At 72.7% G+C, this 56,267-nt stretch carries 54 protein-coding genes (2 of these 54 only partly in view); 29 read left to right on the top strand and 25 right to left on the bottom strand.

Annotated elements, in window-relative coordinates; genetic code table 11:
• From G514_RS24410 to G514_RS0102370, 4 genes are all read right to left on the bottom strand, one after another.
• Positions 1–504, bottom strand: partial view of an MFS transporter gene (locus tag G514_RS24410; RefSeq protein WP_036563197.1) — the 5' end (the start) only. It extends 771 nt beyond the left edge of the window; the window shows 504 of its 1,275 coding nt (coding positions 1–504); it begins with the start codon at positions 502–504; the stop codon falls past the left edge of the window.
• Positions 505–524: 20 nt separating this feature from the next.
• Positions 525–974: a MarR family winged helix-turn-helix transcriptional regulator gene (locus G514_RS0102380; protein ID WP_211222013.1), complete on the bottom strand. Its 450-nt coding sequence runs from the start codon at positions 972–974 to the stop codon at positions 525–527.
• A 110-nt stretch (positions 975–1,084) separates the two neighbouring features.
• Positions 1,085–2,074 carry a hypothetical protein gene (locus tag G514_RS0102375; protein ID WP_157544561.1) on the bottom strand — a complete coding sequence of 330 codons (990 nt, stop codon included), beginning with the start codon at positions 2,072–2,074 and terminating at the stop codon, positions 1,085–1,087.
• A gap of 96 nt (positions 2,075–2,170) precedes the next feature.
• Positions 2,171–3,610, bottom strand: coding sequence for an NCS2 family permease (locus G514_RS0102370; protein WP_028650459.1), 1,440 nt, complete (start codon positions 3,608–3,610; stop codon positions 2,171–2,173).
• An 89-nt stretch (positions 3,611–3,699) separates the two neighbouring features.
• Between G514_RS0102370 and G514_RS0102365 the strand changes: the two genes are divergently transcribed.
• Entirely contained in the window at positions 3,700–3,996 is a 297-nt protein-coding gene (locus tag G514_RS0102365; RefSeq protein WP_245582073.1) for a DUF2530 domain-containing protein, read from the top strand.
• Positions 3,997–4,281: 285 nt separating this feature from the next.
• On the opposite strand, the gene G514_RS24405 is transcribed toward G514_RS0102365, so the two are convergent.
• Entirely contained in the window at positions 4,282–5,073 is a 792-nt protein-coding gene (locus tag G514_RS24405; protein ID WP_036563196.1) for a DUF3027 domain-containing protein, read from the bottom strand.
• Positions 5,074–5,129: 56 nt separating this feature from the next.
• Between G514_RS24405 and G514_RS24400 the strand changes: the two genes are divergently transcribed.
• The gene (locus G514_RS24400) at positions 5,130–6,641 is read left to right on the top strand and encodes an MFS transporter (RefSeq protein ID WP_245582072.1); all 1,512 of its coding nucleotides are present in this window, start codon (positions 5,130–5,132) and stop codon (positions 6,639–6,641) included.
• A 135-nt stretch (positions 6,642–6,776) separates the two neighbouring features.
• Here the strand turns inward: G514_RS24400 and G514_RS0102350 are convergent, their stop codons facing one another.
• The 4 genes from G514_RS0102350 to larE all read right to left on the bottom strand — a co-directional run bounded on the left by G514_RS0102350 (position 6,777) and on the right by larE (position 10,177).
• Complete coding sequence (locus G514_RS0102350; RefSeq protein ID WP_028650457.1) at positions 6,777–7,172, bottom strand: cold-shock protein; 396 nt, start codon at positions 7,170–7,172, stop codon at positions 6,777–6,779.
• A 94-nt stretch (positions 7,173–7,266) separates the two neighbouring features.
• Complete coding sequence (locus G514_RS0102345; protein WP_245582071.1) at positions 7,267–7,959, bottom strand: M50 family metallopeptidase; 693 nt, start codon at positions 7,957–7,959, stop codon at positions 7,267–7,269.
• Between the two features lie 14 nt (positions 7,960–7,973).
• The gene (locus tag G514_RS0102340) at positions 7,974–8,762 is read right to left on the bottom strand and encodes a GNAT family N-acetyltransferase (protein ID WP_157544560.1); all 789 of its coding nucleotides are present in this window, start codon (positions 8,760–8,762) and stop codon (positions 7,974–7,976) included.
• A complete protein-coding gene (larE, locus tag G514_RS0102335) occupies positions 8,759–10,177 on the bottom strand; it encodes an ATP-dependent sacrificial sulfur transferase LarE (protein WP_211222012.1) in 1,419 nt (472 codons plus the stop codon). Before larE ends, G514_RS0102340 begins: the two co-directional genes overlap by 4 nt.
• A gap of 133 nt (positions 10,178–10,310) precedes the next feature.
• Between larE and G514_RS0102330 the strand changes: the two genes are divergently transcribed.
• The 3 genes from G514_RS0102330 to G514_RS24395 are packed head-to-tail and all read left to right on the top strand — an operon-like array spanning position 10,311 to position 12,975.
• Positions 10,311–11,591 carry a hypothetical protein gene (locus tag G514_RS0102330; RefSeq protein ID WP_028650453.1) on the top strand — a complete coding sequence of 427 codons (1,281 nt, stop codon included), beginning with the start codon at positions 10,311–10,313 and terminating at the stop codon, positions 11,589–11,591.
• Positions 11,592–11,621: 30 nt separating this feature from the next.
• Positions 11,622–12,329, top strand: a complete 708-nt coding sequence (locus tag G514_RS0102325) for a molybdopterin-dependent oxidoreductase (RefSeq protein ID WP_028650452.1) — start codon at positions 11,622–11,624, stop codon at positions 12,327–12,329.
• Positions 12,322–12,975 (top strand): cytochrome b/b6 domain-containing protein, encoded by a 654-nt coding sequence (locus G514_RS24395; RefSeq protein ID WP_211222011.1) that lies wholly within the window; start codon positions 12,322–12,324, stop codon positions 12,973–12,975. The genes G514_RS0102325 and G514_RS24395 overlap by 8 nt, the downstream gene beginning before the upstream one ends.
• On the opposite strand, the gene G514_RS0102315 is transcribed toward G514_RS24395, so the two are convergent.
• The 3 genes from G514_RS0102315 to G514_RS0102305 all read right to left on the bottom strand — a co-directional run bounded on the left by G514_RS0102315 (position 12,911) and on the right by G514_RS0102305 (position 15,896).
• The gene (locus G514_RS0102315) at positions 12,911–13,453 is read right to left on the bottom strand and encodes a GNAT family N-acetyltransferase (RefSeq protein ID WP_028650451.1); all 543 of its coding nucleotides are present in this window, start codon (positions 13,451–13,453) and stop codon (positions 12,911–12,913) included. The genes G514_RS24395 and G514_RS0102315 overlap by 65 nt on opposite strands.
• 28 nt (positions 13,454–13,481) lie before the next feature.
• Positions 13,482–14,141 (bottom strand): hypothetical protein, encoded by a 660-nt coding sequence (locus G514_RS0102310; RefSeq protein ID WP_028650450.1) that lies wholly within the window; start codon positions 14,139–14,141, stop codon positions 13,482–13,484.
• A 96-nt stretch (positions 14,142–14,237) separates the two neighbouring features.
• The gene (locus tag G514_RS0102305) at positions 14,238–15,896 is read right to left on the bottom strand and encodes an AMP-binding protein (protein ID WP_028650449.1); all 1,659 of its coding nucleotides are present in this window, start codon (positions 15,894–15,896) and stop codon (positions 14,238–14,240) included.
• Positions 15,897–15,947: 51 nt separating this feature from the next.
• On the opposite strand from G514_RS0102305, the gene lepB reads away from it, so the two are divergent.
• Positions 15,948–16,709 carry a signal peptidase I gene (gene lepB / locus G514_RS24390; protein WP_157544559.1) on the top strand — a complete coding sequence of 254 codons (762 nt, stop codon included), beginning with the start codon at positions 15,948–15,950 and terminating at the stop codon, positions 16,707–16,709.
• A 52-nt stretch (positions 16,710–16,761) separates the two neighbouring features.
• Here lepB and G514_RS0102295 read toward each other — a convergent pair whose 3' ends face one another.
• A complete protein-coding gene (locus tag G514_RS0102295; RefSeq protein WP_028650448.1) occupies positions 16,762–17,325 on the bottom strand; it encodes a dihydrofolate reductase family protein in 564 nt (187 codons plus the stop codon).
• A gap of 89 nt (positions 17,326–17,414) precedes the next feature.
• A complete protein-coding gene (locus tag G514_RS0102290) occupies positions 17,415–18,368 on the bottom strand; it encodes a LysR substrate-binding domain-containing protein (RefSeq protein WP_028650447.1) in 954 nt (317 codons plus the stop codon).
• Positions 18,369–18,439: 71 nt separating this feature from the next.
• Here G514_RS0102290 and G514_RS0102285 point away from each other — a divergent pair, with 71 nt between their 5' ends.
• A complete protein-coding gene (locus G514_RS0102285) occupies positions 18,440–19,144 on the top strand; it encodes an aspartate/glutamate racemase family protein (RefSeq protein WP_028650446.1) in 705 nt (234 codons plus the stop codon).
• A gap of 10 nt (positions 19,145–19,154) precedes the next feature.
• Here the strand turns inward: G514_RS0102285 and G514_RS0102280 are convergent, their stop codons facing one another.
• From G514_RS0102280 to G514_RS0102265, 4 genes are read right to left on the bottom strand one after another with little or no spacing between them, the layout of a single operon-like run.
• Positions 19,155–19,562 carry an SRPBCC family protein gene (locus G514_RS0102280; protein WP_028650445.1) on the bottom strand — a complete coding sequence of 136 codons (408 nt, stop codon included), beginning with the start codon at positions 19,560–19,562 and terminating at the stop codon, positions 19,155–19,157.
• A 29-nt stretch (positions 19,563–19,591) separates the two neighbouring features.
• Positions 19,592–20,773, bottom strand: coding sequence for an RDD family protein (locus G514_RS0102275; protein WP_028650444.1), 1,182 nt, complete (start codon positions 20,771–20,773; stop codon positions 19,592–19,594).
• 2 nt (positions 20,774–20,775) lie between these two features.
• Complete coding sequence (locus G514_RS0102270) at positions 20,776–22,005, bottom strand: FHA domain-containing protein (protein WP_157544558.1); 1,230 nt, start codon at positions 22,003–22,005, stop codon at positions 20,776–20,778.
• Positions 22,002–22,829, bottom strand: coding sequence for a PP2C family protein-serine/threonine phosphatase (locus G514_RS0102265; protein ID WP_245582070.1), 828 nt, complete (start codon positions 22,827–22,829; stop codon positions 22,002–22,004). Before G514_RS0102265 ends, G514_RS0102270 begins: the two co-directional genes overlap by 4 nt.
• A gap of 18 nt (positions 22,830–22,847) precedes the next feature.
• Here G514_RS0102265 and G514_RS0102260 point away from each other — a divergent pair, with 18 nt between their 5' ends.
• The 7 genes from G514_RS0102260 to G514_RS24380 all read left to right on the top strand — a co-directional run bounded on the left by G514_RS0102260 (position 22,848) and on the right by G514_RS24380 (position 30,473).
• Positions 22,848–25,115, top strand: a complete 2,268-nt coding sequence (locus G514_RS0102260) for a helicase C-terminal domain-containing protein (protein WP_028650441.1) — start codon at positions 22,848–22,850, stop codon at positions 25,113–25,115.
• Positions 25,116–25,133: 18 nt separating this feature from the next.
• Positions 25,134–25,661, top strand: a complete 528-nt coding sequence (locus tag G514_RS0102255) for a CGNR zinc finger domain-containing protein (RefSeq protein WP_028650440.1) — start codon at positions 25,134–25,136, stop codon at positions 25,659–25,661.
• Positions 25,662–25,668: 7 nt separating this feature from the next.
• On the top strand, positions 25,669–27,309 hold the full coding sequence (locus G514_RS0102250; RefSeq protein WP_028650439.1) for a DNA repair helicase XPB: 1,641 nt from the start codon (positions 25,669–25,671) through the stop codon (positions 27,307–27,309).
• 319 nt (positions 27,310–27,628) lie between these two features.
• Positions 27,629–28,603 (top strand): alpha/beta hydrolase family protein, encoded by a 975-nt coding sequence (locus G514_RS24385; RefSeq protein ID WP_245582069.1) that lies wholly within the window; start codon positions 27,629–27,631, stop codon positions 28,601–28,603.
• 63 nt (positions 28,604–28,666) lie between these two features.
• Positions 28,667–28,813, top strand: a complete 147-nt coding sequence (locus G514_RS30085) for a hypothetical protein (RefSeq protein WP_157544557.1) — start codon at positions 28,667–28,669, stop codon at positions 28,811–28,813.
• A 4-nt stretch (positions 28,814–28,817) separates the two neighbouring features.
• The gene (locus G514_RS0102235; protein ID WP_157544556.1) at positions 28,818–29,258 is read left to right on the top strand and encodes a hypothetical protein; all 441 of its coding nucleotides are present in this window, start codon (positions 28,818–28,820) and stop codon (positions 29,256–29,258) included.
• Between the two features lie 33 nt (positions 29,259–29,291).
• Positions 29,292–30,473: a CDP-glycerol glycerophosphotransferase family protein gene (locus G514_RS24380; protein ID WP_051246505.1), complete on the top strand. Its 1,182-nt coding sequence runs from the start codon at positions 29,292–29,294 to the stop codon at positions 30,471–30,473.
• A gap of 740 nt (positions 30,474–31,213) precedes the next feature.
• Here G514_RS24380 and G514_RS0102225 read toward each other — a convergent pair.
• From G514_RS0102225 to G514_RS30080, 3 genes are all read right to left on the bottom strand, one after another.
• Positions 31,214–32,800 carry a phytoene desaturase family protein gene (locus G514_RS0102225; protein WP_028650437.1) on the bottom strand — a complete coding sequence of 529 codons (1,587 nt, stop codon included), beginning with the start codon at positions 32,798–32,800 and terminating at the stop codon, positions 31,214–31,216.
• The gene (locus G514_RS0102220; protein ID WP_028650436.1) at positions 32,800–34,011 is read right to left on the bottom strand and encodes an aminomethyl transferase family protein; all 1,212 of its coding nucleotides are present in this window, start codon (positions 34,009–34,011) and stop codon (positions 32,800–32,802) included. The genes G514_RS0102225 and G514_RS0102220 overlap by 1 nt, the downstream gene beginning before the upstream one ends.
• 601 nt (positions 34,012–34,612) lie before the next feature.
• Complete coding sequence (locus tag G514_RS30080; RefSeq protein WP_028650435.1) at positions 34,613–36,709, bottom strand: prolyl oligopeptidase family serine peptidase; 2,097 nt, start codon at positions 36,707–36,709, stop codon at positions 34,613–34,615.
• Between the two features lie 45 nt (positions 36,710–36,754).
• Between G514_RS30080 and G514_RS24375 the strand changes: the two genes are divergently transcribed.
• From G514_RS24375 to solA, 7 genes are all read left to right on the top strand, one after another.
• Positions 36,755–38,602 (top strand): ABC transporter substrate-binding protein, encoded by a 1,848-nt coding sequence (locus G514_RS24375; RefSeq protein ID WP_051246500.1) that lies wholly within the window; start codon positions 36,755–36,757, stop codon positions 38,600–38,602.
• Positions 38,599–39,642 (top strand): ABC transporter permease, encoded by a 1,044-nt coding sequence (locus tag G514_RS0102205; RefSeq protein WP_028650434.1) that lies wholly within the window; start codon positions 38,599–38,601, stop codon positions 39,640–39,642. Before G514_RS24375 ends, G514_RS0102205 begins: the two co-directional genes overlap by 4 nt.
• Positions 39,639–40,550: an ABC transporter permease gene (locus G514_RS0102200; protein ID WP_028650433.1), complete on the top strand. Its 912-nt coding sequence runs from the start codon at positions 39,639–39,641 to the stop codon at positions 40,548–40,550. Before G514_RS0102205 ends, G514_RS0102200 begins: the two co-directional genes overlap by 4 nt.
• A 5-nt stretch (positions 40,551–40,555) precedes the next feature.
• Positions 40,556–41,551 carry an ABC transporter ATP-binding protein gene (locus G514_RS0102190; RefSeq protein WP_245582068.1) on the top strand — a complete coding sequence of 332 codons (996 nt, stop codon included), beginning with the start codon at positions 40,556–40,558 and terminating at the stop codon, positions 41,549–41,551.
• Positions 41,548–42,567, top strand: coding sequence for an ABC transporter ATP-binding protein (locus G514_RS0102185; RefSeq protein WP_028650431.1), 1,020 nt, complete (start codon positions 41,548–41,550; stop codon positions 42,565–42,567). The genes G514_RS0102190 and G514_RS0102185 overlap by 4 nt, the downstream gene beginning before the upstream one ends.
• A 782-nt stretch (positions 42,568–43,349) precedes the next feature.
• Positions 43,350–44,444 (top strand): aromatic ring-hydroxylating oxygenase subunit alpha, encoded by a 1,095-nt coding sequence (locus G514_RS24370; protein WP_211222009.1) that lies wholly within the window; start codon positions 43,350–43,352, stop codon positions 44,442–44,444.
• Positions 44,437–45,594, top strand: a complete 1,158-nt coding sequence (solA, locus tag G514_RS0102175; RefSeq protein WP_028650430.1) for an N-methyl-L-tryptophan oxidase — start codon at positions 44,437–44,439, stop codon at positions 45,592–45,594. The genes G514_RS24370 and solA overlap by 8 nt, the downstream gene beginning before the upstream one ends.
• 110 nt (positions 45,595–45,704) lie before the next feature.
• Here solA and G514_RS0102170 read toward each other — a convergent pair whose 3' ends face one another.
• Positions 45,705–46,310, bottom strand: coding sequence for a TetR/AcrR family transcriptional regulator (locus G514_RS0102170; RefSeq protein WP_028650429.1), 606 nt, complete (start codon positions 46,308–46,310; stop codon positions 45,705–45,707).
• Positions 46,311–46,336: 26 nt separating this feature from the next.
• On the opposite strand from G514_RS0102170, the gene G514_RS24365 reads away from it, so the two are divergent.
• Positions 46,337–47,500, top strand: a complete 1,164-nt coding sequence (locus G514_RS24365; RefSeq protein WP_051246497.1) for an aromatic ring-hydroxylating oxygenase subunit alpha — start codon at positions 46,337–46,339, stop codon at positions 47,498–47,500.
• 240 nt (positions 47,501–47,740) lie between these two features.
• On the top strand, positions 47,741–47,944 hold the full coding sequence (locus G514_RS0102160) for a cold-shock protein (protein ID WP_028650428.1): 204 nt from the start codon (positions 47,741–47,743) through the stop codon (positions 47,942–47,944).
• A gap of 69 nt (positions 47,945–48,013) precedes the next feature.
• Here the strand turns inward: G514_RS0102160 and G514_RS0102155 are convergent, their stop codons facing one another.
• Entirely contained in the window at positions 48,014–49,906 is a 1,893-nt protein-coding gene (locus tag G514_RS0102155; RefSeq protein ID WP_028650427.1) for a CocE/NonD family hydrolase, read from the bottom strand.
• Complete coding sequence (locus G514_RS24360) at positions 49,903–50,991, bottom strand: P1 family peptidase (protein ID WP_036563194.1); 1,089 nt, start codon at positions 50,989–50,991, stop codon at positions 49,903–49,905. Before G514_RS24360 ends, G514_RS0102155 begins: the two co-directional genes overlap by 4 nt.
• A gap of 43 nt (positions 50,992–51,034) precedes the next feature.
• Here G514_RS24360 and G514_RS0102145 point away from each other — a divergent pair, with 43 nt between their 5' ends.
• The 4 genes from G514_RS0102145 (at position 51,035) to G514_RS0102130 (ending at position 53,417) form a co-directional block, all read left to right on the top strand.
• Positions 51,035–52,117 carry a histone deacetylase family protein gene (locus G514_RS0102145; protein WP_028650426.1) on the top strand — a complete coding sequence of 361 codons (1,083 nt, stop codon included), beginning with the start codon at positions 51,035–51,037 and terminating at the stop codon, positions 52,115–52,117.
• A gap of 87 nt (positions 52,118–52,204) precedes the next feature.
• Complete coding sequence (locus G514_RS0102140) at positions 52,205–52,522, top strand: ArsR/SmtB family transcription factor (RefSeq protein ID WP_028650425.1); 318 nt, start codon at positions 52,205–52,207, stop codon at positions 52,520–52,522.
• Complete coding sequence (locus G514_RS0102135) at positions 52,519–53,043, top strand: SRPBCC family protein (RefSeq protein ID WP_028650424.1); 525 nt, start codon at positions 52,519–52,521, stop codon at positions 53,041–53,043. The genes G514_RS0102140 and G514_RS0102135 overlap by 4 nt, the downstream gene beginning before the upstream one ends.
• The gene (locus tag G514_RS0102130; protein ID WP_028650423.1) at positions 53,043–53,417 is read left to right on the top strand and encodes a VOC family protein; all 375 of its coding nucleotides are present in this window, start codon (positions 53,043–53,045) and stop codon (positions 53,415–53,417) included. The genes G514_RS0102135 and G514_RS0102130 overlap by 1 nt, the downstream gene beginning before the upstream one ends.
• Before the next feature lie 51 nt (positions 53,418–53,468).
• Here G514_RS0102130 and G514_RS0102125 read toward each other — a convergent pair whose 3' ends face one another.
• Complete coding sequence (locus G514_RS0102125) at positions 53,469–53,849, bottom strand: RidA family protein (protein ID WP_028650422.1); 381 nt, start codon at positions 53,847–53,849, stop codon at positions 53,469–53,471.
• 560 nt (positions 53,850–54,409) lie between these two features.
• Here G514_RS0102125 and serA point away from each other — a divergent pair.
• Positions 54,410–55,624: a phosphoglycerate dehydrogenase gene (gene serA, locus G514_RS0102115; protein ID WP_028650421.1), complete on the top strand. Its 1,215-nt coding sequence runs from the start codon at positions 54,410–54,412 to the stop codon at positions 55,622–55,624.
• A 20-nt stretch (positions 55,625–55,644) separates the two neighbouring features.
• Positions 55,645–56,267: the 5' portion of an oxygenase MpaB family protein gene (locus G514_RS0102110; protein WP_028650420.1), read on the top strand. The gene runs 253 nt beyond the window's last position; the window shows 623 of its 876 coding nt (coding positions 1–623); its start codon is at positions 55,645–55,647; its stop codon lies off the right edge, out of view.

Here is a 56,267-nt window from a genome sequence, read left to right as displayed (position 1 = left end):
GAGGACGCCGATGAGCAGACCGGCCAGCGCCGGGCCCAGAAGGCGGGCGATGTTGAACGCCGCGGAGTTGAGGCCGACCGCGTTGGTGAGGTCGTCGGGACCGACCATCTCGGACACGAACGACTGGCGGGTGGGTGCGTCGAAGGCGGCGGCGATGCCGAACGTGAACGCCAGGGCGTAGACCATCCACACCTGGGCGTGCCCGCTGACGGCGATCGCGCCCAGCGCCAGCGCGGAGACCGCCATACCGAGCTGGGTGAGCTGGAGCAGCACGCGCTTGGGGAAGCGGTCCGCGACCACGCCGGCGTACGGCGCCAGCAGGAGCGTGGGCAGGAACTGGAGCCCGGTCGTGATGCCGAGCTCGGTGCCGCCGGTGCCGGCCAGGCTCAGCACCAGCCAGTCCTGGGCGACCCGCTGCATCCAGGTGCCCGTGTTGGACACGACGCTGCCGGCGACGTAGAGCCGGTAGTTCGGGTTGCGCAGGGCTCGGAAGGTGGGGCTCACTCAGGTGCTCACTCAGGTACTCAGTCTCGCTCGGCGAGGTTCTTCAGGATCGGGGCGGCAGCGCGCAGCACGTCGCGGTCCGCGGGGCTGAGGTCGCGCAGCTGGCGGGAGAGCCACCGGTCGCGTCGGGTGCGGTCGGCCAGCACGACGTCACGGCCCCGCTCCGTCAGCGTGACCAGGACGACGCGGCCGTCGGTCTCGTGCGCACGGCGGGTGATGTAGCCGCCCTCCTCGAGGAAGGCGACCTTGCGGGTCATCGTCGGCGGCTGCACCCGCTCCTGGGCCGCGAGCTCGCCCACGGTGAGCTCGCCGCTGCGGAACAGCGCGCCCAGGACGGCCATGACCGGGAGGCTGAGGTCGTTGTCGGGGTCGCGCTCGCTGGCGAGCCGGCGGCGCAGCCGCATCACGGACATGCGCAGCTCCGACGCCAGACCGGCGTCGGTGCGGGCAACCTTCTCCACAGTGGGCATGTCGTTAGCCTAACTCATTACTTAGGCTAACTATTCCGCGGGCACCCCACGAACAGGACGAGCGGCCACCCCCGGTCGGGGGTGGCCGCTCGCGTCGAGCGCTTCGGTGGCTAGCGCCTGTGGTGACGGATGACGCGCACCTTCACCGTCTTGCTCTTGGCCGACATGGTCGCGTTGGTCTCGGTGACCTGCACGCGGTAGCGGTTCACGCCCATCTTCGCGGGCTTGTCACCGAACTTGAAGTTGCCGTTGGCCGCGAGGACCTTGGTCTTGAGCACGGTCCACTTGCCCTTGATCTTCGCCTCGAGCGAGACCTTGGCACCGGTGCCGGCCGGCTCCACGTGGCCCTGGATCCGGGCCTTCTGACCCCGGTTGATCTGGGCCTTCTTGGCGGTGGCGTCGACCGTGACCTTGGCCTTCGCGAGGTCGGTGAAGACGAACTGCTCCGGACCGTAGGTGATCTGGATCAGGACGCCGTCAGCCGCGGCGCCGGTCAGCGACCAGCCGCCGTTGACGACGACCGGCGCCTTGCCGGTCGCGGCCTGCAGCAGCTTGGCCCAGTCGGCCAGGGAGCCGTGCTTGGACGCACCGGAGGACCCGCAGGGGTCGGTGGCGCCAGGCGCCTGGGTGGCGCCGGTGCACGGCGCGTGGTCGGCGAAGTAGTTGTCCGGGAGCGCCGACGCCGGGTAGTCCTGGGTGTCGCCGTTCAGCCAGACGTCCTTGCCGCCGTAGACGTCCTCGCCACGGAGCTCGCCGTCGATCTTGCCGTCGGCGTCTGCGTCGACGTAGTACTTGATGCCAGGCGAGAAGTCCGTGCCGTACCAGGTGAAGTCGACGGTCGCGACCTGTGCGAGCGGCACCCCGACCGCGAACGTGCCGCGGGCGTAGCCGGTGTTGTTGACGGTCCGCAGGTGCACCCCCTGGTGGAGGAACTGCTGGACGCCACCGTCGGCGGTGTCGCTCGGGGCGATGAGGTCGCCCGACCGGATCTGGGTCGTGCTGGTGGGGACGGCCTGTGCGGGCGCACCCAGGAGAACACCACCAGCGGCGACGGCGACCGCCGTCACTGCTACGGCGGTGCGCTTGATGACATGAGTCATGACGAACCCTTCTACTGACGAGGTTGACAGGGCACCACCCACCATAAGCAGCGGCGCCCTACCTCCCTTGACGTGGGGTTCGGCGAAAAGGTTGTGTCAGGTGAGCACTCGAGTGATCGGGTCGATGGCGAAGTAAATGACGAACGACGCGGCGACCAGCCACAGCAGCGGGTGCACCTTCGCGGCCTTGCCGACGACCAGCTTGATGACGACGTAGGCGATGAAGCCGGCCCCGATACCGACGCTGATCGAGTAGGTGAACGGCATCAGCACGATGGTGAGGAAGGCCGGGATGGCGATCTCGAGGTCGGCCCAGTCGATCTCCCTGACCTGCTGCATCATCAGGAACCCGACGAGCACCAGCGCCGGGACGGCCGCCTCCGACGGGATCATCTCGACCAGCGGCGCGATCAGGATCGTCAGCAGGAACAGCACGCCCGTCACGACCGAGGCCACGCCCGTGCGGGCCCCCTCGCCGACGCCTGCGGCCGACTCGATGTAGGAGGTGTTCGACGAGACGCCACCCGCGCCGCCCGCCGCCGCGGCGATGGAGTCGACCACGAGGATCCGCTCGGTGTTCGGGGGCACGCCGTCCTCGTCGAGCAGCCCGGCCTCGGCCCCGATCGCCGTCATCGTGCCCATGGTGTCGAAGAAGTCGGCCAGCATCAGCGTGAAGATCAGCAGGAGCGTCGAGACCACGCCGATGCTGTCGAAGGAGCCCAGCAGCGAGAAGTGCCCCAGCGTGTCGAAGTGGGGGGTGTCGAAGACGTCGTCGGGGAACGCCGGCTCGTTGAGCGACCAGCCCTTGTCGGCCCCGAGCGCGTCCACGACCAGCGCGAGGATCGTCGTCACGACGATCGAGATCAGGATGGCGCCCTTGATCTTGCGGACCCACAGCGCGATGACCAGCACCATCCCGAAGGCGAACACGACCACGGGCCAGCCGGTCAGCACACCGGTCGCCCCCAGCTGCACCGGCACCGTGGTGTTGGCGGCGTCGGGGATGCGCGCCACGAACCCCGCGTCGACGAAGCCGATGAGGGCGATGAACAGGCCGATACCGACCGAGATCGCGGTCTTGAGCGAGGTCGGCACCGCGTGGAAGACCGCGGTCCGGAAGCCGGTGAGCACCAGCACCAGGATGATCACGCCCTCGATCACCACGAGGCCCATGGCGTCGGCCCACGTCATCTGGCTGGCGATCGCGAAGGCGACGAAGGCGTTGAGCCCGAGGCCCGCCGCGAGCGCCAGCGGGTAGTTGGCCACGACGCCCATCAGGATGGTCAGCACGCCGGCGACCAGGGCCGTGCCGGCCGCGATCGCCGCGAGGTTCGGCTCGCTGCCACCCCCGAGGTACTTGCCGTCGACGTCCGTCGCGTAGCCGAGGATCAGCGGGTTGAGGACGACGATGTAGCCCATCGTGAAGAACGTGACGATGCCGCCGCGGATCTCGGTGGCGACCGTCGACCCCCGCTCGGTGATCTTGAAGTAGCCGTCGAGGCCGGAGCGGCCCCCCGCCGTCGTCTGCGAGCTCATGGCCGCACCCAACCAGAACCACGGCCCCGGCGGAACACCTCGCCCGGCATGTCGTGCCCCGCTTCTGCCTGGGCGACTAGCCTGACCACGTGGACCTGCGCGACGACCAGCCGATGCAGCACGAGATCGGCAGCCGCACCTTCATCGTCGCCGACGTCGAGCCCCTCGACGTGGACGGCGTCCGCACCGTCGAGGTGGGCACCCTCGCCTGGCTGATCGGGTTCGTCGCGCTGCTGCCGTTCTACGGCCGGCTCCAGGACGACGGCCACACCTGGTGGCTGTGGACCTGCCTGGCCGGCTTCGGGCTCGGCCTGTTCGGACTCGAGTACTGCCGTCGGCGGCGCAATCTCAGGCGTGAGCGCGCTGCCGGCGAGGCCGCGGACTGAGCCACCGCTGATCGAGCCTGTCGAGATCACCGCAGCGAGGCACCCGCTCGACGACCGCGGATCGAGCCTGTCGAGATCCCCGCAGCGAGGCACCCCGCTCACCGACCGCCGATCGAGCCTGTCGAGATCACCGCAGCGAGTGCCCGCCGCCGGTGATCGAGTCCCAGCGCGGGCTGCGGTGGTCTCGACCCGCCCGTTGCGGGTTCGTTCCTCACCCGCAGGGCTTGCTCGACCTTCGCTCGCCCACGCCGACCGCTCGTTCCTCGCGGTCGGCTGCTCGCTCCCTCAGAAGCTCTCGAACTCGTCGGTGCTGAGCGTGTCGAAGACGTGGTCGGGCAACGGCTGGGGCTCGTGCCTCTTGGCCAGCCGCACCTCGGAGTGGGCACCGCACCCGTGGTCGAAGCTGACCACGCGCCCGTCGTCGTTGGCGTCGCCGTTGGCGCAGACCCCGAACGTCTCGCTGAGCGGGCCGGCGATGCGCAGCAGGAAGCCGCAGGTGTGGCAGTGGTGGGGCGCCGACTGGGCCAGCGGGGTGTCCGGGCCGCCGTCGCCGTCGTACCACCGCTGTGCGGCGAGGTCACGACCCTCGGCCGAGAGCGTGCGCACCCGGCCGAGGCCGAGGTCCTGGGCGACCTGCCGGACCTGGGCCCTGTCGTCGCTGTCGAGGGGGTCGTCGCCGTAGGAGTACGTCGGGACCAGGCGCGGGTCGTCGTCGCTGACCGGCAGCAGGTCGCCGGGCGAGAGGTCGCCGGCCTGGATCCGGTCGCGGTAGGGCACCCACGCCGGGGCGACGATCGCGTCGTCGCCCGGGATCAGCACGACCTCGTCGACCGTGACCGTCTTCTGGCGCGGCGCGCGGGTGATCGTGACCGACCAGCGCCAGCCGAGGTAGCCGCGACGGGTGCAGGCGAACTGGTGGGTGACCACGCGCTCGCCCTCGTTGGTCGCGCCGAGGTGGTCGCCCACGTCGGCGGGGTCGACGTCCTCGAGCAGCGCCGCGCGGGCGACGTCGACGGCCGCGACGAGCGCGGCGTCGGCCCTGCCCCGGGGCGCGGTCAGGGTCGCGAGGGTGGTCACGGGCGCAAGTGTGACTGATCCGCTGGGGTCGTGTCAGGTTGGGGCAGGATGGGGCCGTGGAGGAGGGTCAGCAGCGCTGGAGGGACGAGCACCCCGACGGGGTGCCGGTCGCGCCGCCGTCCGTGTCGGCCGCCGACCGGGCCCGCAAGCTCGGCCGCGGGGTGGCGACGACCACCCGGGTGACCGCCCGTGGGCTGCGGTCGCTGGGCCGCGGCACCGCCCGGGCCAGCCGGTTCACGATGACCCAGGCCAAGCGCGCCTCGGAGGCCGAGGGCGCCGCCGAGTCGGGTCTCCACCGGCTGATCCAGATGCACGTCTTCAACACCGCCGGCGACGCCGCGGTCGCGATCTCGCTGGCCGGCAGCCTGTTCTTCCAGGTGCCCTCGGGCGAGGCCCGCGACCAGGTGGCGCTGTTCCTCGGCCTGACGATGCTGCCGTTCGCGATCGTGGCGCCGTTGATCGGGCCGTTCCTCGACCGGTTCGCGCACGGCCGGCGCTGGGCGATCGGTGCGACGATGGCGGTGCGCGCGTTCCTCTGCTGGGCGCTGGCGTCGTCGATCGAGAGCGGCTCGGCGCTCGTCTTCGCGGCCGCGCTCGGCGTCCTGGTCTCGTCGAAGGCCTATGGCGTCACGCGGGCCGCCGCCGTACCCCGCCTCCTCCCCCGCGACTTCACGCTGGTGAAGGCCAACGGCCGGGTCTCGCTCTCGGGCATCGTGGGCGCGACGGTCTCGGCTCCGATCGCCGGGCTCGCGGCGCTGGCCGGGCCGGAGTGGTCGCTGCGCTACGCGACGGCGCTGTTCGTCATCGCGACCGTCTGCGCGATCCGGCTGCCTGCGGCCGTGGACTCCAGCGAGGGCGAGGGCGAGCTGTCCTGGCGCGGCCAGGAGGGCAGCACGTCGCGGCGCGGCCGGCGGCGGACCCGGATCCCCGGACCGGTGGCCTTCGCGCTGCGCGCCAACTGCGGCCCGTGGTTCCTGAGCGGCTTCCTCCTGATGTTCGTGGCGTTCCTGCTGCGCAACCCCGACGTGCGACCGGACAGCACGTTCGGCCCGGGCGTGATGATCGGCATCGTCGTCGGCGCCGCCGGGCTCGGCCGCGTGCTGGGCACCCTCGCCGCGTCGATGCTGCGCCGCCTCACCCCGGCGCTCGCGGTCGTGCTCGCCCTGGTCGCCGACGGTGCGGCCGCCCTGTTCGCGGCGCTCTTCTACGGCGTGTGGTCGCTCGCACTCCTCGGCCTCGTGGCGGGGCTGGCGCAGGCGCTGGCGAAGTTCTCGCTCGACGCCACCATCCAGCGCGACATCCCGACCCAGGTGCAGGCGAGTGCCTTCGGCCGCAGCGACACGACCTGCCAGCTGGCGTGGGTGCTGGGCGGGTTCGTCGGCATCGCGCTCCCGCTCGACCCGCCCCGGCTCGGGCTCACCGTCGCCTTCGCCGCGCTGGCCGCGTGGACGGCGTACGTCCTCAGCACCGCGCCCCGCGCCCGCCGCCAGCGCCGGCTGGCCGCGCAGTCACGCGCTTCCCAGGCCGACATCGACACCCAGCCGATGCCGGTGCAGCGGCGGCGGTAGGGGCCTGGGCGCGCCCTCGGGGCAGTTTCACCGGGTACCCGGTGAAACTGGTCCTGACCGCAAGGAGTTCCATCCGGTCAGCGGCAGTTTCACCGGGTACCCGGTGAAACGCGTGACTGGTGGGACTCCTGCGACTCAGAGGTCGAGCTCGTCGGCCAGCGCGCGGAGCAGCTTGGCGGTAGGGCGCGCGGTGCTGCGGTCGGGGTGCCGGCCGTGGCGGTAGGACTCGCCGACGCCGTCGAGGAGCCGGATCAGGTCCTCCACGATCGGCGCCATCTCGTCGGGCGAGCGGCGCTTGGACTCGGCGCGGTTGCGCTGCACGGACGCCGGGGCCTCGAGGATGCGGACCTGGAGCGCCTGGTCGCCGCGGCGACCCTGGGCGATCCCGAACTCGACGCGGGTGCCGGCCTTGACCGTGGTCACGCCCTCGGGCAGGGCGTCCGCGTGCACGTAGACGTCAGGCCCGTCCTCCTGGGACAGGAACCCGAAGCCCTTGTCGGCGTCGAACCACTTCACCTTGCCAGTGGGCACGGTCAGACCTCTCTCACAGCTGTACGGCGCCCGGCTGGCGCAACCGTGGAGCCTAGCCAACCACCCGGGCCGCACTCGACCCGATTCCGTCGCGTCAGAGCAGGTCCGGCGCCAGCGTGGTGACGCCGACGACGAGCCCGGCGAGGTTCGCCAGCAGCAGCACCAGGATCCACACCACGGCCGGCATCCGGGTGAGACCCGCGAGCTGGTCGGGGTCGGAGGTCCGGCCGCGGCGACGGCCCGCGGTGAGCAGCTCGACGAGCGGCCGCGGCGCCGACAGCAGGAGCAGCCAGGCGATGAGGTAGGCCGCGACGGACCAGACCGTGTCGTCGCCGTACCACGTCAGCAGCAGCACGCCGGCCCCGCCGACCAGCAGGACCAGCAGCCCGTAGCCGTTGCGCACCCAGAGGATGAGCGCCGCCGCGAGGAGCACGAGCAGCCAGAGCAGGCCGACGCTGCGGCCGTCGGCGAGCAGCAGCGCGGCGACGAGCCCGAGCGCCGCGGGCGCGAGGTAGCCCGCGGCCAGCATCGCCACCATCCCCGGGCCGCGCGGCTTGCCGCGGGAGACCGTGAGGCCGGAGGTGTCGGAGTGCAGCCGGATCGAGCGGAGCCGGCGGCCGACCAGCACGGCCACCACCGCGTGGCCCGCTTCGTGCACGACCGTCGTACCGAGGCGCACCCGCGGCCAGGTCGCGGGGGCGAGCACCAGCACGAGGGCCACGACGCCCGTCGCGACGGCGACGGTGGCGTCGGGCACCGGCTGGGTCGAGGTGGCGCGCTCCCACACCTCGTGGAGCAGGCTCAGCGTCGTGCCAGCCGGTAGGCGCGCACCTCGCCGTACGCCGAGAACCCGGCCCGGAGCAGCACGGGCGCGGAGGTCTCGACGCGGCCCTTGACCAGCGCCATGGTGCAGCCGGCCCCAGCACCCTCGCGGAGCCGGCGGTCGAGGAGCGCGCGGTAGGCACCGGTGTGCCGCGCTGCGGGCACCACCGCACCGCCCCAGAGCCGGACGGTGGCGCCGGCGACGACGTGTCCGGCCGTGCCGACGGGCGTGCCGTCACGGAGCACGAGGTAGCGGTGGTCGTCGGCGAGCCGCGCGGCCGTGGCCGCGAGCGCGTCCTCGTCGGCGTGGCTGCCGCCGAAGACCTCGACGTCGATGCGGTCCGCGGCGCGCAGGTCGTCGAGGTCGGCGACCCTGCGCACCTCGAGGTCGGGCGGGACGTCGAGGTCCGGCACGCCGCGGGTGAGGTCGAGCGCGAGCACCGCGAGGGTCTCGGTGAGCTCGGCCCCGCGCTCGCGCAGCCGGCGCTCGAGGTCGGGCGGCCGAGTGGCCTCGCCGAGCTCGAAGAAGCTCACCGCGTCGCGCCCGAGACCGTGGGCCGCGTCGAGCACGTCGTCGATCAGCGCGTCGGCGGGCCGCTCGCTGCGCCAGCGGGTGGCGACGGTCGGGTCGGAGAAGTGCTCGGGGTAGGCGACGAGCAGGAACTCGTCGGTCTCGACGGTCCGAGCCTCGGGCGGGACCCACATCCAGGCCGAGGACTCCGCGAGCACGTGGTCCGGGTCGGGGACCATGCTTCGTGGGGTGGTCACGCGAGCTGCTCGTTCATCGAGCCGGAGCGGAACCCCTTCTCGTCGACCACGACGTCGTCGAACCCGGCGGCTCGCACGGCAGTGACCACCGCGGCGTACGGCGCCTCGGCGAGCGGCAGCAGCGACCGGTCGACCTCGACCGAGGCCCGGCCGCCGAGGTCGCGCACGCGCAGGTTCTGCAGCCCGGACGGCCCCAGCAGGTCGCGCACCGCGGCCTCCGCGCGCTCCACGCGGGCCAGGCGGTGCGGGGTCACCTCGACGCCGTACGCGACCCGCGAGGAGAGGCACGCGGCGGCCGGCTTGTCCCACGTGGGCAGGCCCCAGCGGTGCGAGGCCTCACGGATCTGCGCCTTGGTCAGCCCGGCGTCGCGCAGCGGCGCGGCCGCTCCCCGCTCGTCGGCGGCGCGGATGCCGGGGCGGAAGCCCGCGACCGCGTCGTCGGCGTTGGTGCCGGTGACGACCGTGCCGATCCCGCGGGCCCGCGCGAGCGGCGTGAGCACGTCGATCAGCTCGGCCTTGCAGAAGAAGCAGCGGTCGCCGCCGTTGGCGCGGTAGCCCTCGCGCTCCATCTCGTGGGTCTCGGGCGTGATCAGCTCGACGCCCAGCCCCTCCGCGAAGGTGCGCGCCGGGTCACGCTCGGCCTGCGGCAGGGAGTGGCTGTAGCCGGTGGCGGCGACCACCCGGTCGGGCCCGAGGGTGCGGACCGCGGCGGCGAGCAGGAACGCGCTGTCGGCGCCGCCGCTGTAAGCGACCATCACGCTCCCGCGCTCCCGTAGGTCGCGCTCCAACGCGCCCAGCCGCGTCTGCAGCACGTGCTCGTCGAGCCAGGCCGGGAACTCCTCGAGGCTCTCGAGCACGACGTCGGTGCCGGCCTCCTCGAGCTCCTCCCGGGTGCACCCGCCGCTGAGCACGCTGACGCTCAGCGCTCCGGCGGCGCGGGCGCCCTCCACGTCGTGCACGTGGTCGCCGACGTAGATGCCGGCGCCCTCGCGGCGCAGCACCTCGGCCTTGCCGACACCCCAGACCCAGCCCTCGAGCAGGTCGACGTCGAGTGCGAGGTGGTCGACGTGGCGCTGGGCGTTGGGCGGATACTTCCCGGTCACCAACACGACCCGCCCGCGGTGGCGGCGCACGGCGGCGAGCGCCTCGTGCGCGCCGGGCAGCGCCGGCACGGTCTCGATCGAGTGGTCGGGGTAGAGCTCCCGGAACCGGTCGCCCGCCGGCCCGACCTGCTCGGCCGGCAGGTACGGCGCGAGCAGCTGGTCGAGCGGCGGCCCGAGCTTCGCCGTCATCTCCTCGACGGGGAGCTCGACGGCATACTCCTCGCCCAGCCGGCGCAGCAGGGCCGCGAACCCGGGCACGGTGTCGATGAGCGTCATGTCCAGGTCGAAGCCGACGACGAGCTGACTGGACATGGCGGCAAGCCTAGGCGGAGCGAGCCGAGCGTCATCAGGCGCGGCCGACTCGGTGCGTACTCCCCGCGATGGGTGACCGCGCGCCCGTAGGCTGCGCCCGACGTCAATCGGCATCGGTACCACGGGGAGAGACATGCACCTGTTCACGCGCTCGCGCGCACCACGTACCTCGGGCCTTCGGGTCCTCGCGGCCACAGCGGCCGTGGCGCTCGCCGCGGCCGGGTGCGGAGGCGGCGACGGGTCCGGCAGCTCGTCGGTGCTGAGCGACGACAAGGTCGAGACCGCGGTGCTGACGCTGGACAACCTCGACGGCGACTTCGTGGAGAGCGAGGACGACGACGATGACGACGACTCGCTGGGTTGTCTCGGTGACCTGGACGTGGACGACTCGATCGACGCGAAGACCGAGCACGAGGCGTCCTTCGAGGTCGCGGACGCTGGGTTCCCGTCGGTCGGGTCCAAGGTCGCGTCGTACGCGTCGACGCAGCAGCTGGACCACGCGCTCGACCGGCTGGCACAGGCGCTCGCGAAGTGCGACCACGTCGACGAGACCGACGAGGACGACGCGACCATCGTGCTCGACATCGAGACTGACACCGATCGGGTGAGCGGCGATGTCGACCAGCAGGTGAACATCCACGCGACGGGGTCCGTGTCCTCGGACGGCTTCGACCTGCCGCTCGCCTTCGACTTCTCCTTCGCGCGGGTCGACAACAACCTCACTGCGGTCTTCATCGGCGATCTGAGCGACACCGGGGCGCACGACGCCCTCGAGGGTTACACCGAGATCGCCGTCGACAGGCTGGTGGCGGTGATGGCCGGCGAGGCTCCGGAGGACGCCACGGGCCCGGAGCTGGGTGGCAGCGGCTTCGACGACGGCAGCGAAGGCGACGACAGCGCCTCCGACGACGGGTCCGAGGACTCCGAAGATGACTCCGCGACAGAGGAGTCCTTCGCGACCCAGCCCCTCGACGGCGGGACCTACACCTGGGAGAACGGGATCACCCAGACGCTCTCGGTCGAGCGCGTCGAGCTCTGGGGCGGCAACAAGCCGGACGACTTCTGCGGCGACGGCTCGTGCGGCGTGGCCGACCCCGACGACACCCGGCTCGTGCTCCGCTACGACGTCTCCGTGCCCGCGGACTTCTCCGAGCCGTTCGACCCGTACTCCTGCCCGGGCGGCCTGCACGTCACCAGCGGCAACGACGACGAGGCGTTCAGCCAGATCGCGGGCGACTTCGACCAGGAGCTGGGCGGCAAGATCCTGCCCGGGTCCTCGAAGTTCGGCGTCAACGAGTACTACATCGAGAAGGCCTACGCCGGGGCGGAGTTCTACATCGAGTCCTCCTGCGGCGACACGGAGATGTCCGGGGAGAGCGTGGTCTTCCAGGGGCCCCTGGCCGATCTCGGCTGACCCGCACGACGCCGTGCCATCGTGGAGACGATGGACGACGTCGACCGGTCTCGCACGCCCGACGCCTCCGGCGCGCCCGTCGGCCGGCGCGTGGTCCTCGGCCTGGTGGGGCTCGGGGCCGCAGGGGTCGTCGGTGGGGCGTCGTTCTCGCGCCGCCTGTCGGAGTGGCTGGCGCCGGTCGAGCTGCGGGACCCGACCGGGTTGATCGCGACGCTGCCGCTGGGTCCGGCGTTCCGCTTCTACTCGGTCACCGGCGTCGTCGAGCCGCGTGACGAGGCGTCGTACCGGCTCGAGGTGGGCGGGCTCGTCGCGGAGCCGGCCACCTACGGGCTCGCCGACCTGCGCGCGCTGCCGCAGACGGAGTTCACCAGCGACTTCCACTGCGTGACCGGGTGGGTGGTGCCGGGTGTCCACTGGGTGGGCGTCCCACTGTCGGAGCTCCTCGACCGGGCTCGGCCGGCCGCGTCGGCGACGGCGGTGCGGTTCCGCTCGTTCGACGGCACCTACACCGAGAGCCTCGGCCTCGAGGACGCCCGCGCGGCACGCACGATCGTCGCCCTGGAGATGCTCGACGGCCCGGTCAGCCACGACCACGGCGGGCCGGTGCGGATGTACGTCGACGGGCAGTACGGCTACAAGAGCACCAAGTGGCTCTCCGCGATCGAGCTCACAGAGGACGAGGTGCCGGGCTACTGGGAGCACCGCGGCTACGACGTCGACGGGACCATCCGTGGGTGACGTGGTGGCGACGCTGGCGCGCTTCACGCCGGCCGAGCGGTGGGTGCACCGCGTCACCGGGCTGCTCATGGCGACCTGCCTGGTGACGGCGTTCGTCCTCTACTACGGCCCGGTCTCGCTCGCGGTCGGCCACCGGCACGCCGTCGAGCTGGTGCACGTGTGGGCCGGCTACGCCCTGGCGGCCCCGCTCCTGCTCGGGCTGCTCTCGCCGGCGTACCGAGCCGACCTCGGCCTCCTCAACCGGTTCTCCCGCGAGGACTGGCGGTGGCTGCGGTCCAGGGACCGGCGCGACGGGTCGTTCGACGTCGGCAAGTTCAACGCCGGGCAGAAGCTCAACGCGGCGCTCACCGCGGGGTCGGTCGTGGTGCTCGTCGGCACCGGCACGCTGATGTTCTGGACCGGCCTGGTGCGGCTGGCGTGGCGCACCGGCGCGACGTTCGTGCACGACTGGTTCGCGCTGGCGCTCGGGCTACTGGTGCTGGGCCACCTGTGGTTCGCGATGGCCGACCCCGAGGCGCGCGCCGGGATGCGCACCGGCGTGGTGCGGCGCAGCTGGGCGCTGAAGGAGCACCGCGCATGGGTCAGGACAGCGGACGGTCGTGCAGCACCTTCTGGAACAGCACGTGGTCGCGCCAGGCGCCGTTGAGGAACAGCAGCTTCGGGGCCATGCCGTACTGCTCGAAGCCGCGCGCCAGCAGCACCCGCTGCGAGGGCAGGTTCTCGACCATGGTGCCGGCCTCGAGCCGGTGCAGCCCCAGCGCGAGCGCCTGCTCCTCGAGGAACTCGACCGCCGCGGCGGCCAGACCGCGCCGCAGGTGGTCCTTGTCGACCCAGTAGCCGAGCGTCCCGCCCTGCATGGTGCCGCGGATGATGTTCTGGAGGTTGGCGCGGCCGACGACGTCGCCGTCGGGAGCGAACAGCGTGAAGTTGGAGAACAGCCCCTGCTCCTCCAGCCGCAACCGCTCGACGAGGCTCGCCGCCTGCCCCTCGGGCGTGTAGAACTCCTCGGGCCGCTCCGGGTCCCACGGTGCGAGGTGCTCGCGGTTGCGCGCGTACGCCGCGGCGAGCGCGGGTGCGTGCTCGAGGGTCAGGGGCTGGAGCGAGTAACCGTCGGGCAGGGGCACGCCCCGGAGGCTACGCGTCCGACCCCGCCTACCTGCAGGCCTTCTTGGCCTTCTTCTTGGTCGCCTTGAGCTTCGCCTTGGCCTTGTTCAGCGCCGCCACGGCCGCGGCGTGGGCCTTGCCGGTGGTGCTCTTGACCTTCTTCTGCGCCGCCTTGACGGCCTTCGCCGCCGACGCGACCTTGGCCAGGGCCGCGGCGCACTTGTCGGTGCGCTCGTAGGTGACCGTTGCGGTCGGACCCCAGAAGTCGTCCGACCTCTGGCGCAGCTTCTCGCACTCGACGGCCGCCAGGGCCGGGTCACCGCCGCCCTGCTGGTAGGAGGCCTCACCCAGCTGCGTCTGGTGAGCAGCGCCGGAGGGTGTGAACACGAGGTTGTTGATCGTGGCCGCGTCGTCGTACGGCGCCTCGCCGATGCTCTCGGTGAAGGGCGCGTTGATGAAGGTGGCTGTCACCGACACGGGCTGGAAGCCCGCGAGGTCGTTGAACGGCACCAGCGTGACGACCGCGCAGTAGTTGCTGAACCCGCCCTCGATCGGGGTCGACCGGAGCATCGACCTCGACTGGAGGGGCATGGTCACGGTCTTGACCTCGTCGGGGTCGGCCCCCTTGCCCGCATGTGCGGGCGCGCCGGCGACCGCCAGCCCTCCCAGCCCGACCGCGGTCGCGACGAACACCTTCAGAGCGCGCATGACAGTTCTCCCCCCGGGCGACAACGACGCCCCTCTCCCAGGGCGTCTCCCGGCAGGCTAGGGCCCTGCCACGGACCTGACCATGACCTGAACGTGCTACTCCGGACCAGTCAGGCCGAGCTGCTCGGCAGTCTCCTCGCGCATCTGGACCTTGCGGATCTTGCCGGTCACCGTCATCGGGAAGTCGTCGACGACCATCACGTAGCGCGGGATCTTGTAGTGGCTCAGCCGGCCCTGGCAGAACGCGCGCACGGCGTCGGCGTCCAGCGGCTCGGCGCCCGCCTTCAGCTTGATCCAGGCGCAGAGCTCCTCGCCGTACTTCTCGTCCGGGACGCCGATGACCTGCACGTCCTCGACGTCGGGGTGCTGGTAGAGGAACTCCTCGATCTCGCGCGGGTATACGTTCTCGCCGCCCCGGATCACCATGTCCTTGATCCGGCCGACGATGGTGCAGTAGCCGTCCTCGCGCATCTCCGCGAGGTCGCCGGTGTGCATCCACCCGTCGGCGTCGATCGCCTCGGCGGTCTTCTCCGCGGCCCCAGAATCGTGCAGAGGCCAGTAGCCGAGCATCACCGAGTAGCCGCGCGTGCAGAACTCGCCGGGCGCCCCGCGGGGCACGGTCTCGCCGGTGGCCGGGTCGACGATCTTGATCTCGAGGTGCGGCCCCACTCGGCCGATCGACGCCGTACGCCGCTCGAGGTCGTCGTCGACCCGGGTCTGGCACGAGACGGGCGAGGTCTCGGTCATGCCGTAGGCGATGCCGACCTCGGGCATGTGCATGTCGTTGACGCAGCGCTTCATCACCTCGACCGGGCAGACCGAGCCGGCCATGATCCCGGTGCGCAGCGACGAGAGGTCGTGGTCGGCGAAGGTCGGGTGGTTCTGCATCGCGATGAACATCGTCGGCACGCCGTAGACCGCGGTGCACCGCTCCTCGGCGATGGTGCGCAGCGTGATCTCGGGGTCGAAGCCCGGCGCGGGGATCACCATCGTGGCGCCGTGGGTGGTGCACCCGAGGTTGCCCATCACCATGCCGAAGCAGTGATAGAAGGGCACCGGGATGCAGAGCCGGTCCTCGTGGGTGAAGCCGATCAGCTCGGTCGTGAAGTAGCCGTTGTTGAGGATGTTGCGGTGGCTGAGCGTGGCGCCCTTCGGGTAGCCCGTCGTGCCGGACGTGTACTGGATGTTGATCGGGTCGTCGGGGCGCAGGTCGGACAACGGGTAGTCGAGCAGCTCGGCGAGCGTGACGCCCGGGTCGTGGACGTTGTGGTCGGTCCACTCGGGGCTGCCGAGGAACCACACCTGCTCCAGCGTCGGCACGTCGCCGCGCACCTCGTCGACCATCGCCCGGTAGTCGCTGGTCTTGAACTCGGTCGCCGAGACCAGCAGCCGGGTGCCCGACTGCCGCAGCGCGTAGGAGAGCTCGTGGGTGCGGTAGGCCGGGTTGACGTTGACGAGGATCGCCCCGAGCTTCGCGGTGGCGTACTGCACCAGCGTCCACTCCGCGCAGTTGGGCGACCAGATGCCCACCCGGTCGCCCTTGGTGATCCCGGCCCGCGCCAGCCCGATGGCCAGCGCGTCCACGTCGCGGTCGAGCTCCGACCAGGTCCACCGCCTGCCGGTCGCGACCTCGACGAGGGCCTCCCGGTCCGGGTGCGCCGCCACGGTCGCCTCGAAGCTTGCGCCGATGGTCTGGTCGAGCATCGCCGGCTCGGTCTCGCCCCTGGCGTACGACGGTGCGGTTGACGCGGCCATGCGACCGAACGTACGCCGGGACGCGTGGGACCGATAGGTAGGGTTCGCGACGTGACCACGGACCCGGAGACCAACGCCGAGAAGGCCGGGTCCGACCGCAAGCAGACGCCGTTCAAGGCGCTCCGCGAGACCGTGCTCCTGCTCGCCTTCGCGATCGTGCTGGCGCTGGTCGTGAAGACGTTCTTCGTGCAGTCCTTCTACATCCCCTCGGAGTCGATGGAGCCCGGCCTCATCGTCAACGACCGGATCCTGGTGCAGAAGCCCTCCTACTGGGGTGACGGCGGTCCGCAGCGCGGCGACGTCATCGTCTTCGACGACCCCGGTGGCTGGCTCAACGCGCTCGAGTCGGGCCAGCCGATGACCTTCCTGGCTCGCGGGCTGGCGAAGATCGGGCTCTACCCGACGGGCGGCCACCTGGTGAAGCGGGTGATCGGCGTCGCCGGCGACACCATCGTCTGCTGCGACCAGGACGGCCGCCTCTCCGTGAACGGCGAGCCGGTCGACGAGAGCGGGTTCATCGCGAAGAACCACGGCAAGTGCGACGGCCCGATGCCCGACGGCCAGATGTCGTGCAACTGGACCGCCGGGCCGGTGCCCGACGGCACCGTGTTCGTGATGGGCGACAACCGGCGAAACTCCGCGGACTCCTCGGTGCACCTGTGCCGCCCCAACGCCAGCAAGTGCGACGCGAGCGACGCCTACGTCCCGGTCGACGACGTGGTCGGCAAGGTGTTCGCCCTCGCGTGGCCGCTGGGCCGCGCCCACGTCGTGCACACACCCGACGCGTTCGACGACGTCCCCGACCCGAGCTAGGCGAAGCTCGGGCCGGGGTCCGGCCCGTGGTCGAGCCCGTGGTTCGGCAGGGTCACCCGACGGTGTCGAAGATGTTGAGCTGGACGCCGTTGGTGCAGGTGCGCGACTCGCGCAGCGTGAGCTTCTGCTTGTCCTCGGCGTCGGTCGGGAAGAGCCGCTTGCCGCTGCCGAGCACGACCGGGAACACCACGAGGTGCCAGGTGTCGACCAGCCCGGCCTTGTGGAGCGCCTGCGCGACCGAGGCGCTGCCGTGGACCCCGATCGGGCCGCCCTCGCCCTCCTTCAGCTCCCGGACGGCGTCGAGGTCGCGGACCACCTTCGTGTTGGTCCAGGCCGGGTTCTCGAGCGTCGTGGACAGGACGACCTTCTCCATCGAGTTGAACCTGTCGGCGAACTCGCCGTCGCGCCCCGGCCACGCCGCGGCGAAGCCCTCGTAGGTCCGGGCGCCGAGCAGCAGCGTCTGGGTGCTGAAGGTCTCCTCGGCCTTGAACTCGTACATGGTCGGGTCGGAGTCGATGTCGAAGGTCCAGCCGGTGTGGCGGAAGTCCTCCTCCCCGCCGGGCGCCTCGATGACGCCGTCCAGGGAGATGAACTCGGTGACGAACAGGGTGCGCATCTGGCTCCCCTCCTTCTCGTGGGTGTGGGTGCTGTCAGCACCTCCACGAAGACGCGGGGCGGGATACGACACCCGCGCGGAGAAGAACCTCAGGCGGCCAGCTCGCGCACCAGCGCGGCGGTGGCCGGCACCAGGTCGGCTCCCTCGCGGTGCACCACGCCGAAGGTCCGGGTGCCGAACGACGGGTGCTCGCGCACCCGGACGCCCGGGTGCAGGAACGCGTCGAGCGCCGAGCGCGGGAGGAGGGTCACGCCGAGCCCGACCGCCACGAGGTTCTGGACCACGACGTAGTCGTCGCTGACGTGCCGCACCGCGGGCTCGAAGCCGGCCTCGGCGCAGACGGACAGCGCGTGCGCCCGGCACCGCTCGCAGCCCACGATCCACGGCTCCTCCGACAGGTCGGCCAGCGTCAGCCGGCGCCGGGTGGCGGCGCGGTGGTCGGCGCCGACGACGAGCGCGACGGGCTCGTCGGCCAGCGGCCGCCAGACCAGGCCGGCCCCTCCGGCGGCGACCTGGTCGCGCCTTTCCGGTGTCCCCGCGGAAGCGTGGTCCGCCCGCGCGGAGCGCCCCTCGCCCACGGCTCCGTGGGGTGGGTCGTAGGAGAAGACGAGGGCGAGGTCGGCGTCGCCGCGGGAGATGAGCGCGAGCGCCTCCGGCGGCTCCGCCTCGGTGAGCTCGACGTCGACCTCGGGGTGGCGGGCGCGCAGCCCGGCGACGGCGCGCGGCACCAGCGTCGCCGCCGCCGAGGGATAGGCCGCGAGCCGGACCCGGCCGCGACGCAGCGCGGTCAGGTCGGCGAGCTCCTCCTCCGCCATGTGGAGCTGTACGGCGAGCGCGTCGGCCCGCGCGAGCAGCACCCGTCCCGGCTCGGTCAGCTCGACGCCCGCCGCGCCGCGGAGCAGCAGGGCACACCCGGCCGAGCGCTCCAGGGCGCGCAGGTGCTGGCTGACCGCGGGCTGGGTCCAGCCGAGCTCGCGGGCCGCGCCGCTGATCGAGCCGGCGCGCGCCACGGTGCGGAAGATCAGCACCCGCTTCGGATCCATAACGTCAGGTTATGGGACAGCGAAGAAGAACAGGGGTTCCTTGGGGTCGGTGATCCCCGCACGATGGAGCCATGAAGAAGATCGGCCTCGTCGGCGGCATGAGCTGGCACTCGACTCTGGAGTACTACCGAGTCATCAACGAACAGGTCGCCGAGGAGCTCGGCGGCCACGCGTCGGCGCCGGTGGCGTTGGAGTCGCTGGACTTCGCCGAGATCCGGCGGTGCCAGCTCGACGGCGACTGGGCGCACGCGGCGCGCCTGCTCACCGAGGCCGCGCAGCGCTGCGAGCGCTCCGGCGCCGACGTGGTGATCATCTGCACCAACCTCATGCACCGCGTGGCCGAGGAGGTGCAGGCCGGCATCGGCGTACCGCTCCTGCACATCGCCGACGCCCTAGCCGACCGCGCCGGCGAGCACGGGTGGTCGCGCCTCGGCGTCCTCGGCACGAGCTGGGTGATGGAGGAGGACTTCTACGTCGGCCGGCTGGCCCGCCACGGGCTCGAGGTGGTCGTGCCCGACGCGGCCGACCGCCGCGAGGCCGACCGGGTCATCTTCGACGAGCTGACCCGGGGCGTGGTCACCGAGGAGTCGCGGGCGGCGTTCGTCGCGATCCTGGGCCGCCTGCGCGACCGGGGCGCCGAGGCGGTCGTGCTGGGTTGCACGGAGATCGAGCTGCTCGTCGGCGCCGACGACACTCCCGTGCCGCTGCTGCCCTCGATGCGGACCCACGCCGAGGCCGCGGCCCGGGCCGTCCTCGGCGAGCGGGTGCCTGCCTGAGCCGGCCCGCTCAGCGACCCTCGGCCATCGCGCAGAGGGTCTCCATCGCCTTGGGGGCGTCGGCCGTCACCATCGGGCCGATGTCCTCGGCGCCGGGGCCGGTCACGAAGGTGCTGACCGTCACCTCCGCGCCGCTGTCGGAGTCCTTCACCACGTGGTCGATGTGGATGCGCAGGTCGCCCATCTCGAGCCGGTCGAGGTAGCGCGCACCCGGCTCGACGAGCTCGAGGGTCACCGGCACCTCGATGCCGCCGGTCAGCACCATCACGCCCGCCGCACCCTCGGCGAAGTGGCCCTCGATGGCCACGGACTCGACCGACGGGTCCCAGCAGTGCCAGCTGCCCGGGTCACTCCAGAGTGCCCACACGTCGTGGGCGGTGGCTGTCGTGGTCACGGTCCGCGAGTACTCGAAGGTCACGATCGAAAACCTAACGGCGAGGAGCCCTCCTAGGTAGGGCCCAGCCTCTTGACAGTCATCTCGCGGTCGCCGAACCGGACCCGGTCGCCGTCGCGCATCGTCGCGGGCTTGCCGCCGACCAGCCGCTTGGCGACGCCGGCCCGGATCAGGATCGACCCGTTGGTGGAGCCGCGGTCCATCACCACGAGCGCCCCGTCGGGCACCACCTGGAACTGCGCGTGCGTCTTGGACAGGCTCATGTCGTCGGACGGCAGGGTGACCAGCCGCTTCACCGGCTCCCCGGGCCGCGGCTCGGGTCGCCGCCCCACCAGCGTCAGCCCGCGCACCTCGAACTGCTCCCCGGTGTCGAAGACGACCTGCCAGCGGGCGACGGGTGCGGGGGCTGCGGGCTGCGGCGCGGGGGCCGGCGTGGAGGGCGGCGCCGGGGCCGGTGCGGGGGGCGGCGCAGACGGCGGGCCAGAGGGCGGGGCGGCCGGGCGCGGTCCGCGGGGCGGCGCCGCAGCGGCTGCGGGCCCGACGGGCGCCTCACCGACCAGCGGCCAGCCCAGGCCCTGCCGGGGCGTGACCGTCGGCGTGGGCGGAGCCGGGTCGGGCGGCGGCGCCGGGGGCCGCTTGCCCCGGGTGGGGATCCGCCGGGGCGGCGTCGGTGACGCGGGCACCAGCCGCATCGCGGTGAGGTTGACGAGCTGCCGGGGCGCCTCCTCCTCCGGCTCCTCGACGACGGGGACCGGGCGTACGTCGACCACCACCGTGCCGCACCGCAGGTCGTGCCATCCCCGGCGCCAGCCGCTCGGGTCGACCATCGCCGTCCAGGCCAGCGCCGCCGCGCCGAACCCCAGCGTCGGGAGCGTCGCGACGCCGAGCAGCAGGGTCCGCAGGATCGCCCGCACGAGCCCGATCGGCCGCGCGTCCTCGAAGGACAGCACCCGGATGCCGACCAGGGCCTTGCCCGGCGTGAGGCCGAAGAGCCCGACGAGCATCGAGCTGAGCAGGCCGACCATGAGCACCGTGCCGGCGATGGCGGCGACGCCGGCCCAGGTGCGGCCGGGCTCGATGAGCGTGGTGTAGGCGGCGTACGCCTCGCCGCCGCAGACGCCCCACGCCAGGAGCCGGTCGACGACGAACGCGTAGAAGCGGCGGTCCGCGCCCGCGACGAGGTGGTCGGTGGTCAGCGCTCCGGTGTCAGGAGCCTCGTAGGCGACATCGCTCATGGTCAGGGACTGGTGACCTTGATGGTCACGCCGTCGCCGAGATCGATGATCGCGCCGGGGATCAGCTGCACCGGCACGCCGGGAGCCAGGGACTCGGGACCGAGCCCGGGCTGCACGAGGACGGTGCCGTTGGTGGAGGCGAGGTCGGTCACCACGGCGCTGCCGTGGTCGGCGCCGGAGCCGGGCCGGACCTCGATGTGGGTCGACGAGATCTCCAGGTGGGGGCTCGGCACCGTGACGAGCAGCGGCTGCTCGGTGTCGTTGAACCGGCGCGACTCGGGCGCCCGGCCGATGACGATGGCCCGGTCGACGTCGACCTCGTCGCCGTTGGAGATCTGCAAGCGGGCCACCGGGACGGTCACGTCGGGTGCGGGCGGCTGCCCGGGGATGCCGGGCGGCTCGGCCGCGGGTGGCTGCCACGCACCGGTCACCGTGAGGCCGTCGTGGTCGGTCTCGGGGAGCGGGCCGTCGGCCATCGCCTCGGTGGGCGGGCCGGGCATGGGCGGGAGCACCGGCGCCGGTGGCGGCGGAGGCGGCAGGGTCGGCGGCGAGGGGGTCCACGCCGGCGGCTCGGGCGAGCGGGCGACCGGCTCGGACCCGGCGTACGCGTCGTCGTCCTGGTCCGCGTCGTCCTCGTCGTCGTACTCCTGCTCGTCCTCGATGTCGTCCTCGACGTCGTCCTCGATGTCGTCCTCGAGCCCGCCGTCCGGCAGCGGGAACTCGCGCTCGTAGGCCGGCTCCTCGGCGAACTCGTCGGGTCCTTCGTGGGCCGGCGCCTCGTCGAGCCGCGAGATGCGGAACAGCCCGCCGTCGACGACGTACGACGGCAGGTCCGCGCCGTCGTCCACCCCGTCGGGGTCACCGTCGTGGAGCACGATGCTCATCCGCTCGACCTCGGCCATCGAGCGCTCCACCCACGTGGTGGCGCTGGAGCCCTCGAGGGTGACGGTCTCGTCGCCGACCCGGAACTCCGCCCGCGCCGGGCCGCGGATGACGACCTTGGTCTCGCCCTCACCGGTGCTGACGAGCACGAACGCCGGCAGGTCGCGCAGCCCGCCGGAGATCAGGGCGTCGAGCGTGACGTCGAAGCCGGCGCCGCCGTCGACGAGCTCCCAGAGGGCGGCGACCCGCGGCTTCTCGGTGGGCGGGAGGATCACGACGGCGCGCTCGCCGAGGATGCCGAACCACTCCCCCGGGCGGTAGGAGCGCACGGGGTCCACGGAAGCGTTCACGGCAATGCCCCCAGCTTCTGCTCGAGACTCGCCCGCTGTTGCTCGGAGTCGTAGGTCTGGTCGGGGACCAATCCCACCACATCGACGACCACCGCGGTGGCGTTGTCGTCGCCGCCGGCCTCGAGCGCCGCGGCGACCAGTCCGTCGGCGGCGTCGCGGGGGTCGGAGGTCCCGGTCAGGATCGCCTCGATCCGGTCGTCGCCGACCAGCCCGCTGATGCCGTCGGTGCAGAGCAGCAGCCGGTCGATCTCGCTGACCGGCACCACCCAGCTGTCGGCCGGCTCGAGCCGGGGACCGCCCAGGGCACGCGTGATCACGTGGCGTTCCGGGTGGTGGCCGGCCTGGGCCGGGGTGATCTCCCCGGAGTCGACGAGCTCCTGGACGACGCTGTGGTCGACGCTGACCTGCCGCAGCCGGCCACCGCTCACGGCGTAGATGCGCGAGTCGCCCAGGTTGACGAGCAGCCACGCGGGCGCGTCGTGGTCCTCGACGAGGAGGGCCGCGACCACCGTCGTGCCGGGCGTGCGCCGCGCGCCCGTGCCGTCGGCCCCGGCGTACTCCGTGATCCGGCGCTGGCACGCCTCGAGCGTCGCCGCGACGGCCTCGGTGCCACGCGTCGGCTCGTAGCCCTCCTCGGCCAGGCGGGCGAACTCCTCGACCACGATGCGGCTGGCGACGTCGCCGTTCTCGTGCCCACCCATGCCGTCGGCGACCGCGAAGACGGGCGGTGCGACGAGGTAGGCGTCCTCGTTGTTCTCGCGCAGCAGCCCGACGTCGGACGTCGCACCGTGCAGGAGCTCGACCTGGGTCACGGCTGCGACCACGTCTCTAGACTTTGCCGGATGGCCTCAGAGGGATACCGATCGCTCGCCGACCAGCTGCGGGGCTGGCCGGACGACCGGCTGTCCCGGCTGCTCTCCGCGCGTCCTGACCTGGCCACACCCGCTCCTCATGACTCCGGCCAGCTGGCCTCGCGCGCGACCACGCGATCGTCGTTGGTGCGCGCGCTCGACCAGCTCACCCGGCTCGAGCTCTCCGTTCTAGATGCCCTGGTCGTCGCAGGTCAAACGTCACATGAGGCGTTGACGGCGATGGTCCACGCCGACCCGGCCCGCGTGCGCGAGGCCGTCGACCGGCTGGTCGACCTGGCGCTGGCCTGGGAGTCGCCCGGCGGGCTCCGGCCGCTCAGCGGGGTCGCCGAGGGCCTGACCGGCGGACCGGAGGCGGGCGTCAGCGGGCTCCGGCCGTGCTCGACGCCCACGCCGGCGGCGCGCGAGGTCACCCGGCTGCTGGGCGAGCTGTCGGAGCCCGCGCGGGCGATGCTCGAGCACGTCCTGGCGGCGGGCGGGGAGGCGACGACCGACGACGCCCGGCACACCGTGCTGCCGGCCGACGCGGCCACCCCGGCGGAGGAACTGCTCTCCCGACGGCTGCTGGTGCCGCGCGGCAGCGGCACGGTCGTGGTGCCCGGTGAGGTGGGGATCGCGCTGCGGGGCGGGCACACCACCGCCGAGCGCGTCGACGAGGTGCCCGTGCCCGCGTCGACCGACCGGAGCGAGCGCCAGGTCGACGCGATGGCGGCGGGCGCGGCCTTCGACGCCGTACGCCGCCTCGAGCTGCTGCTCGACCTGTGGGGCGCCGAGCCGCCGTCGGCCCTGCGCAGCGGTGGCCTCGGCGTCCGCGACCTGCGGGCCACCGCCGCGGCCCTGCACGTCGAGGAGGCCACCGTCGCGCTGCTCGTCGAGGCCGCCTCGGGTGCCGGGCTGCTGTCCACGGCCGCCGACCCGGCCGGCAACCAGGTGTGGCTGCCCACCGACCTGGTCGACTCCTGGGTGCTGCGTCCGCCCGCCGAGCGCTGGACCGGGCTCGCGCGCACCTGGCTCGACAGCCCGCGGATGCCGGGCCTCGTCGGCACCCGCGACACCGCGGGCAAGGCCTGGAACGCCCTGGCGCCTGAGCTGGCCGGCGTCCACATGGCCGAGACGCGCGCGATGACGCTGGCCGCGCTGGCGGCGCTGCCCCCGGGCACCTGCCTGGCCGCGGGCACCGGCGTGCCCTCGGTCGTCACGCTCTTGCGCTGGCAGCGACCGCGCCGGCCGCGCAGCCGCGCCGACCAGGTGCTGTGGACGGTCACGGAGGCAGCCGCGCTCGGGGTGACCGGGCTCGACGGGCTGGCGTCGTACGCCCGCGACCTGCTGGCCGGCGACGACGAGAAGGCGCAGAAGGCGCTGGCCGGCCTGCTGCCCGAGCCGGTCGACCACGTGCTGCTCCAGGCCGACCTCACGGCGGTGGCGCCCGGCCCGCTGGAGTCGCAGCTGGCCCGGCGGCTGCAGCTGGTCGCCGACGTCGAGTCCCGGGGCGGGGCGACGGTCTACCGGTTCACGCCGGGGTCGGTCCGCCGGGCGCTCGACACCGGCTGGACGGCGGTCGAGCTGCACGACTTCCTGGGCTCGGTCTCGCGGACCCCTGTGCCGCAGCCGCTCACCTACCTCGTCGACGACACGGCGCGCACCTTCGGGTCGGTGCGGGTCGGGCACGCGGAGGCGTTCCTCCGCGCCGACGACGAGGCCGCGCTCACTGAGCTGCTGCACCACCCCAAGGCGGGGTCGCTCGGCCTGCGCCGGCTGGCACCCACGGTGCTCGTGAGCACGGTGCCGCTCGACCTCCTGCTCCCCCGGCTGCGCGAGCTCGGGGCCGCGCCTGTCGTCGAGGCCGAGGACGGCAGCGTGCACGTCGTCCGCCCCGACCAGCGCCGGGCGCGCACCCCCCGCGAGCACCGCGGGCGCGGTGCGGCCGCCGCGCGGCGGACGGCGACCGTGTCGGCCGTCGTCACCGCGATCCGGTCCGGAGACCGCGCCGCGTCGTCGCGCCCGCTCGGCCCGGAGGCGTCTCTCTCGCCGTCCGGGTCGCTCGCCGCGCTCCGCGAGGCGGTCGAGGTCGGCCGGTCGGTGCTCATCGTCTACGTCGACAACCACGGGTCCCGCAGCGAGCGGGTCGTGGACCCCGTCTCGGTCGAGGGCGGCGTGCTGACCGCGCACGACCAGCGCTCCGACGACGTCCGCACGTTCGCCGTGCACCGGATCACCGCTGTAAGACCCATTTCGGGGTAGACCAGTAGTCTCGGAAGCGTGGACTTCATCCGCTACGCCGAGCGGTCGGCCGGGCTCCTCAACGCCTCGCTCCCCGACGTCGACGCGCTCCGGGCCCACATCGCCGACCGTGAGTGGCTGGTGCACCAGTGCACCGACCGCGACTGCATGCTGCTGCGGAAGTTCCAGCGCGAGCTGAGGCCGGTCTTCGAGGCCTCGGCCGCCGGCGAGACCGCCGCCGTCATCGACGGCATCAACGACCTGATGGTGCGCCACCCCATCACGCCGCAGATCTCGAGCCACGACCCGGGCAGCCTGCACATCCACGTCGCGTCGAAGACGCAGTCGGTCGCCGAGCTCCTGGTGGGTGAGGCGCTGCTCGGCCTGGCCAACCTGGTCTGCGACCTCGGCCCGGCCCGGCTCGGCATCTGCGCGGCGTCGCCGTGCACCAACGTCTACGTCGACACCTCGCCCAACCAGTCGCGCCGCTACTGCTCCGACCGCTGCTCCTCGCGGGCGAACGTCGCGGCGTACCGCGCCCGGCAGAAGGCCGTCGCCTCGGCATGAGGACCTCGTGAACGACGGACCCCTCATCGTCCAGTCCGACAAGACGCTGCTGCTCGAGGTCGACCACGAGCGCGCCGCCGACTGCCGCAAGGCGATCGCGCCGTTCGCGGAGCTCGAGCGCTCCCCCGAGCACATCCACACCTACCGGCTGACCCCGCTCGGTCTCTGGAACGCCCGGGCCGCCGGCCACGACGCCGAGCAGGTCGTCGACACGCTGCTGGAGTACAGCCGCTACGCCGTGCCGCACGCGCTGCTCGTCGACGTCGCCGAGACGATGGCCCGCTACGGCCGGCTGCGGCTCGAGAAGCACCCGATCCACGGTCTGGTCCTCGCCTCCACCGACCGGCCCGTGCTCGAGGAGGTGCTGCGCGCCAAGAAGGTCGCCGGCATGCTCGGTGCCCGCATCGACGACGACACGGTGGTCGTGCACGCCTCCGAGCGCGGCAACCTCAAGCAGGCGCTGCTCAAGCTGGGCTGGCCGGCCGAGGACTACGCCGGGTACGTCGACGGTGAGGCCCACCCGATCGCGCTCGACCTCAGCGACTGGTCGCTGCGCGACTACCAGCGCGAGGCCGCGGAGTCGTTCTGGCACGGCGGCTCGGGCGTCGTCGTGCTGCCGTGCGGGGCCGGCAAGACCCTGGTGGGCGCCGCGGCGATGGCGCAGGCCCAGGCGACGACGCTGATCCTGGTCACCAACACCGTCTCGGCGCGGCAGTGGAAGGACGAGCTGCTGCGCCGCACGTCGCTGACCGAGGACGAGATCGGGGAGTACTCCGGCTCGGTCAAGGAGGTCCGCCCGGTCACCATCGCGACCTACCAGGTGATGACCACCAAGCGGCAGGGCGTCTACCGCCACCTCGAGCTGCTCGACGCCCGCGACTGGGGCCTCATCGTCTACGACGAGGTGCACCTCCTGCCCGCCCCGATCTTCCGGATGACCGCCGACCTCCAGGCCCGCCGCCGGATCGGGCTGACCGCGACGCTGGTGCGCGAGGACGGCCGCGAGGGCGACGTCTTCTCGCTCATCGGGCCGAAGCGCTACGACGCGCCGTGGAAGGACATCGAGTCGCAGGGCTGGATCGCCCCGGCCGACTGCGTCGAGGTCCGCGTCTCGCTGCCGACCGACGAGCGGCTGGTCTACGCGACCGCCGAGCCGGAGGAGCGCTACCGCCTCGCCTCCTGCACCCATCAGAAGCTGCAGGTCGTCCGCGACCTGGTCGCCCAGCACGCCGGCCAGCCGACGCTGGTGATCGGCCAGTACATCGACCAGCTCGACGAGCTCGCCGCCGCGCTCGACGCGCCGGTGATCAAGGGCGAGACGACGGTGAAGGAGCGGCAGCGCCTGTTCCAGGCCTTCCGCACAGGCGAGGTCGGGCTGCTCGTGGTCTCGAAGGTCGCGAACTTCTCCATCGACCTGCCCTCCGCCGAGGTCGCCATCCAGGTCTCGGGGTCCTTCGGGTCCCGCCAGGAGGAGGCCCAGCGGCTCGGCAGGCTGCTGCGCCCCAAGACCGAGGGCCGGACCGCGCACTTCTACACGATCGTCTCGCGCGACACCGTCGACGCCGACTTCGCCCAGAACCGGCAGCGCTTCCTCGCCGAGCAGGGCTACGCCTACCGGATCGTCGACGCCGAGGACCTGCCGGCCTGAGGGTCTGCGTCTCCCATGGTCACCACGCGCATCCCGGGCTTCGTGCTCACCGACCACACGGTCGAGGTGCCGCTCGACCACTCCGCGCCCGACGACGGGCGCACCATCGAGGTGTTCGCGCGCGAGGTGGTCGCCCCCGGCCGCGAGCACGACGACCTCCCGTGGCTGCTCTTCCTCCAGGGCGGGCCGGGCGGCAGGTCCCCGCGCCCCGGCGACGGCGTCGGTGACGGCTGGCTGAGGCAGGCGACGCGCACCCACCGCGTGCTGCTCCCTCGACCAGCGCGGCACCGGCCGCAGCACGCCGCTCACCCGCCGCTCCGTGACCGGCTGGTCCGACGCCGACATCGCGGCGTACGTCCGCCTGATGCGCACCGACAGCATCGTGCGCGACGCCGAGGTGCTGCGCGAGCGCGTCGCCGGCGGGCGGAGGTGGGAGACGCTCGGGCAGAGCTACGGCGGGTGGATCACGATGACCTACCTGTCGCTGGCACCGGAGGCGCTCGACGCGTGCTACGTCACCGGCGGGCTCCCCGGCCTCACCGCGACCGCCGACGACGTCTACGCGCGCACCTACCCGCGGGTGGCCGCCAAGAACGCCGAGTTCTACGCCCGGCACCCCGGCGACGCCGCGCTGGTCCGGAGGATCGCCGACCTCCTCGACTCGGAGGTGGTCGAGCTCCCCGACGGCGACCGGCTCACCACGCGCCGGCTGCGGCGGCTCGGCAGCGAGCTCGGGATGAGCTACGGCTTCGAGCGGGTGCACTGGCTGCTCGACGAGGCCTGGCACGGCGACCGGCTCTCCGACGTCTTCCTCCAAGGCGTGCAGGCGGTGACCGGCCACGTCGAGGGGCCGCTGTTCCCCCTCCAGGAGTTCCTCTTCGGGCAGCCGGGGTCGGGGCCGACCGCGTGGGCGGCGGAGCGCGCGATGGCGCAGCACCCCGACTTCGCCGAGGACCGCGACCCGCTGCTGCTCACCGGCGAGATGTTCTACCGCTGGATGTACGAGGAGGTCCGCGCGCTGCGTCCGTTCCGCGGCGCCGCCGAGCTGCTCGCGGCGTACGACCAGTGGGAGCCGGTCTACGACCTCGACCGGCTGGCCGCCAACGAGGTGCCGGTGCTCGCGGCGGTCTACCACGACGACATGTACGTCGATGCCGGGCTGCAGCTCGAGACCGCGCAGGTCGTGGGCAACGTGCGGACGTGGGTCACCAACGAGTTCGAGCACGACGGCCTGCGTGCCGACGCGACGCGGGTGCTCGGCCGGCTGATGGACATGCGCGCCGGACGGGTCTAGCCAGACGCTCCGGGCGGGGTCTGACCACGCCGATCTCCCGGGAGCTGGGGCACCATGGGCGCCATGACGGCGGTCGAGGCCCGGGGCCGGCGGGCGTGGGAGCTGCGCGAGGGCGAGTACGCCGAGGTGGCCGACGTGTCCGGCGACGACGAGCGGACGGCCCACGCGCCGTACCCCGTCACGGTGCGGCCGGCCGACCTGCTGGAGTAGCCCCATGAGCGAGCTGCCGCCCCCCGGTCCACCGCCGGGGCCGTCGGGGTCTGCCGGGGCGCCGCCGCCCGAGGCGTCCATGGGCTGGGTGCGCCTGACGCTGCAGGGCAGCGCGCTGACCAGCAGCGTGATCACGCCGGCCGTGATGGTCAACGGGTGGCGGGTACCCTCGCACTACGGGGAGAACGTGATCCCCGTGCACGCCGGGCCGACCCGCATCGACGTCAGCTGCCAGTGGCTGATCAAGTTCGGGGAGGCGACGCTCGAGACCCAGGTGCCGGCAGGGGGCCAGGTCACGGCGTTCTACGCTGCGCCCTGGCACCAGCTCAGCCGCGGCGCGATCGGCTACGAGAAGCAGACGCGGCCAGGAGCGCTGGGCTTCTGCGTGATGTTGGCGGTGATCGCAGTCGCCGTGGCAGCGGCGTTCCTGCTGCCGAACCTGTAGGCGACCCGAGACGAGGGAGAGGAGGGCCAGACGATGCACCCGCGAAGCCCGCACGAGAGCACCGAGCCGCAGCAGCTCGACGTCGGCGGCCTGTCCGTCCTCGCCTACTTCGGCGACGAGCCCGACCACGTCTACCAGCTCGGCCAGTGGCTGCCCGTGCTCGAGCTCCTCGACGACCGCGAGCGCGTGGGCATCGTGCTGCGGGAGCCCGACACCGCCGTACTCGTCCGCGAGCAGACGACGCTGCCGGTGCTGGTGGCGAGCGAGTTCGCCGCCCTGCGTGAGCTGTACGCCGAGCTCGACGCGAAGGTCGCCCTCTACTGCAACAACTCCCTGCGCAATTTCCACTCGCTGCTCGAGCCGCGGATGCTCCACGCCCACATCAGCCACGGCGAGAGCGACAAGCAGAGCATGGCCAGCAACAACGCGAAGTCCTACGACCGCGTCTTCGTCGCCGGCGAGGCCGCGGTGCAGCGGGTGGCGACCGGCCTGCTCGAGTTCGACGTCTCCAAGCTGGTCCGCATCGGCCGGCCGCAGCTCGACCTCCAGCGCGAGCGCGTGCTGGCGCCCAGCACCCGCCGCACCGTGCTCTACGCCCCGACCTGGGAGGGCGACGCCGACTACAACAACTACTCCTCGGTCGACACGATCGGCCCGGAGATCGCCGCGCGCGTGCTGGCCGTGCCCGACGTACGCCTGGTCTACAAGCCGCACCCGCGGGTCCTCACCAGCGAGGTCCCGGCCATGCAGTCGGCGCACCGCGCGATCGTCGGCCTCGTCGAGCGGGCCGCCGCCCTGGACCCCTCGGCCGGGCACGTCGCGCTGGCCGAGGCCGACATCCTGGCCGTGATGCCCGACTGCGACGCGATGGTGACCGACGTGTCGTCGGTGGGCCTCGACTGGCTCTACCTCCGCACCGAGTGCCCGCTGCTGATCGCCGACCGCTACGACGACCCCGAGCGGCTGCGTCTCGCCGCGCCGGTGAGCCGGGCCGCCGACGTGATCGACTCGCACTCGGTCGCCGGGCTGACCGACCTGCTGACCGCGCGGCTCGAGCACGACGAGCTGCACCTGGCCCGCGCGTCCATGCGCCACTTCTACTTCGACGACGTGAAGGTCGGCGACAGCACGGCGCGTTTCCTCGACGCCGTGACCGAGCTCGTCGCGCACCGCGACGCCCTGCTGCGCGGCTGGGCCGACGCGATCGCGACCTGACGCGGCCGCCGGGAAGCGGTGGCTGGGCACGGTCGTGCGCAGCCGCTCTCGGGCGAGGTGGCTGGGTAGTCGTTCTGCACGGGGGGGTTGCTACCGCACCGCCACCCTGCGCGCGACTGGCCAGGGCCAGCGGTGCGTCAGCAACCCGGCGCCCGCCCTCCCGGCCCGGTAAGGTTGCTGAGTGACCGCCGCCTCGACTCGCGCCTGGCCAGCGGTCCGTCAGCAACCTGCCGGTCGCCCTCCCGGCCCGGTCAGGTTGCTGACTGACCGCCGACCCGACACGCGCCGGACCAGCGGTGCGTCAGCAACCCGTCGGCCGCCCTCCCGGCCCGGTCAGGTTGCTGGCTGACCGCCGCCTCGACCCACGCCCGGCCAGCGGTGCGTCAGCAACCCGGCGCCCGCCCTCCCGGCCCGGTCAGGTTGCTGGCTGACCGCCGCCTCGACCCACGCCGGGCCAGCGGTTCGTCAGCAACCCGGCGGCCACCCTCCCGGCCCGGTCAGGTTGCTGGTTGACCGCCGCCTCGACTCGCGCCGGACCAGCGGTGCGTCAGCAACCCGGCGCCCGCCCTCCCGAGCCGGTCAGGTTGCTGGCTGACCGTCCACTCGACTCGCGCCGAGCCAGCGGTGCGTCAGCAGCCCGGCGGCTGTCGTCCAGGCCCGGTCAGGGTGCTGGCTGACCGCCGCCTCGACCCACGCCGGGCCAGCGCCACCGCCACCGCTACCGAGGACAGCGGCGCCCGCTACCGCCCCAGGTCGCGCAGCACCCGCTGGCTGGCCAGCCGGCCCGGCGAGCCGATCACGCAGCCGCCGGGGTGGGTGCCCGAGCCGCACTGGTAGTAGCCCTCGAGCGGGGTGGCGTACTGGCTCCAGCCGGGCGCGGGCCGGAAGAAGTACATCTGCGGGGCGAGGAACTCGCCGGCGAAGATGTTGCCCTCGGTGAGCCCGGTGCGGGCCTCGATGTCGACGGGAGTCACGACCTCGCGGTGCAGCACCAGGTCGCCGAAGCCCGGGAAGTGCGACTCCAGCACCGCCTGCGCCTTGTCGCCGAACGCCTGCCGCTCGGTCTCCCAGTCGCTGCCGCGCAGCTCGTACGGCGCGTACTGGACGAAGCACGACATCACGTGCTTGCCCGGCGGCGCCATGTCGGGGTCGACCACCGACTGCACGGCGGCGTCGATGAAGGGACGCTCGGAGTACCAGCCGTACTTCGCGGCGTCGAAGGCGCGCTCGACGTACTCGATCGTCGGCCCGATGTTGAGGAAGCCGCCGAAGTGGTCGACGGTGTCGGGCAGCGCGGGGAAGACGGGCAGTGAGTCGAGGGCGAAGTTGACCTTCGCCGAGACGCCGCGGAACTTCATCCGGCGCACGTTGTCGACGAGGTCGAGCGGCAGCTCGCGCGGGTCGCAGAGGTCGAGGAACGTACGCCGCGGGTCGAGCGCCGACACCACGACCGGGGCGCGGAACTCGGTGCCGTCCTCCAGCGCGACGCCGACCGCGCGGCCGTCCTGGGTGATCAGGTTCGTGACCTGCGCGCCCAGGCGGACCTCGGCGCCGTAGGCCTGCGCGGCCCGGTTGAGCACCTGCGTGAAGCCGCCGTTGCCGCCCTTGTGGAACGCCCACGACCCCAGGTGGCCGTCGTGCTCGCCCATCTTGTGGAACAGCAGCACCAGCCCGGACCCCGGCGACATCGGCCCGACCTTGGAGCCGATGATCGACGACGAGGCGTGGTAGCCCTTGATCGCCTCGTGCTCGAAGTAGTCGTCGAGCCAGTCGGCGGCGCTGCCGGTGAGCAGCCGGACGACGTCGTGCATGACCTTCTGCTCGACCCCGCCGAGGTGGTCGAGCAGCCACTTCACGTCGACAGCGTCGTCGGGGTCCTTGCCGAAGATGTTGGGCGGCGGGTTGTCGAACAGCGGCCGCACCGCCTGGCAGACCCGGTCGAGGTCGTAGTGGTAGCGCTCGTAGGCGTCGGCGTCGCGCGGCGAGTGGCGGCGGATCTCCTGCACGTTCGCCTGGTGGTCGTCGCCGAAGAGCAGGTAGCCACCGTCGCCGGTCGGGTGGAACGACGACGGCATCATCAGCGGGAGAAAACCGTGCTGCACCAGGTCGAGCTCGTGGATGATCTCGGGCCGCAGCAGGCTCAGGGCGTACGAGAACGTCGTGAAGTGGAAGCCCGGCAGCAGCTCCTCGGTGATCGCCGCACCGCCGACGCCGCCGTTCTTCTCCAGCACCAGCGTGCGGAGCCCGGCCTTGGCGAGGTACGCCGCGTGGGTGAGCCCGTTGTGGCCCCCGCCTACGACGATGGCGTCGTACTCGTGGGTGCTCATCACGCCTTCTTCCACTGTTCCTTCTTCCTGGGAGGATCGAAGAACGGCATCGTCGTGGTCTCGATCCGCACCGTGGTGTTGTGGTGGTCGACGGCCAGCTCGAGCCGCAGCTCGGTGCCGGCCGCGGCCAGGTCCGGCCGCACCCGGGCGATGCCGATGTGCCGCTGGAGCACCGGGGAGTAGACGAAGCTCGTGCAGTAGCCGACCTCGCTGCGGTCGGCGTCGAGGATCATCGACTCGTAGGGCAGCGGGTGCTCGGACTTCGGCGGGAAGTGGCCGGCGTCGCGGTAGAGCCGGTCCCAGTCGGCCCAGTCGACGACGACGCCGGTGGTCGCCCACCGGGAGGTGCCGTCGACCAGCTCGCGGCGGATCGCCTCGGAGCCGACGAACCTGCGCGACCCGTCGCGCACGCCGCGCAGCATCCAGCCGAAGCCGAGCTCCTTGGGGGTCACCGTGTCGGCGTCGCTCATCGCGAGGCGCGCGTCGTGCCACTCGATGTCGATCAGCGGGAGGCCGGCCTCGATGCGCAGCGTCATGAGCGCCTCCTCGCCGAAGGGCCGGATGCTGTGCGGCCGGCCCGCCTCCAGCACCGCGTCGAGCACCTCGACCGCGCGGTCCTCGGGCACGGTCAGCTCGAACCCGAGGTCGCCGGTGTAGCCCGTGCGGCTCAGCGTCACCGCGGTGTCCGCGATCTTCACCGGGACGTGGTCGAAGTAGCCGAGCGTCTCCGCCTCGGGCGCGAGCTCCATGAGCACCGTGCGCGACCGCGGACCCTGCACGGCGAGCATCCCGTAGCCCTCCGTCACGTCCTCGAGCTCGACCCGCATGCCGCTGCCGAGCTCCTGGAACCACGACAGCGCCGGCCGCGCGGCGGTCAGGAAGAACTCGTCGGCCGAGTGCCGGAACACCACGCCGTCGTGCATCACCCGCCCGCGGTCGTCGCACCACGCGGTGTAGTGCGCCTGGCCCGGCTTGCAGGTGCGTACGTCGCGCACGAGCGCCCCGGCCAGCAGCCGCTCGGCGTCCGGGCCGGTGACGACGTACTTGTAGAGCGGCGAGGTGTCGAAGACACCGACCGAGTTGCGCACCGCGAAGTACTCGTGCTTGGGAGCGTGGCTGTAGCGCAGCGGTGACAGCGTGTCCTGCCAGTGGGTGTAGAGCCCCTGGTCGTTGAGCTCGCTCAGCCGCGGGTGGAACGGAGTCGTGCGCACCGGCGTCACGCTACCCGCTACTGACCCGCGAGTCAGTAGCCAACCGGGTCCGGTGCCGCCGAGCCGAGCAGCTCCCAGCGCACGCTGCGACCTCGGAGGCTGCGCTGGGCCACGGTGGCTGAGGTGCGAGGAGCGCCAGCGACGAGCCTCGAAGCCACCGCCAGGAAGGCACCCGGACGACCACCGCTGATCGAGCCTGTCGAGATTCCCGCAGCGAAGGCACCCGAACCGAGCAGCTCCCAGCGCGGGCCGCGGAGGCTTCGAGGCTCAGGCGCAGAACGCCTTCGCACCTCAGCCACCGTGCGTCAGCGACCGCAAAGAAGGCACCCGAACCGACCACCGCCGATCGAGCCTGTCGAGATCACCGCAGCGAAGGCACCCGAGCCGAGCAGCCCCCAGCGCAGGCTCCGGACGTCTCGACAAGCTCGACGAGCGGTGGGCCAGTCCCAGCCCCACGGTGGCTGAGGTGCGAGGAGCGCCAGCGACGAGCCTCGAAGCCACCGCAAGGAAGGCACCCGGCCGACCACCGCTGATCGAGCCTGTCGAGATCCCCGCAGCGAAGGCACCCGAGCCGAGCAGCCCCGGCGCGGGCTGTGGAGGCTCAGCCGGCTCCGGAGACGCCCAGGCGGTCGAGCAGCCAGGCGTAGATCTCGGCCTCGTAGGCGAGGTGGGCGAAGCGGCCCGAGGGGCCGACGTGGGCGCCGGCGCCGGTCTCGACGCGGAAGAGGCAGCGCGGGGCCCACTCGGGGTCAGATTCGCGGAGGGCGGCGGCCCACTTGGCGGGCTCCCAGACCATCACCCGGGCGTCGTGGACGGCGCCTGTGACGAGCAGGTCGGGGCGGATGCCCGCCGGCGGGAGGTTGTCGTACGGCGAGTAGCGGGCCATCCACGCGTAGTCCTCGGGCCGGCTCGGGTCGCCCCACTCGTCCCACTCGTTGACGGTCAGCGGGATCGTCGGGTCGAGCATCGTCGTGAGGACGTCGACGAAGGGCACCTCGGCGACGACCGCGCGCCAGCGGTCCGGACGCTGGGAGAACACCGCGCCCTGGAGCAACCCGCCGGCGGAGAGGCCCCGGGTCGCGATCCGCGACCCGTCGACGAGGCCGGCGGACGCGAGCCCGTCGGCGACGGCGACGTGGTCGTCGAAGGTGTGCTGCTTGTGCTCCATCCGCCCGTCCAGCCACCAGCGCCGGCCGCCCTCGCCGCCGCCGCGGACGTGGGCGTGCACGTAGACCACGCCGCGGTCGAGCAGGCTCGGGATCGCCGGGTCCCACTCCTGGTCGGGGTAGACCGACTCGTAGGCGCCGTAGGCGTACATCACGCACGGCGCCGACCCGTCGAGCGGCGTGTCGACGTGCCGCAGGATCGTCGCCGGCACGAGCGTCCCCCCGACCGACGCGAACGACCGCTTCTCCCCGGCGTACGCCGCGGGGTCGAAGCCCGGCGCCTCCTTGCGGAGCAGCTCGGTGCGCTCGCCGGTCACCAGCGAGACCTCCGACCAGACCGGCGGCAGCAGGTACGACTCGTCGACGACGATGATCCGGTCGACGTCGTGCTCGACGTTCTTGTCCTCCGGCGCGACGAGCGAGGCGATCTCCGAGACCGGGAGCACGACGACCCCGTCGCCGGTGAGGTCGTCGAGAGGCAGGATGCGCAGCTGGTTGCGGCCGCCCACGCGCGAGGTCAGCACCACGTGGCCGGCGTACGCGTCGGCGCGCTCGAGCCGCTCGGCGGGATCCTCCGGCCGCAGCGGCTCCCACGCGGACGAGTCCTGGTCGCCGCCGCGCGGCACCGGGCAGCGGGCCAGCCGGAACTCCGTCGCGTCGTCGTCGGTCACCAGCAGCAGCTCGTCGCTGCCGTCGGGGTGACGCACGTGCTCGGCGCGGTACTCCACGCCACGCCGCCGCCCGCCCACCGACCGGGCCGGCGACACGGGGTCGTGTGCGTCGATGGCCCACACCTCGCTGGTGTCGCGGTTCTCCGACCGGATCAGCACCAGGTCGCCGGTGCGCGAGGTGGTCACGTCGACCTCGAACTGCTCGTCCGTGTCCTCGACCACGAGCACGTCCTCGGCGCGCGGGGTGCCCAGCCGGTGCCGCCAGACCTGGTGCTGGCGCCACCGGTCGTCGTGGACGACGTAGAAGTACGTCGAGGAGTCCGCCGACCAGGTGCCGGCGGGCGCCGAGCGCGCCAGCACGTCGGGCAGGTCGGTGCCGGTGGCGAGGTCGCGGAAGCGCAGCTCGTAGTACTCGTCGCCCTCGAAGTCGACGGCGTACGCCAGCACCCGCGCGTCCGGCGAGACCCCCCACGCGCCGAGATCGACGTAGTCGTCGTCGCCGGCGGCGAGGTCGTTCACATCGAGCAGCAGCTCGGGCTCTCCGCCATGACGACGGCGTAACAACTGGACGTACTCCCTTCCCGCCGGGAGGACCGTGTAGTAGGAATACCCGTGCTGCGGCCAACTGACCGACGAGTCAGTAGCCGGGACCCTGCCGGTCATCTCGGCGCGCAGCTCCTGCACGAGGGGGCCCAGATGTCCGGTGGCAACGTCGTACCAGTCGCGCTCGGCGCGCAGATGAGCGAGCACGGGGGCGTCGAGCCGGCGCATCCAGTGGTAGGGATCGGGGCGACGCGCTCCGTGCGCCACGTGCTCGAACGGCTCCTGGGCCGCGGCCGGCGGGCCGCTGGGGGTCGACACGACCGGCACCGTACTCCTCACGGCGCTCCCCGCAAGGCGGCCGCGATGCTGCTCGCCGGCGCGCTCGCCGCGCTGGCCGCGGTCCTGGCGGCGCCTCTCACGCCGAGCCCGGCGCACGCCGCCGACCCGGTCCGGCTCACCGTCGGCATCACCAACGAGGTCGACTCGTTCAACCCGTTCCTGGGGATCGAGGCGGAGTCCTACGAGATGTGGGCGCTCACCTACGACTACATGATCACCTACTCGATGGAGGACATGTCGCCCGAGCCGGGGCTGGCGACGTCGTGGGAGACGTCCGAGGACGGCCTGACCTGGACCTTCGACATCCGCGAGGGCGTGCTGTGGTCCGACGGCCAGCCGCTGACCGCGCGCGACATCGCCTACACCTACAACCGGATCCTCGACGGCGGGCCGGAGAGCTCGTCGTGGGGCTCCTACCTCACCTCGGTCACGAAGATCGAGGCCCCCGACGACACCCACGTCGTGCTCACCCTCGAGAAGCCGAACGCCGTCCTGCCGCTGCTGCCCATCCCGATCGTGCCCGAGCACATCTGGAAGGACATCACCGAGAAGGAGGTGAAGAGCTACGCCGCCGAGCCGACCGACGGGCAGCCGGTGGTCGGCTCGGGACCCTTCCGTCTCGTGGAGGGCACGGCGGGCGGCTCGACGTACCGCTTCGAGAAGAACCCCGACTACTGGCAGGGCACCTCGCACCTCGACGAGGTCGTGTTCCAGGTCTACAAGAGCGACGACCCGATGGTGCAGGCGCTGATCAAGGGCGAGATCGACTTCGCGGACGACATCACTCCGCTGCAGGTCAAGGCGCTGGAGGGTGAGGACGGGATCACCGCGCTCAACGGCGACTCACCCGGCTTCGACGAGATCGGCTTCAACACCGGCGCGATCGACACCGAGACCGGAGAGCCGATCGGCGACGGCAACCCGGCGCTCGCGGACCCGAAGTTCCGCCACGCGCTGGGCTACGCGCTCGACCTCGACCAGATCATCAGCAAGGTCTACCAGGGCGCCGGCCTGCCCGGCGACACGATCATCCCGCCGGCGTACTCGACCTGGAAGTGGGACCCGCCGGAGGACGAGGCGTTCAGCTTCGACCTCGACAAGGCGGGCTCGCTGCTCGACGACGCCGGTTACACCGAGGGCTCGGACGGCAAGAGGACGATGCCCGACGGCTCGCCCATCGGCACGCTCCGGCTGTTCGCGCGCAGCGAGAACAAGAAGTCCGTCGACACGATGGACTACTTCAAGGAGTGGCTGGGCGAGCTCGGGATCGACGCCGAGCTCACCACGATGGAGAGCAACAAGCTCACCAACATCATCCTCGACGGCGAGTTCGACGCCTTCCACTGGGGCTGGTACGTCGAGCCCGACCCCGACTCGATGCTGAGCTACATGACGTGCGACCAGCGCGGCGGCTGGTCGGACTCGTGGTACTGCAACCCCGAGTACGACGACCTCTACGCCCAGCAGAACGGCGCCACCGACGACGCCGAGCGGCAGGAGGCCGTCCAGCGCATGCAGGAGATCCTCTTCGAGGACTCGCCCTACCTGGTGACGGCCTACAACACGATCGGCGAGGCCTACCGCAGCGACCGGTTCGCGTGCTTCCAGCCCCAGCCCGACCCCGGCGGGATCCTGCTGTTCCAGTACGGCGTGCACAACTACCTCAACATCCGCCCGGCCGACGACGCCGGCGACTGCGACGGCAACGAGTCGGCGCAGGGGCCGGAGGCCGCGGGCGGCGGCGCTGGGGACGACGACGACGGCAGCAGCACCCCGCTGCTGGTGGGCGGCGCCGTGCTGCTGGGTGCGGTGGTGCTGGGCGGTGGCGCCTGGGCCATGCGCCGCAGGTCCACCGCCGCCTACCGCGAATGACCGACCTCGCGGCGCAGGGCGCCGACGCGGCGCACACCCCGGCGACGGTGGGGCGGCGGCGCAGCTACGGCCGCTACGTCCTCGGGAAGGTGCTCGGCAGTGCCGGCAGCCTCGCGTTCGTGCTGGTGCTCGGCTTCTTCCTCTTCCGCGTGCTGCCCGGCGACCCGGCGCGGACGCTGGGGCGCGGGCGGTTCCGCACCGAGGCGCAGCTCGAGGAGTTCCGGGCGACGTACGGCCTCGACCAGCCGCTGCCCCAGCAGTTCCTGACCTACCTCAAGAACACCTTCTCCGGCGACCTCGGCGTCTCGCTGCGCTACCGGGTACCGGTCTCCGACCTGATCCTCGACCGGCTCTGGCCGACGCTGCTGCTGGTCGGCATCGCGACCCTCCTGGCGACGGTGATCGGCGTCTACCTCGGCGTGATCAGCGCCTGGAACCGCGGCAAGGCCACCGACAAGGTCACCACCGGCACCACGCTGACGCTCTACTCGATGCCGGAGTGGTGGCTCGGTCTGCTGCTCATCGCGGCCTTCGCGGTCGGCATGGGGCCGCTGCCCGGGATCTTCCCGACCGGCGGCCTGCACTCGGTCGACGCCGAGCCCGGGACGATCGGGTACGTCGGCGACACCGCGCTGCACCTCGTGCTGCCGGTGCTCACCCTGGTGCTGGTCTACCTCGCCGACTTCTCGCTCATCATGCGCTCCTCGCTGCTCGACGAGATCGGCGAGGACTACCTGACGACCGCGCGGGCGAAGGGCCTGCGCGACGTCGTCGTACGCCGCCGCCACGCCGTGCGCAACGCCCTGCTCCCGACCACCACGCTGATCGCGCTGTCGATCGGGTTCGTGGTCTCCGGCGCGATCACGGTCGAGACGGTCTTCTCGATCCCGGGCCTGGGCCTGCTCGCCACCGAGGCGCTGACGATCCCCGACTACTGGGTGCTGCAGGGCACCTTCCTCGTGACCTCGGCCGGCGTGATCCTCGCCAACCTGCTGGCCAACCTCGTCTACGGCCTCCTCGACCCGCGGGTGCGGTCATGAGCGCGAGCACGCCCGCGCTCACCCCGCGGCAGGTCACCCGGCGGCGCCGCGCGGACGCGGTCCGGCGCTCGTGGGCGAGCTTCCGCAGCCACCGGTCCGGGCTCTTCGGGCTCGCGCTGCTGACGTTCTTCCTGCTCGTGGCGCTCCTGGCGCCGCTGCTCGCCGACGGCGAGGGGCTCGAGGTCACCAAGGCCACCGGCGGCGTGCTCGAGAGCCCGGGCAGCGGCGGCTACGTGCTCGGCACCGACGAGAACGGCCGGTCGATCGTCACCCTGCTGATCTGGGGCTCGCGGATCTCGCTGTTCGTCGGGCTGCTCGCGACCGTGATCTCGATGGTCATCGGCACCCTCGTCGGGCTGATGTCGGGGTTCTTCGAGGGCTGGCCGGCGCGCATCCTCTACCGCGTCACCGAGTGGTTCCTCGTCATCCCGTTCATCCCGCTGGCGATCGTCCTGGCCACCGTGCTCGGCCGCTCGCTCATCAACATCGTGATCGTCATCGGCATCACCGGGTGGGCGAGCACGGCGATGCTGATCAGGAGCCAGACGCTGTCGATCAAGGAGCGCCCGTACGTCGAACGGGCCCGCGTCCTCGGCGCCGGCCGGTGGCACCAGATGTCGCGCCATGTGCTGCCCAACGTCATGCCGATGGTCTTCGCCAACACCACGCTCACCGTCGCGCTCGCGATCCTCGCCGAGACGACGCTGAGCTTCCTCGGGCTCGGCGACCCGACCCGGGTGTCGTGGGGCTCGATGCTCGAGGACGCCTTCGACGTCGGCGCGATGACCACCGGCGCGTGGTGGTACATCGTGCCGCCGGGCGTCTGCGTGGTGCTCGTCGTGCTCGCGTTCACGCTGGTCGGCCAGGCGCTCGAGGAGATCTTCAACCCCCGGCTGCGTGGCCGGTGAGCGCCGTGCCGGAGACCGCCCTGTCGGAGCGGACCGAGCCGCTCCTCGACCTGCGCGACGTGACGGTGACCTACCGGACCTCGGAGGGCCCGCTGCCCGCCGTACGCGGCGTCAACCTGACGGTCGCACCCGGCCAGGTCGTCGGCCTCGCGGGCGAGTCCGGCTGCGGCAAGTCCACGCTGGTCAGCACCGTGCTGCGGCTGCAACCCTCGGGCGCGAAGGTCGAGGGCGAGGTGCTGGTGCTCGGCCAGGACGTGCAGACCGTCGGCTGGGGCGCGCTGCGGGCGCTGCGGTGGGCCGAGGCGTCGATCGTCTTCCAGGGCGCCCTGCACTCGCTCAACCCCGTGCAGCGCATCGGCGCGCAGATCGCCGAGCCGATCACGGTCCACGAGCCCGACCTCGGCGACGCGGCGGTGCAGCGCCGGGTCGAGGAGTTGCTCGAGCAGGTGGGACTGCCGGGCGCGCGCAAGCGCGCCTACCCCCACCAGCTCTCCGGGGGCCAGCGGCAGCGGGTGATGATCGCGATGGCGCTCGCCTGCCGGCCGCAGCTGATCGTCGCCGACGAGCCGACGACCGCGCTCGACGTGATGGTGCAGGCGCAGATCCTCGACCTGCTGCGCGACCTCGTGCGCGACCTCGGCGTCGGCTTGCTGATCATCAGCCACGACCTGTCCGTGCTCGCCGACGTCTGCGACCGGGTGCTGGTGATGTACGCCGGCCGCGTGGTCGAGTCCGGCACGGCCGCGCAGGCGTTCACCGACCCGCTGCACCCCTACACCGCCGCGCTGTCGGGTGCGTTCCCGCGCATCGGCGACCCCGCGGCGCGCTACGCCCCCGCCGGGCTGGCCGGCGACCCGCCCGACCCGCGAGAGCTGCCGCCCGGGTGCTCGTTCGCCCCGCGCTGCCCGCGCGCGGTCGACCGGTGCACGGAGGCCGAGCCACCGCTGCTCGAGGTCGCGCCGGGCCGGCCGGTCGCCTGCATCCGGGTGGGCGAGCCGTGAGCGCGGCCGCCGTTCCCGCCCCCGATCCGGCGCCCGACGACGTCGTGCTCGAGGCGCGCGGGGTCGAGGTCGAGTTCGTGACCCGCACCGGCCACGCCGCGCGCGCCCTCGACGGGGTCGACCTCTCCGTACGCCGCGGCGAGGTGCTCGCCATCGTCGGCGAGTCCGGCTCCGGCAAGACGACGCTGGCCCGGACCCTGATGGGGCTCGAGCGACCGACCCGCGGTGAGGTGGTGTTCGGGGGCGCTCCCCTCGACTACTCCTTCCGCGGCCTCAAGGCCTACCGCAGCCGGGTGCAGATGGTGCTGCAGGACGCCGCCGGGTCGCTCAACCCTCGGCAGACCGTCTACGAGTCGGTCGCCGAGGGCATCCGGCTGCACCGCCGGGACCGCTCCGACGAGCAGGGCCGCAGCGAGGCCGAGCTCGTCGCCGCGGCGCTGGCGGAGTCCGGGCTGCGACCGCCCGAGCGGCTGTTCCTGCGCTACCCGCACGAACTCTCGGGTGGTCAGAAGCAGCGCGTCCTCATCGCGGGCGCCCTGGCGCTGCGGCCCGAGGTGCTGCTCGCCGACGAGCCGGTCTCCTCGCTGGACGCCTCGATCCGCGGCGAGATCCTCGCGCTGCTGCTGCGCTTCCGGCAGGAGCTCGGCATGGGCGTCGCGGTGGTGACCCACGACCTCGGTCTCGCCTGGAACATCGCCGACCGCATCGCGGTGATGTACCTCGGCCGCGTCGTCGAGTGCGGCACCACCGAGGAGGTGCTCACCGCTCCGCGGCACCCCTACACCCAGGCGTTGCTCTCCGTCGTACCCGAGATCGAGCAGCTCGAGCCGGTGGTGCTCACCGGCGAGGTACCCGACCCCAGCCGCATCCCCTCGGGCTGCCGCTTCCACCCCCGCTGCCCCAAGCTCGCGGACGGCACCGCCGACCGCGCCGGCGTCGCCGGCGACTGCGTCGGCACGCCGCTGCCGGTGCTGCCTGCGACGGGCGACCATCGCGCGGCCTGCCATCTGGCCTGATACCCGGCTTTGCGCGGAAAGACCGGGTCGCTCGACCGCTGGTCGAGGAAGGCGCGCCAGCGCCTGTCTCGAAACCTCCGCAGGGCAGGCATTCGGCGCGACCGATCCCCACCGCTGGTTGAGGAAGGCGCGCTAGCGCCTGTCTCGGAACCTCCGCAGGGTAGGCACCCGCGCGACCGCTCCCCACCGCTGGTTGAGGAAGGCGCGCTAGCGCCTGTCTCGGAACCTCCGCAGGGTAGGCATTCGGCGCGACCGATCCCCACTGCTGGTTGAGGAAGGCGCGCTAGAGCATGTCTCGAAACCTCCGCAGGGTAGGTACCCGCGCGACCGATCCCACCTGCGTCCCAGCCCCGACTTGCGAGGTTTCGAGACGGTCGCTGCGCGACCTCCTCAACCAGCGGCAGGACCCGCCGGCCGTCCTCACGGTGGCTCAGTCCCAGCCCCGACTTGCGAGGCTTCGAGACGGTCGCTGCGCGACCTCCTCAACCAGCGGCAGGACCCGCCGGCCGTCCTCACGGTGGCTCAGTCCCAGCCCCGACTTGCGAGGCTTCGAGACGGTCGCTGCGCGACCTCCTCAACCAGCGGCAGGACCCGCCGGCCGTCCTCACGGTGGCTCAGTCCCAGCCCCGGCTTGCGAGGTTTCGAGACGGTCGCTGCGCGACCTCCTGAACCAGCGGCAGGACGCCGGGCCGGCGTGGGCCGTGGTCTTCCGGAACGGGAGGTCGGCGTGACATGCTCTTACTGACTCGCCAGTCAGTAGTGGAGACAGTGAGGAGCGTGGCGTGACGGACGGTCTGCAGGCTGCGCTGCCGCGCGAGATGTACGTCGACGAGGGGCACTGGGCGAGCGAGCGCGAGGCGGTGCTGTACGCCGAGTGGTACTGCGCCGGGCGGGTGGACGACCTCGGGCTCGGCACGCCCAAGCGGGTGGTCGCGGTCGACGTCGGGGGCGAGTCGGTGCTGGTCACGAGCGACGAGGACGGCACGCTGCACGCGGCGTACAACGTCTGCCGGCACCGCGGCTCGCAGCTGTGCGCGCCCGGGCAGCCCGCGCGGGACGCGGGCTCGCTGCGCTGCCCCTACCACTCGTGGACCTACGCGCTCGACGGCTCGCTGCTGAAGGCGCCGCACGCGACGGTGGCGGACCCCGCGGCGTTCGCGCTGCACCCGGTGGGCGTCGAGACGTGGCAGGGGTTCGTGTTCGTCCACCTCACTCCGGAGCAGGCGCGGCCGCTGGCCGAGCAGGTCGCGCACGCGCAGGCGGCGCTGCGCAACTACGGCATCGGCGACCTCGTCACCGGTCAGGTGCTCCGCTACGACGTCGCGGCCAACTACAAGGTGCTGCTCGAGAACTACAACGAGTGCTACCACTGCGGCCCGGTGCACCCCGAGCTGTCGCGGCTGGTGCCGTCGTTCGCCGGCGGCGGGGCGGCCCTCGACTGGGACGGCGGGATCCCGCACCGCGAGGGCGCGTGGACGTTCACGATGACCGGCACCACCGAGCGGGCGCCCCTGCCGGGGCTCGACGAGCAGGAGCGGGTCCGGCACAAGGGCGACCTCGCCTACCCCAACCTGATGCTGTCCGCGTCCGCCGACCACGTGGCGGCGTTCGTGCTGCACCCGCGCGCGGTCGACCGGACCGAGGTGGTCTGCTCGCTGCTGTTCGCGCGCGACGCGGTCGCCGACCCGGCCTTCGACCCGAGCGACGCGGCCGAGCTGTGGCACCTGGTCAACCAGCAGGACTGGGCGATCTGCGAGTCCGTCCAGCGCGGGATGTCGTCGCGCGCCTACGCGCACGGCTGGTTCGCGCCGATGGAGGACGACAGCCTCGACATCCGGCGCTGGCTGCTGCCGCTCCTGGAGCGCCGCGATGGCTGACACCTACGACTACATCGTCGTCGGGCTGGGCGGGCTCGGCAGCGCGACGGCCTGGGAGCTGGCCCGGCGCGGTCACCGGGTGCTGGGTCTGGAGCGGTTCGAGCTCGGCCACGCGCGCGGTGCCAGCCACGACACCAGCCGGATCCTGCGGCACAGCTACCACACACCGGCGTACGTCCGGCTGACGCAGGAGGCGTACGCCGACTGGGCGCGCCTCGAGCGCGAGGCCGGCACGTCGCTCGTCACGACCACGGGCGGGGTCGACCTCTTCCCGCCCGACCCGGCGATCGCGCCCGTCGACTACACGCAGTCGATGGACGAGGTCGGCATCGCCTACGAGGCCCTCGACGCCGACCAGGTGATGGTGCGCTGGCCACAGCTGCGGGTGCCGCAGGGGACGCTCGGGCTGTTCCAGGCCGACGCGGGCATCGTCCCCGCGGGCCGCACCACCGCCGTGCTGCACGATCGCGCGCGCTCGCTCGGCGCGGTGCTGCGCGACCACTCCCCCGTGCTGGGTCTCGAGGACCTCGGCGACGCGGGCGTCCGCGTCACCACCGACGGCGCCGAGGTCACGGCCCGCGGCGTGGTGGTCGCCGCGGACGCGTGGGTCAACGACGTGGTCGGCCACCTCGGCCTGCGGATCCCGCTCGAGGTGACGCTGGAGCAGGTCACCTACTTCGGCCTCGAGCACCCCGACCGGTTTGCGCACCTGCCGCTCTGGATCTGGATGGACGACCCGTCGTTCTACGGCTTCCCGACCTACGGCGAGGGCACGGTCAAGGCGGCCCAGGACTGCGGCGGTCCCTCGGTCGACCCCGACGACCGGACCAGCGACCCCGACCCCGCCATGGAGGCGCGGCTGGTCCAGCACATGCAGCGGATGCTGCCCGGAGTGGGTCCCGCCGTACGTCGCCTGCGCTGCCAGTACACGCTGACGCCCGACCGCGACTTCGTGATGGCGCCGGTGCCCGGGCACGAGCGGGTGGTCGTGGGCCTGGGCGCGGCGCACGGGTTCAAGTTCGTGCCGACCTTCGGGCGGGTGCTCGCCGACCTGGTGACGACCGGGGAGACCAGGTCGGACGTGTCGGCGTTCGGGCTGGACCGGCCGGCGCTCACCGAGCCCGACTACCAAGCGCACTGGCTGGTGTGACGATGGATGGGTCGGGTGCCTTCGCTGCGGGGGTTTCGAGACGGTCGCTGCGCGACCTCCTCAACCATCGGGGGCCGGCGCTGCGCGACCTCCTCGACCACCGGGGAACCTCAGTCGAGCGTGGCCACGTCCACGCCGAGCTCCACCGCGAGCTGGCCGGCCACCCAGCTGCGCAGCTGGTCACGGCTCACGCTGCGGTGCACCACCGCGGCGACCGACAGCCCGTCGACCAGCGCCGAGAGGCGGGCCACGGTCGCCGCCGGGTCGGCGCAGGTGAAGACGCCGGAGGCCACGCCGTCGTCGACCACGCTGCGCAGGATGTCCTGCCACTGGTGGTCCAGGCGCTGGAGCACCGTGCGGATGTGCGGGTCGCGCTGGGCCACCGCCCAGGCGTCGATCCAGATCCGCCAGCCGGTCGCGCGGCCGGTCGGCCCGTAGAGACGCAGCACGCGCCGCAGTCGCTCGACGGGGTCGTCGCCGGTCGCGGCCTTCTCCATCCGGTGCAGGCCCTTCTCCACCGCGTGGGCGAACGCCTCGGCGACCAGGTCGTCCTTGGTGCCGAAGTGGTAGAAGACCAGCGCGGGGCTCACGTCGAGCGCCACCGCCACGTCGGCCACCCGCGTGTCCGCCAGCCCGACCCGGTCGAGCAGCTCGACCGTCGTCGAGAGGATCTCCTCCCGGCGCACCTCCACCGCACGCCGCGCCCTGCCCGCCATGGCGCGAACACTAGACGGGAACTGCCGTGATCGACGCCAGCCGCGACATCAGCCACCTCGCACCGCCCGCCGACCGCGAGCTCGTGCAGATGCTGCCCGCGGAGGCCTACACCTCCGACGACGTGCTCACCTGGGAGCGGCGGCACCTGTACGCCGGGGCGTGGACCTGCCTCGGCCGCGTCGACGACCTGTTCCCGCCGGAGGGGACGGTCACCCAGCGTGCGGTCCGCGTCGGAGACGTCTCGTGCCTGGTGGTGCGCGCCGGCGACGGCGTCAACCTGTTCGCCAACACCTGCCGGCACCGTGGCCACGAGCTGCTGCCTCTCGACGGGCACAGCGGCGGCGAGTCGACCAAGCGGATGATCAGCTGCCCCTACCACGCGTGGACCTACGACCTCTCCGGGCGCCTCAAGGGCGCGCCGGGCTTCCGCGAGGTCGAGTCGTTCTCGTTCGAGGACCACGGGCTGGTCGAGCTGCCGGCCGAGGTCTGGAACGGCTGGGTGTTCGCACACGCGGCGCACCCGGTCGGCGCGGCCGAGGTGCCGCCGTTCGAGCGGTACGTCGGCGACCTGGCGCGCATGCTCGCGCCGTACGACATCGGCTCCCTGGTGGTCGCCGACCGGCACACCTACGAGGTCGCCGCGAACTGGAAGGTGATCGCGGAGAACTACCACGAGTGCTACCACTGCCCCCTGATCCACCCCGAGCTCTGCCAGGTCACGCCGCCGGACTCGGGCGACAACTACGACCTGCCGGGCACCTGGATCGGTGGCGGCATGGTGCTGCGCGACGGGATGGCCTCGATGTCGCTGGACGGGTCGCTCGCCGCGACTCCCCTGCCCGGCGTGAACCCGACCGCGGTGGAGTACCTCCACCTGCTGCCCAACCTGCTCGTCTCGGCCCATCCCGACTACGTGATGACGCACCGGATGGTGCCGCTCGCGCCGGGCCGCACCTGGGTCGAGTGCTCGTGGCTCACGCTGCCGTCGGCGGCTGCGTCGGGGGCGCCGGGGGCGGTGGAGTTCTGGGACATCACCAACCGCCAGGACTGGGCCGCCTGCGAGTCGGTGCAGCGCGGGCTCGAGTCGCCGCACTTCCGGCCCGGCCCGTTCGCGCCGCGCGAGGACGCCGTCGCCCAGCTCGTCTCGATGATCGGCGCCGCCTACCGCTCGGGCGGGCTGTCGGCCTGAGCGACGCCGGCCGTACACGAGCCGCGGCGTGACCTGGGTGCGGCCGGGAAATCCGCGATCCCGCTGCGATGCCCTACCGTTGTCCTCGTTGAAGGGACGGCTGCTCCAGTCGTCCTGGCTGCGCCAGAGTCGCAGCTCTTATGTCGTACCCCTGGTCTTCGGTTCGCTGGACATCAGCACAGGTGGATGTCTTCAGCAGCTCGGGAGCACCCCGCTCCCAGCAGAACAAGGGAAATGATCATGGCTCAGGGAACCGTCAAGTGGTTCAACGCCGAAAAGGGCTTCGGGTTCATCGCGCAGGACGGTGGCGGTGAGGACGTGTTCGTGCACTACTCCGCCATCCAGACCAGCGGCTACAAGTCGCTCGACGAGAACCAGAAGGTCGAGTTCGACGTCACGGCCGGGCCGAAGGGCCCGCAGGCCGAGAACGTCCGCGTCGCCTGACTTCACCCCGAGGGGCCCCGACCGCAGCTGCGGTCGGGGCCCTTCGCACGTCGTGCCTCGGCCTGCGACCTAGCGCGGGATCCGCTCCCGCCACTCCCGGTGGCCGACCTGGTCCTCGTCGTCGAACGCGTCGGCCACGATGACCACGTCGTAGCCCTCGGCGCCGATGTCGACGCGCAGCGTCGACGTCACGCGCACGTCGACGCCCGGCCAGGTGAGGCGGTACGTCGTCTCGGCGTCCGCCCACTGGGCGAACGTGCGGCGGTCCACCCCGACCTCGCCCCGGTAGTCCTCGAGCGCGGCGCCCTCCCCCGGGACGTCGTACGACGACACGACGTGCGTGCGTGCGGTGGTCGTCCGCCGCAGCACGTCGTCGGTGATCGACCAGACGACGTCGCCGACCTCCTCCGACGAGCGGTCGGCGCCGGGCCGGAAGAGCGGCGGCTCGACGCCGGAGTCGGTCCGCGGCGCCGTCCAGAGGGGCAGGGACAGCGTGCCGCCGCGCACGGTCAGCTCGAGCGGTCCGGGCGGCGCGATCGTGTTCGGCCAGTCCGCGCCCGCGACCGACAGGCGGAGCCGGTGGCCCGGGTCCGGCTGGTAGGCGCAGGCGTCGAGGAGCAGCCGCACCGGCTGCGTGAGGTCGACGCGCGCGAGGTCGAGGGTCCCGCGGGTCACCAGCGCCGAGGTGCCGTCGGGGAACACGTCGCACAGCTTCACCGAGAGCGAGGCCAGCTCGGTCGAGGCGGACAGGTCGAGCGACACCGACGGCTGCCCGACGACGACGGGCTGCACGTCGAAGTCCCACATGAGCGAACGCGCGTCGTCGAGGCGCTGGTCGGTCGAGAGCCCCCACGGCAGGTGGCCGGCGCAGTCGATCCAGGCAGCCGTGCCGACGTCCGGCTCGACGGCGAGCGTCCGCTCGCCCTCGATTGCGAGCTCCAGCGACGACGGCTCGGCGACCGGCCACGGCCCGGACACCCAGTAGCCCTCGTGGAGCTCGAGGTCGGGTGCGGGCACGGTCGAGGTGCGCACGAAGACGTCGGCGCGGTCCTCCCACTCTGCCTCCGCGCTGCCGCGGAGCCAGCGGTCCCACCAGGCGACCAGCTCGCGGTCGAGGTCGATGCGCGGCCCGGGGATGGCGGTGGCCGGGTCGGCGTGCGCCCACGGGCCGGCGAGCAGCCGCCACGGCGTACCGGCCGCGCCCAGCCCGGCGACGGTGCGGAAGGTGTTGTTGCGGTAGCCGTCCGCCCAGCCCGCGACGATCATCGTCGGGCACTGGATGCGGTCGTAGCCGAGGTGGCGGAGCGAGCCCGCCTGCCAGTAGGGACCGTCGCGGTTCTCGCGCAGCCAGGTGAGCAGCCAGGGCTCGTTGGTCTCCCACCGCCGCATCCACTCCTCGCGCCACCCCTGCCCGTCGCCGGGCCACTCCGCCGGCACGGGCGGCAGCAGGCACATCGGCGTCATGTAGTGGCAGTAGTCGACGAGGTCGACCAGCCGCAGCGCGTCGCCGCGCCAGTGCACGTCGTCGGTCCAGCGGTCGTCGCTGGCGTAGATCGCCGCGATCGCCTTGAGCGCCGGCGGCCGCTCCGCCGCGATCTGCAGCGAGTTGAACCCGCTGTAGGACGTGCCCCACATCCCGACGTTGCCGTCGCACCAGTCCTGCTCGGCGAGCCAGGCGATGACCGCGCAGAGGTCGGTGCGCTCGACCGCGGGGTACTCGTCGGTGGCGTCGCCGCCCGACGAGCCGGTGCCGCGGAGGTCGACCCGGCACACGGCGTACGAGTGCTCGTCGCGCAGCGTCCGGTAGCCCTCGGCGTACGACGAGGTGAGGTCGTCCTTGCGGTAGGGCAGCGCCTCGAGCAGGCACGGCTGCGGCTCGGCCGTGTCGGGCAGGAAGAGGGTGGCGGCCAGCTCGACGCCGTCCGCCATCGCGATCCGGACCGAGCGCTCGGTGCCCGTCACGCGGGGTCTCCGAGGCGCCCGTGCTCGCGCAGCAGCCGCACCACGGTGTCGGGGTCGAGACCCTCGGAGGTGTTGCCGCCACGGCCGACGGTCGTGGGCGACATCAGCAAGGAGTTGAGGACCGCCTCCTCGGCGGAGTCGACGACCGCCTCGAAGAGGTCGTCCAGCGCCCGCCCGGCGAGGCGCGGGCCGGTGTCGAGCGCCGTGAGGTCGCGGTCGGTGCGGGCGGTGGTGCTCGCCGCCAGGAAGATCTCGCCGCTGCCGTGGTGGGCCGTGGAGCCGGTCCGCGCGAGCCCGAGCCCGACCCGGGCGGCGAGCCGCTGGCAGCCGAGCGGGTCGACGGGCGCGTCGGTCACGACGACGCCGATGCACGAGCCCGCCGGAGGTGGCTGTCGCTGGGGCGGGGCGACGGGCGCGGGGAGCAGCCGGCCGACCGGGACGCCGTCGACGGTCAGGCGGGAGCGCTGGCCGAAGTTCGTCATCAGCAGCACCGCGACCGTGTGCCCACCGGGCGCCACCCGCGACGACGTGCCGATGCCGCCCTTGAACCCGAGGCAGGACATCCCGGTGCCGCTGCCGACCGAACCCTCGTCCGGGGGGCTCGTCGAGCCGCGCGACGCGAGCGCCGCCTCGTGCGCGGCCCGCACGTCCTCGGGCTGGACCCACATGGTGCGGACGTCGTTGAGGAACGAGTCGTCGCACTCGGCCACGACGGGCACGAAGATGTCGTCGGCGATGTCGGGGTGGCGGCCCAGCTCGAGCTGGAACGCGGCATCGAAGACCCGGCCGACCTGGCTGGTCGACGTGAGCCAGACCGGCGACTCGAACAGCCCGGACTCCTGGAGGGGCAGGAACCCCGTGCAGTCACCCAGCCCGTTGAGCACCGCGCCGCCGCCCACGAGCGGGCGCGGGTAGGTGTCGTCGGCGAGGTAGAGGCAGGTGACGCCGGTCCGCGCCGTGTCCCTCGTGATCGTGACGTGGCCGAGGCCGACGCCCTCGACGTCGAGCACGGAGTTGGTGGGGCCGGTCGGCAGCGCGCCGATCGCGATGCCGAGATCGCGGGCGCGGGCACGGGCGTCGGACATGTGCTCATACTGACCCATGGATCAGTACGGCGCGGAGTCTGAGGTGCGAGCTGGCGAGCCTCGAAGGGTCCCCGTCGTCTGGTCGCCGGAGACCCGTCGGCACGACCCGCGCAACGAGGTCTGGGTCGGCGTCGCGACGATCGGCACCGAGACCGCCGCGCGCGTCGACGCGATCCTCGTGGCGCTGCGCGCCGCCGGCCACGACCTCGTCGAGGCGACACCCCAACCCGCCGACGCGCTGCTCGCCGTGCACGACGCCGAGCTCGTCGAGCACCTGCGCACCGCGGCCGAGCGGTGGGCGGCCGGTCCCTACGCCGAGCTCGTCGGCCAGGAGCGGGTGGTGCCCTACCTGTTCCCGACGCCTGCGATGACCGCCGGACTGCCGGCCCGGCCCGCGGTCGCGATCCACGCCGACGCGGGCCGCTTCGCCTACGACACGATGACGCTCGTCGGGCCCGGCACCTGGGAGGCGGCCCGTGCGGCCGCGGACTGCGCCGTCCAGGCCGCCGGCCTCGTGACCGACGGCGCTCCGCTCGCCTACGCCCTGTGCCGCCCGCCGGGCCACCACGCGACGCCGAGCGGCTTCGGCGGCTCGTGCTACCTCAACAACGCCGCTCTCGCCGCGCACACCCTCCGCGCCGGCGGAGCCGCGCGCGTCGGCATCGTCGACCTCGACGCCCACCAGGGCAACGGCACGGCGGCGATCTTCTACGACCGCGCGGACGTCTGTTACGGCTCGGTGCACGTCGACCCGGGCGCGGGGTGGTTCCCCCACGTGGTGGGGTATGCCGACGAGACCGGCACCGGCCCGGGCGAGGGCGCCACCCGCAACCTCCCGCTCGCCGAGGGCACCGGCGACGAGGCCTGGCTGGCCGCCGTCGCCGACCTCGCCGACTGGGTCGCCGACTGCGACGCCCTCGTCGTGTCCCTCGGCGTCGACGCCGCCAAGGACGACCCCGAGAGCCCGCTGCAGGTCACCGCCGACGGCTACCGCGAGGCCGGCCGGCTCCTCCGGGCCACCGGCCTGCCGGCCGTGGTCGTCCAGGAGGGCGGCTACCACCTGCCGACCCTCGGCGGGCTGGTCGCGGCGTACCTCGCCGGGCACGCCCGGGGAGGGCCGCGCTGAGCGACGGACCGAGGCTCGCCGGCCGGTCAGCGCACGCGAGATGTATGTACCCTTGCGGTTACTTACCTGATTGGTTACGTTAGCGCCATGGATGCGGTGCTGCACGCGTTGGCGGACGAGAGCCGGCGCACCGTCCTCGAGATCCTGCGCCACCACCCCGCGAGCGCCGGAGAGCTGGCCGAGGCGCTCCCGATCGCCCGCCCGGGCGTGTCCCGGCACCTGCGGGTGCTGCGCGAGGCCGGACTGGTCGACGTACGCCACGACGCGCAGCGCCGGATCTACAGCCTCCGTCCGGAGGCGCTCATCGGGGTCGACGAGTGGCTCGCGGACTACCGCGCGCTCTGGCAGCACCGGCTCGACGCCCTCCACACAGAGATCGCTCGAGGGAAGAAGGCGCGGACATGAAGGTCATCGGGACGATGCGGACGCTCGACGAGACCTCCGGGGTGGTGCGGGTCGAGGACGTCTACCCCACCGACATCGACGACCTCTGGGCGGCGTGCACGACACCCGAGCGGCTCGCGCGCTGGATGGCTGAGGTGTCGGGCGACCTGCGCGAGGGCGGCACCGTCCAGGCCGTCTTCGCCAGCACCTGGGCCGGTTCGGGGCGGATCGAGGTGTGCGACGCACCGCACCACCTGCTCCTGACGATGCGACCGGGCACCGACGATGAGACCCAGATCGAGGCGTGGCTGACCGAGGAGGGCGCGCAGACCAGGTTGGTGGTCGAGGAGCGTGGGCTGCCCCTGGACAGGCTGTCCGGGCACGGCGCCGGCTGGCAGGCGCACCTGGAGGATCTCGGGCGGTCGCTCGTGGACGGCGCCGACGCCCACCCCGAACGCTGGTCGGAGCAGACCCCGGCGCCGGCGTGGCGGCGGCGATGGGACGAGCTGACTCCCGCGTACGCCGCGCTGGAGATCGGGTGATGTCCGACGAGATCAGGCTCAGCGTGACCACCGTCGACGCGCCCGACGCGCTCGCCCTCGCGACGTTCTACGCCGAGCTCATCGGCGGGGTCACGAAGGGGAGCGAGCACTGGGCGACCGTCGTCGGGCCGAACGGGTCGATCGCGTTCCAGCAGGTCGAGGACTTCCGCCCACCGGTCTGGCCGGGGTCCGACGTACCGAAGCAGATGCACCTCGACTTCTTCGTCGACGACCTCGAGGCAACCGGAGCCCGTGCCGTCGCCGCCGGCGCCGTCCGGCTCGACTTCCAGCCGAACTCCGACCACTGCGTGGTCTACGCCGACCCGGCGGGCCATCCCTTCTGCCTGTCCACCTGGGACGGACCCTGCCTGTAGGAGACCTCTGCAGGTCCGGGGAGTCCCGCGCGCCATCTTGAGCGGGGAGCGTCAGCCGATGATCGCCGTCATGCGGATGGAGACGAGCAGGCCCGGGATCTCCGGTCCCAGCCTGGCGACGTAGCGGGTCGGCGGGTCGGCGGGCAGCCACTCGGCGTAGGCCTCGTTCATGCCCGCGAAGTCGTCGGGGAGCGCGAGCAGCACACCGACCTCGACGACGTCGTCGAGCCCGGCGCCGCCGGCACGCAGGATGGCCTCGCAGTTGGCGAGCGCCTGGCGGGTCTGCGCCTGGATCGTGTCGCCGGCCGGCTTCCCGCTGGCCGGGTCGATGCCGGTGGTGCCGGAGACGTACACGTGCGAGCCGGCCGTCACGCCCTGGCTGTAGAGGGGTGAGCCGGGTGCGTCGGGCGTGGTGATGACCTGTCGGGGCATGGGACCTCCTGGGTGCTCATCGTGGCAGCCCACTGCTTGTTGGGGAAGGCGCGCCGCACCACCGAGCTCGGTCGCGTCCCAGCCCCGGCGTACAAGGTTTCGAGACGGTCGCTGCGCGACCTCCTCAACCACCGACGGCGATGGTCGCTGCGCGACCTCCTCAACCACCGACGACGCCCGCCCACCGCTGGTTGAGGAAGGCGCGCAGCGCCTGTCTCGAAACCTCCGCAGCGAAGGCACCCGCACCACCGAGCTCGGTTGCGTCCCAGCCCCCGGCGTACGAGGTTTCGAGACGGTCGCTGCGCGACCTCCTCAACCACCGACGGCGCGCGCCCACCGCTGGTTGAGGAAGGCGCGCAGCGCCTGTCTCGAAACCTCCGCAGCGAAGGCACCCGCACCACCGAGCTCGATTGCGTCCCAGCCCCGGGGTACGAGGTTTCGAGACGGTCGCTGCGCGACCTCCTCAACCACCGACGTCGACGGCCGCTCGCGGGTCGCTGCGCGTCCCACGCCAGGACGACGATTCCGGGGCGGCCGCCGTCCGCTCCTACCCTTGACGGGTGAAGGTCCTGCTCCTCGAGAACATCCACCCGGTCGCCGTCGAGACGCTCGAGGCGCGCGGTCACGAGGTCGAGCTCAGGTCGGGCTCCCTCTCCGACGACGAGCTCGTCGAGGCGCTCGCGGGCGGCGTGCAGCTGCTCGGGATCCGGTCCAACACCCACGTCACGGCGCAGGCGCTCGAGGCCGCCGACGACCTGGTCGCGATCGGCTGCTTCTGCATCGGCACCAACCAGGTCGACCTGCCGGCGGCGACCGCGCGGGGCGTCGCGGTGTTCAACGCGCCGTACTCCAACACCCGCAGCGTGGTCGAGCTCGTGATCGCCGAGATCATCGCGCTGGCGCGGCGGCTCCCGGAGAAGACCTCGAGGATGCACCAGGGCGTCTGGGACAAGTCGGCCAAGGGCAGCCACGAGATCCGCGGGCGCACGCTCGGCATCGTCGGCTACGGCAACATCGGCACCCAGCTGTCCAACCTCGCCGAGGCGCTCGGGCTGCGGGTGATCTTCTACGACACCGCCGACCGGCTGGCGCACGGCAACGCCCGCCGGATGCCGACGCTCGAGGCGCTGCTCGCCGAGGCCGACGTGGTCTCGCTGCACGTCGACGGTCGGCCCGGGAACGCCGGGCTGTTCGGCGCCGAGCAGTTCGCCGCGATGAAGCCGCGCGCGCTGTTCATCAACGCCTCGCGCGGCATGGTCGTCGACGACGTCGCGCTGCGGGAGAACATCGAGTCTGGTCACCTCGCCGGCGCCGCGCTCGACGTGTTCCCGGTCGAGCCGAAGGCGCAGGGAGACCCGTTCGAGTCCGTGCTCCGCGGGCTCGACAACGTGATCCTCACCCCGCACGTCGGCGGCTCGACCCAGGAGGCGCAGGAGGAGATCGGCTGGTTCGTGGCCGGCAAGCTGGCGGCGTACGTCGCCGAGGGCAGCACCGCCCTCTCGGTCAACCTCCCCGCCGTCCAGCCGCCGCCGCTGGCCGAGGGCGTCCGGCTGAGCTACCTGCACGTCAACGTCCCGGGTGTCCTCGCCGAGGTCAACGCGTTCTTCGCCGAGGAGGGCGCCAACGTGACGGGTCAGTACCTCGCCACCCGGGGGGAGCAGGGCTACGTCGTCACCGACGCCACCGAGTCGATCGGCGAGGCCGCCCTCGACAAGCTGCGCTCCTCCCCCCAGACGATCTGGCTGCGCAGCCACGGCGAGCCGCGACCCGTGTGAGGCCCTCGTAGGCTCGACGCATGGCGAGCCTCACCGACGTCCGCGACCGGCTGGGGCACGCCCTGTTCCTCCAGGTGGCCGGGCCTGACGGCCCGCGGCACCGCGACCGCATCCACCTCCGCGAGGGCGCGCGCTGGTTCGAGCCCGGCAGCCCGATCACGCGGGTGCACGGCGACGCGTCGATGTTCGTGGGCGGACTCCGCGCCCTGCTGCTGCAGACGCTCCACCCCGCCGCGATGCGCGCGGTCTCGGAGCACTCGGGGTTCCGCGGCGACATGTGGGGCCGCCTGCACCGCACCAGCACCTTCCTCGCGGTCACGACGTTCGGCGTCGCCGAGGACGCCCAGCAGGCCGTCGACATGGTGCGACGGATCCACGAGCGGGTGACCGGCACGATGCCCGACGGCTCGCCGTACGCCGCCTCGGACCCCCATCTGCTCGCCTGGGTGCACGCGGCCGAGGCAGACAGCTTCCTGCGCGCGTACCAGGTCTACGGCGCGGACCCCCTCGACCAGGCCGGCCGCGACGAGTACGTCGCCCAGATCGCCCGGGTCGGCGCGCGGCTCGGCGTCGTCGACCCGCCCACGACCGAGGCCGAGCTCGCCGAGGTGCTGGCGTCCTACCGCCCCGAGCTGCGCGGGAC

The sequence above is a fragment of the Nocardioides halotolerans DSM 19273 genome, assembly GCF_000422805.1.
In the GTDB taxonomy this organism is placed as follows: domain Bacteria; phylum Actinomycetota; class Actinomycetes; order Propionibacteriales; family Nocardioidaceae; genus Nocardioides; species Nocardioides halotolerans.
This window is presented reverse-complemented; position numbering and strand designations above follow the sequence as displayed.

Bases quoted from the DNA above. Each gene is read 5' to 3' on its own strand.
- G514_RS0102325 (WP_028650452.1), top strand. From the start codon at position 11,622: ATGGACGACGTCGACCGGTCTCGCACGCCCGACGCCTCCGGCGCGCCC.
- G514_RS0102375 (WP_157544561.1), bottom strand. From the start codon at position 2,074: ATGACTCATGTCATCAAGCGCACCGCCGTAGCAGTGACGGCGGTCGCC.
- G514_RS0102125 (WP_028650422.1), bottom strand. From the start codon at position 53,849: ATGCCCCGACAGGTCATCACCACGCCCGACGCACCCGGCTCACCCCTC.
- G514_RS0102310 (WP_028650450.1), bottom strand. From the start codon at position 14,141: ATGCGCGCTCTGAAGGTGTTCGTCGCGACCGCGGTCGGGCTGGGAGGG.
- G514_RS24375 (WP_051246500.1), top strand. From the start codon at position 36,755: ATGCTGCTCGCCGGCGCGCTCGCCGCGCTGGCCGCGGTCCTGGCGGCG.
- G514_RS0102135 (WP_028650424.1), top strand. From the start codon at position 52,519: ATGAAGGTCATCGGGACGATGCGGACGCTCGACGAGACCTCCGGGGTG.
- G514_RS0102130 (WP_028650423.1), top strand. From the start codon at position 53,043: ATGTCCGACGAGATCAGGCTCAGCGTGACCACCGTCGACGCGCCCGAC.
- G514_RS0102260 (WP_028650441.1), top strand. From the start codon at position 22,848: ATGGCCTCAGAGGGATACCGATCGCTCGCCGACCAGCTGCGGGGCTGG.
- G514_RS0102380 (WP_211222013.1), bottom strand. From the start codon at position 974: ATGCCCACTGTGGAGAAGGTTGCCCGCACCGACGCCGGTCTGGCGTCG.
- G514_RS0102225 (WP_028650437.1), bottom strand. From the start codon at position 32,800: ATGAGCACCCACGAGTACGACGCCATCGTCGTAGGCGGGGGCCACAAC.
- G514_RS0102330 (WP_028650453.1), top strand. From the start codon at position 10,311: ATGCACCTGTTCACGCGCTCGCGCGCACCACGTACCTCGGGCCTTCGG.
- larE (WP_211222012.1), bottom strand. From the start codon at position 10,177: ATGTCCAGTCAGCTCGTCGTCGGCTTCGACCTGGACATGACGCTCATC.
- G514_RS0102160 (WP_028650428.1), top strand. From the start codon at position 47,741: ATGGCTCAGGGAACCGTCAAGTGGTTCAACGCCGAAAAGGGCTTCGGG.
- G514_RS0102275 (WP_028650444.1), bottom strand. From the start codon at position 20,773: ATGAGCGATGTCGCCTACGAGGCTCCTGACACCGGAGCGCTGACCACC.
- G514_RS0102295 (WP_028650448.1), bottom strand. From the start codon at position 17,325: ATGCGCACCCTGTTCGTCACCGAGTTCATCTCCCTGGACGGCGTCATC.
- G514_RS0102290 (WP_028650447.1), bottom strand. From the start codon at position 18,368: ATGGATCCGAAGCGGGTGCTGATCTTCCGCACCGTGGCGCGCGCCGGC.
- G514_RS0102370 (WP_028650459.1), bottom strand. From the start codon at position 3,610: ATGAGCTCGCAGACGACGGCGGGGGGCCGCTCCGGCCTCGACGGCTAC.
- G514_RS0102200 (WP_028650433.1), top strand. From the start codon at position 39,639: ATGAGCGCGAGCACGCCCGCGCTCACCCCGCGGCAGGTCACCCGGCGG.
- solA (WP_028650430.1), top strand. From the start codon at position 44,437: ATGGCTGACACCTACGACTACATCGTCGTCGGGCTGGGCGGGCTCGGC.
- G514_RS0102285 (WP_028650446.1), top strand. From the start codon at position 18,440: ATGAAGAAGATCGGCCTCGTCGGCGGCATGAGCTGGCACTCGACTCTG.
- G514_RS0102140 (WP_028650425.1), top strand. From the start codon at position 52,205: ATGGATGCGGTGCTGCACGCGTTGGCGGACGAGAGCCGGCGCACCGTC.
- G514_RS0102170 (WP_028650429.1), bottom strand. From the start codon at position 46,310: ATGGCGGGCAGGGCGCGGCGTGCGGTGGAGGTGCGCCGGGAGGAGATC.
- G514_RS24380 (WP_051246505.1), top strand. From the start codon at position 29,292: ATGCACCCGCGAAGCCCGCACGAGAGCACCGAGCCGCAGCAGCTCGAC.
- G514_RS0102305 (WP_028650449.1), bottom strand. From the start codon at position 15,896: ATGGCCGCGTCAACCGCACCGTCGTACGCCAGGGGCGAGACCGAGCCG.
- G514_RS0102235 (WP_157544556.1), top strand. From the start codon at position 28,818: ATGAGCGAGCTGCCGCCCCCCGGTCCACCGCCGGGGCCGTCGGGGTCT.
- G514_RS30085 (WP_157544557.1), top strand. From the start codon at position 28,667: ATGACGGCGGTCGAGGCCCGGGGCCGGCGGGCGTGGGAGCTGCGCGAG.
- G514_RS24360 (WP_036563194.1), bottom strand. From the start codon at position 50,991: ATGTCCGACGCCCGTGCCCGCGCCCGCGATCTCGGCATCGCGATCGGC.
- G514_RS0102205 (WP_028650434.1), top strand. From the start codon at position 38,599: ATGACCGACCTCGCGGCGCAGGGCGCCGACGCGGCGCACACCCCGGCG.